This window comes from Nocardia tengchongensis, from assembly GCF_054781395.1.
On the sequence record NZ_BAAGUM010000015.1, the window covers coordinates 789,230 to 829,902 of the forward strand.

The following is a 40,673-nucleotide window of genomic DNA, read 5'->3' on the forward strand; positions in this document are numbered from 1 at the left end:
GCACGCACGGCGCGCCGGAATCGGTTCCGCGCAGCCACAATTCGTCCGCCGACCGTGCGGCGGTGGCGAATCCGAAGGCGTGCGCGAAGGTTTCGGCCTTGCGCAGGTCCGGCTTCTCGAATTCCAGCCACGCCAGGTCCGCGACCTTGATCACCGGATTGCGGGCCCGTCCGGGATGTTCACCGGGCAATGCCCCTTGCTCACTGTGGAGACCGACGTGGACGTCGTGATGGTCGTTCATCGATCACTCCCTTCAACTTGCTGACGATATCGTCACTTACGCCGCTACCCTCAGTCAAGGGCTTCTGAAGAATTCGTCAGTATTGACATTCTGGGTTACCATGGCCGGAAATTGGCGCGAGAGGGGACGGCAATGGCCACCTGGACCGGTTCGGAACCCACCCGCCTCGAGCGCCGCAAGGCGCGTACCCGCGCCGCACTGGTGACCGCGGCGCAGGCGTTCATGGCCGAGGGGAAGTTGAGCCCGCCGATCCTGGAGATCACCCAGGCCGCCGACGTCGGAATGGGGTCGTTCTACAACCACTTCGCCAGCCGCGACGAGCTGTTCCGGGCGGCAGTCGAGGACGCGTTGGATCGGCTCGGGGCGGCCTTGGACGTGCTGACCGGCGGGCTCGGCGATCCCGCGCAGGCCTTCGCGCAGAGCTTCCGGCTCGTCGGCCGCCTGCATCGTCGCGCGCCGACGCTCAGCAAGAGCCTGCTCACGAACGGGCTCGGTCTCACCGAGGCGAGCACAGGCATCACCCCCCGCGCCCGCCGCGATATCGGGGCAGCCGTCGAGGCCGGACGATTTCAGATCCAGGACCTCGACCTGACCATGACCATCGTCACCGGCGCGGCCCTGTGCCTCGGGCAACTGCTGCACGATCACCCCGACCGCGACGATGCCGAGGCCGCCGACCAGGTGACCGAGGACCTACTGCGCATGCTGGGCCTGCCCGCCGACGAGGCGACGCGGATCGCCCGGTCCCCGCTGCCCGGACTCGACTCGCTGCCGCGGGAAGCGGCACTCGGCTGAATCACGCGCCGATACCGGCGCCGAACCCGTCGACGGCGAGAATCCGCTCGAGGGCCGAGGACAGCTCCGCCAGCGGATCTTCGACGGCGCCGACGGCCCGAAATCCCACGAAACGATCGGGTCGCACCAAAACCGCACCCGCACGCGAGATTTCGCGCTTGCACAGCCAGGCGAAGCGCACGTCGGCCAGCTCGGCGTCGTCCGCGCCGACGGTCACCGCGACCAGGCGGATGCCGGTGCTGTCGGCCAGTTTGCGTGCCGCGTCCACCCAGGCCGTCCCGTCCTCGCCGGCGATCAGGACGAACGCGCCGCCGTAGGTGAGCTCCTGCAGCGGGAACCTCACGCCCGCACGGGAAACGAATGCGTGCGGCAGCGGGTGACCGGGCCTGGTGCTCGGCTCGTACAACCGGACGGCATCGATCGGCAAGGGCGCCGGGCTGCCATCGTCGACGACCGCCATCGACGAGTAGGTGAACCCGAATTCCAGTCCATGATGGCGGAATTCGCCCGACTGGGCGGCCAGCGCGTTGTTGAGCTGATCACGCCGTTCGGCGTAGTCCGGATGCGACGGATCCCAGATGACCTCGATGGCCCGCCAGTTGTCCTCGGCAGATTTGTCCATCGAGATGCCCAGCGCCGCGTCGAGCCGGAACCGGTCCATCGCGCACTTGACCGAGTTGGCGATATTGCGCTGCACCACCGGGCGGCGCTCGGCCTCGTAGGTGTCGAGCAGGCCGTCGCCGGCCTGCCCGGCCAACACCTGGGCCAGCTTCCAGCACAGGTTGTGCACGTCGTGGACCGCCGAATTCAATCCGAGCCCGCTGGTGGGCGGATGCCGGTGGGCGGCATCACCGGCCACGAAGACTCGGCCGACTCGGAACCTGTCGGCCAGGATGCCCTCCATCGTCCACTTCGACACGGCGTGGACCTCGGCGTCCAGATCGGGCAGACCCAGCACCGCCTTCATCCGTGCGACGACCTTGTCGCGGTCACCGGCATCGGAGTCGCCGTACGGGTAGCCGATATGGAAGACCCATTCCTCCGACTTCGTGCCCCAATGATCCGGGCCCATCGGACACAGCGTTCCCCCGGTCATCGTGCCGCCGAAGTCGGGATTGGCCAGCCACCGCAACAACACCCCGTCATCGGAGAGCACCTCGGACAGATCGGCAGTCATATGCACCGATGCGACATCCATGATGTTGCGGTCGCCCTGCAGCTCGATGCCCACCAATTTGCCGACGGTGCGGCCGCCGTCGGCGGCGATCACGTACCGGGAGCGGACCCGGTACTGCTCACCGCTGGCCTTGTCGCGGATGGTGCTGGTGACGCCGTCGGCGTCTTGTTCGAGAGCGATCAGCTCGTGATTGAATCGAATCCCGCCGGGATCGAGTTGCTCCGCACGGGCTTTCAACACGGGTTCGAGCCGGATCTGCGGAAGGTTGGTCGTCGGGCACGGACTGGCGTCGATGTACTCCGGATCTCGATTCCCGGCGCCCCAGATCTCGAGCTTGCCGATCTCGCGGCCGGTGTTCGGGTTCGCACCGCGCACACCGGCGTAGAAGCCGGTCTCGACGAGATTCTCCTGCGGGGTCCCGCGCTCGTAGATCGCCTGGGCCACACCGACTTCGGTGAATATCTCCATGGTGCGCTGCCCCAGCACGTGCGCCTTGGGCAGGACCGATGTCCCGGGCAGGGCGCTGACGAGCAGGGATTCGACCCCGAGCGTGGACAGGATCATCGACGCGGACAACCCCGCGCCGCCTCCGCCGACGATCAGAACGGGAACCGTGGTGGTCATGTGGTGATCAACCTCCTGAGCGCGATACCGGTCGCGCATGTCAGTGACGAGCACCACAAGTTCTACGCGTAGGATTTCGACATTGCAAGAGAATTTCGAAATTCTCTCGAATGACGTCATTCCTTCGGGATCGCGATACCATGCGAGGGTGCCGACCCGTACCGTCAAGCAGACCCGGGCCGAGGTCGTCTACGACGCGATCCGATCCGAAGTCCTCTCCGCCCGCGTCCCCCCGGGCACGAAGATGAAGCTCGCCGACTACAGCGAACGCTTCGACGTCAGCCTGTCCGTCGTACGCGAGGCCATGAGCCGGCTCGCCGAACAAGGCCTGCTGCAAGCCAATCCACAGCGCGGCTTCGCAACTCTGCCGCTGTCCGCAACCGACCTGCGCGAACTGACCCGAGCCCGCGTCTTGATCGAGACCGCCACCCTGCGCGAGTCCATCACCAACGGAGACTTGATGTGGGAGGCGCAGGTCGTCGCCGCCCACCACCGACTGGCCGCCACGCCGATGTTCCTCGAAGATGCCGTCCCCAACCTGGATTTCGTGGACGTCCACCGCGCCTTCCATGTGGCCCTGCTTGCCGGCAGCGGCAATGGCCACCTCGAATCGATCGCCACCTCGCTACGGGTACGCGCCGAGCTCTACCTCGCATGGTCTCGCTTCCTCGGCGACGACCCGAACCGCGACACCGCCAGTGAACACCGCGAACTGGCCGAACTGACCGTCGCCCGCCGGGCCGACGAGGCCACCGACGCCCTGGCACGGCACATTCAACGCACTGCCGATTCCCTCGCCGACTACGCCCGAACCGTGGGCAATGGCGAGTAGAACAGTGTCAAAGCGATGTTCGAAGACAGGTCTGGAATCAATGACCCCTAACCCTGTGAATACGACTATCGGTGGCCGCCCGGCATAGGTATGTCGCGCAGCCGGACAGTGACATCCACTCGCCGAAGACACTTCGAACATCAACGAAGAGGCGTTCAAAACTTGACCATGACCCCAATCTGCCGCGCCCGGGTGTTCCGTTAGGCAATCGGTGAACGGAACACCCCGCCGCGCGGGCCGGAGCCCAGGTCACGAGTGTTCCGTAGAGGTGTTCCGAAAACCTTCCCGATCAACCCCCACTATCCGGAACAATTCGACCATGGGTGAGCCATTCCGGGTGGGGTACTGCCGCTGCTCCACCGACGAACAGGATGTCGAGATCCAGACCGATCAGGTTCTCGCACTCGCAGTACCGCGCGAACGGATCTTCATCGACAAAGGCTTCTCCGGCACGACGCGCAAGAACCGCATCGGGCTCGATAACGCGCTCGCCGCAGTCACCTCGGCCGCCGCGGCGATCACCGGGCGTCAGGTGGTGCTGACGACAACGAAATTCGACCGGTTCGCGCGGAACATGGCCGAAGCCGGGGAGATTCTGACCAGTCTGCGTGAGCGCGACGTGCTGTTCGGGCTCGGCGCCTCGATCTACGATTGGCACGACCCGTTCGGCAGGCTCTTCCTGCAAACCCTCGCCATGGTCGCCGAGTTCGAGGCGAACCTGAATCACCTGCGCACCCGCGAGGGCACGGCCAAGGCCCGCGCGAAAGGCCGACTCAAAGGCAACAGCCGAAACTGCCTCTCGCAGCACGCAAAACGATCCACCGCCGCTACCACGACCCCGCCGACGACGCGAGTCTGGCCGACCTCGCCGAGGAATACAGCGTCGGCCGGTCCACCATCCACCGCATCATCAGCGGCACCGTGCCACGGGCATAGCGCCTGCGGCGTTCACGTACCGGGCGCTCCACACCCCAAACCACCCGATATCCCGCTGGTCAAACCATTGTCGTTGTATTCCGCACGATTACTACCGGAACCCCTCGCTGGCGGGCGGTGCGTGATTGCGTGCGCAGGTTGCTGGCCACGCCGGACGACACCAGCCGCTGGAACTCCGATCGGGCGGGACGCCCGGTTCCTGACCGGCGCATACGCCACAAGCGGGGCTAGCGAGGCCGCCCTTCAACGCAACGAACGTTTGGCGGAGCTGAGGCATGCGAAGCCTGTCGGCGGGCATTCGATCACGAGACCGAACCGTGGCTGACGAACCAGGTCTGTCTGCGGGTACTGGAGCGTTTTTCGGATCGGTCGACGGGATGCTGGTCACGGCAACGCTGGCGGCGCGGCCATCATCGGTGACGCCGCCTCGGGTCTCGAACCCCGCGATGTCGCCGCCGTGGCCCCAGTAGACGCCGCCGCACGACAGCGTCCTGCTGGCGAGCCCGAGTCCAGCCCGCGAGCATCGCGGTTGCCGCAGATCGGCGAATCCAGCCGGGGCCGCGACATCATGGTCACGCGAGCCACCGCTGCGGAGTCCATGCGACTCCGGCGACGCTTCCGACTCCGGGAACTCATGTCAAAGGCAACAGCAACCAGTTCTTCCCCCGACCTAACCTCCCCACCAGGTTCGGTCGTTGTCTACGATGCCAGTAATGGCCGCGGATCCATCGACGCCATCGGATGACGCATGAGTTCGTTGATCGGTCTGGTCCAGCTGATGGATCCGTAGGGCCGGACCGGTATTCGCGGTCGGGTCACGCTCGCCTGCGACAACACGTACCAGCGTTGAGATGCTACGTGCCAGGTTGCCGCGCACGGCACAGGAAGATTCCCGAAGCGGGTAGCCGATCCTAAGCTGCGGGCTACCGTTGTCGAAAGGTTGTCATGGCTGCTCCAGAGCGTGGGGGTGATTGTCGCATGACGGCGATGGGCCGTAACCCGGACTCCGAATTCTTCGGATTCATCCAAACCTCCGACGGCGAATGGCTCGCCATCGACCACAACGGCACACCCGTGCCGATCGAGGACGCCGACGCGTGGGCATATGAAGTCGCCTCCGAGCGCGCCGCGCTCGAAGCTGCGCGCAACACGCAACTGGAGGCGCCAGTGCTGGATGTGGAGCCGCTCTCGGTGCGCGATAGCGAACAGTCCTGACAGTCATCGTGGTCGACACACCACAGCAAGCCGTCGACGCATTCCTGGGCGCCACGAAACTCGCTGGCAGTTCGCCTCGCCGGTGACTGCCGATGCGCTGGTGGGCATGCGGGTAACGTCGATTCGGGCTCCACCAGTACCGGAAGGATCTGCATTCCATGACGTTTGACGAGTTCCGCACCCTGATCGCTGGCAGCGCCCCCCGCCGATTGGCGGGTGTCCTCTGAGGGGCCGACCTACCGGCGGTCGTTCGAGGCGTCCACCGGCCCCGCCAGCGGTGTCGACCTCGACGTAAACCAAGCATCACACCACCGCGGTCTAAACCCCCCGATATCGACATCACCGTGGCGTTCGGTCTGCCCTACGACTTCGAATCCGTCACCGGCCGCGGCCGCGGCCGCGAACGCACCTTCGCCTGGTCGGAGGCGTTCACCGACTCAGCGACTGACTTGCGGCTGGCGGACTTCTTCTACCGGGGTTCGCCGGTCGATCGCGTCGTCTATGTGTCGGTCGACGGCGGCCGCGCGTCCCTGCCGTGGGCACTGGAATACGACGGGCTGAAGGCAGACCTCTACGACACGGCGGTGGCGCGTCTGGTCAACACCCTCGGAGGGCGATGGAGAACTTCGACGCCTACTTCGAGCGGGCCGGCTTCGTCCTCAAGTAGTGCGTCCCGTCCCATCGCAACAGCAAGGCCGGGAACCGCTTTCGGCTCCCAGCCTTGCGCGGCCCGGCCCGGTCGAGGGGGCTCGTCGTCTGCGCCACCTGACCATTCCCCGGTCGCACGCCGGAACCTGTTGACCGCCAACAGGTTCCGGCGTCGGCTAGCATTCCCCGGCAATTGATCACCACCGTCGGTGATCGCCGCACCCAGGAGGACACTTGCCATGACCAGACCCGTGCTCTTCACCGCCGCCAGCCTATTCGCCGTGCTCGCTCTCACCGCCTGCTCCGGCACGTCCACCACCGCCTCATCCCCCGTGCCGACGACCAGCGCGGCCACGCCCGGTGCACCGGTCCCAACGACGAGCGCAGCCCAGCCAACCGCGGTGACGTCCGCCGCCCAGTGGCCGGCCGACGCGGTGGCGTTGCGCGCCGAAACCTGCCGGGACTGGGTGGAGTCGTTCAAGGCCGCCCGCGAACTGAACCCGGCATGGTCGGCCGATAGGGATGTGCAAGCGACGCTCGCAGCAATTCAGACGATGCCCGAGTGGGCGTCGTGGACCGCAGCGCAGAAAACCGCAGTCGCACAAGGGGTCAAGGACGCCGCAGGCGGCTCCTGCTGACCGGAGGCTCACTGCGGGGTGGGGAGCCAGCCGGGGTGCGCGTCGGTGACATGGTCGACGACCGCCTCCTCCAGCGAGTCGACCCGCCCCACGATGATCTGCTGCCGGTGGCTCCACGTGAAGCGCAGACAGTAGAAAAGGTAGTCGGCCCCCGCGCACAGCCGCCCTGGTGCCCGTCGCGGATCCCGATAGTGAAGGTGTGCCAGGAATGACCCCCGAGGCGTCCTTCGCTCGATCTTTCGGCGGTGTCGTCTCCCACCCACCTACTCGACCACACGATGCCCGATTTGTAGCAATCTACGTACCATGCAGCCGCTAGCTTTTCGCCGAATCGATGGCTGGATACGCACGTCGCATAGCGAGCGCCCGTGAAACGGGTCCGGGCCGGCGGGCGGTGTGGTTCGGCCCGGATCCGTTCGTCGCTCAGTCGGTTTCGAATGCTCTGGCCGCGTCCCGCTGCAGGTCGCTGCAGGACTCCTTGCCGACACTCACGATGACGCGGTAAACGGTGCCGCCGGTGAACGTCCCCGGGTGCCGGTACTGCTGGGAGACGTTGTCCCCGCTGTCGTACCCGACGCAGAGCCCGTCGCCGGTCAGGGTGAAGGTGCCGATCTGGGCGCGCATCGGTCCGGTCGCGACCGGCTTGTCGTCGACGTAGAGCGTTGTGGTGCCCAAGGATTCGCCGTACTGGCCGGCCTTGTCACGCACGAATTCCATGCCCACGGTGTGTTTGCCCGTCGGCAGTGGTGGTGAGACGAAATCCTGCTCGGGCGGGATGCCGAGGAAGTTGTAGACGTAGTGCAGCACACCGTCCTTGACGAACAGCACATGCCCACCGAACCGGGAACCGTGCGCGAAGATCACCCCTTCGGACTGCGGGGTGAGATCGACATCGGCGACGATCTTGTATGACTTGCCGCGGATATTCACCGCGATGGCCTCGGGCACGGGCGCGGCATCGGGGTAGTAGACGTAGGTGTCGTGGGGCAGCTCCGGATTCGGCCGCTCGACAGCTAGGAGTTCGTTCGCGGTGCGATCGTCGAGGGGCAGCACGAAGTTGTCCTTGGCCTCCTCGTCCCAGGCCGCGATCAGCTCCTTCAGCTTGTCCGGATGCTGATCGGCGAGGTTCTTCGATTCCGAGCGGTCCTCGTCGACGTGGTACAGCTCCCACTTGTCCTGGTCAAAGTGCCCCTTGTCGCTGATCGGCGCGTGCAGTGCCGAGGCCCGCCAGCCGTTCTCCCAGATACCGCGGGTGCCCAGCATCTCGTAGTACTGGCGCTTTCGGGTGGCGGGTGCGTCGGCCTTGTCGAAGGTGTATCGCATCGAGACACCGTTGAGCGGGTACTGCTTGACACCGCGGTATTCCTTCGGCATCTCCAGCCCAATGACATCCAGGATCGTGGGCGTGATGTCGATCGCGTGATGATATTGGTGCCGGATCTGCCCCTTGGCCTTGATTCCTTTGGGCCAGTGGATGATCAGTGGGTCGCAGGTGCCGCCGGAGTACTCCGAATAGCGCTTGAACATCTTGAACGGGGCGGAGAACGCCACCGCCCAGCCGGTCGGGTAGTGGTTGTAGGTGGCCGGGGTGCCCAGCTGGTCGAGCAGCGCCATGTTCTCGGCGAGATCATCGGGATAGCCGTTGAAGAACTTGTTCTCGTTTACCGAGCCGTTTGGCGAGCCCTCGCCGGAAGCGCCGTTGTCAGCGCAGTAGAAGATGAGGGTGTTGTCCATCTGGCCGGTCTGCTCCAGATAGTCGATGATGCGCCCGATCTGCATGTCGGTGTATTCGGAGAATCCGGCGAAAACTTCGGCCATGCAGGAGAACAGACGCTTCTCGTCGGCATTGAGGGTATTCCACGGCCGCATCGCGTCCGCAGGCACCGCCACGTCCTCGGGTAACGGGTTGATCGGGGTCATCGCCGTGCCCTTGGGCATGATGCCCTTGTCGATCATCCGGGCCAGCACCCAGTCGCGGTAGGCGTCGTAGCCATCGTCGAACTTGCCCTTGTACTTGTCGGCCCATTCGGTACGAACTTGGTGCGGCGCATGATTCGCGCCCGGGCAGAACCACATGTACCAGGGCTTCGACGGATTGGTCGACCGCTGGTCGCGCAGCATCCGGAGCGCGTTGTCGGCGAGGTCCTTCGACAGGTGATAGCCCTGCTCGGGGCTGTAGGGCTGGTCGATGAACCGGTTGTCCTCGACCAGGTCCGGGTACCACTGGTTAGTCTCGCCGCCGAGGAAGCCGTAGAACCGGTCGTACCCTTTCTGCAGCGGCCATTCCGATTTACTGCCACCGCTGGAGACGTCTTCCACGGGCACGTTGTGTTCCTTGCCGGGCCAGAAGGTGCTGTGGCCGTTGTCCTGCAGGACCTGCCCGATCGTGGCGCATGGGCTTGCCAGCGATGCCAGGAGGCCTCGGAGATCTCGAGGTGTTTGCACACCTCCTCGATCGAGAACTTCTCACCGAGCAGCTTCTCGCCCTCGCGGAGCTTGCGGATGATCTGCTCGGGGGTGTGTCGTCGTCGCGCCATGTCGTGAACCGTCCTCCTGCACCCATTCTGGTGCATCAGAATTCTCACAACCGCTGGACCTGCTCAAAGGGCTCCAGTCACCCGCTACATCACCCGCACCATCCGCCGCTTCGGCGACTGGGTCCTCAACCTCACCCCACCCGAAACGATCCCGATCACCCACCTCGACCTGGAACCGCGTGCCCTGTTCCGCCCCGACTGATCCTGCGCGCGGGCCCCTTGTTCACGGCTCCTCGACGCGTGAGCATGTAAAAAAACAGCGCCACCGACGGGAGGGCTGGTCTCGGTCGGCGTGGGCGTCGATTGCAGACCTGATTGGTATCGGACTGCTCGAGATCGCGAATTGCATCGAGCGCTATTGACTGCTGCGCCCCGCCGCGCCGACGGCCGTTATGCGCGATTCCGGGCTGGGTGACGACCGGGATCTGGGAGCGGATGCCGTGGGACGACAAGGAACAGCGCTGGCAAGCCATGGCCGAGAAGCTGCCCGCCCGGCGGCTGGGGACGCCGGAAGACATTGCGGTGGCGGTGGTTTCACTGCTGAAGAGCGCCTTCGTCACCGGCACGGTCATGCACGTGGACGGCGGCCACCGGCTCGTCTGATCTTCTCCCCACTTCAACGTGTACCGCGCACGGAGCCTTGCCGCAAGCCCCCGTCGGCGATCCACAATCGCTGGTCCGAGCACACCGCGCATGCCGACCACGCCCACGTTCACGGCGAAGGCTGCGGGCACATCGCGGTCCCCCACGGCGATCACGTTGACTACATCCACGCCGGACATCGCCACGCGAGTCACGACAGACACTACGACGACCACTGACCGGTTCACGGTCCCGCAGTACCGATTCGGCGGCGACCAGCTCGCGCAGGTCCACCACGTCGTCCTGGTCGCCGAGCGGGTCGCGGCCGGGCCGCGTCTGTATCAAGTCAGTAGTCCGACGGCCGGGCGGCGTAGACCTCGTGCAGTTCGGTCCCGGCCAAGGACGGGTCTTGCCTGTTGTGCGGGGACAGTCCGTGCCGGCTCAACAACTCGCAAAACTGGGCCAAACGGCCGTCGGTGTCGTGTACCTCGGCCACGACGGCACGAATACGGGGCCAATCCGTTTCGGAAATGCCGCGCAAGACGTCCATTTCTGCCCGCTCCACATCCACTTTGAGCAGCCCGATCTGAGCGTCGGGGGCGTGTTCGGCCAGCACCGCCGACACCGTGGTCACGTCCACGTCGATCTGCTCGCCATCGTGCAGGCCGGCAGTGATGTATCCGATTGATTCATCGTCCAGGCCGCTGTTGCGCAGAAAGATCCTGGTGTTTCGATCGTCTCGTTCGCGGTCGGCATACAGACTGGAATTGGCCGACGCCTGCGGGTACCAGGTGAACGGCGAAGTCCCGGGCACGGCGCCGACCGCAACCCGCAACGACACCCCGTGCGGCACATGAGCGGCCATGTTGCGCTCGAGACAGTGAAAGATCATCGGTACCGGCTCGGCGGCGATGACCCCGATTCCGGGGCACTTCTCCGCGAACATCATCGTGGCAAGTCCGATGTTCGCGCCGATGTCCAAGACGATCTCGTCGGGTCGCAGGCGGGCCGCGGCGTGCTGGTAGAGGCCGTCCGCCGCCATCGTCTCGCGCCACAACATGCGCGCCTGGGCCGGACTCGTGCAGGTCACGGTTCTGTCATCGTCGAGTCGAAACTGCTGAGGAGTAGTCAACACAGGTTCACAAACCTTTCCAGGACCGAGCCGACAACGGCCATTGCGTGCGGATGACTGAACTCGAGGTGACGTGCGTCGACAACCGTGTTGTGTATCTTGCCGGTCACGTACGGGCGCCACGCCTGCGCGAGAGCGTCCTCTTCCGCGCGGTCTTTGCCGGCAGTGAAGAAGAGGAGATCTCCGTCGAAAACTGCGGGCCGGTAGCCGGCGGCCAGGTCGCTCGCGGTCTCGAAACTCTCCATCACCCGATCCGTCTGTTCGGCGGTGAACAGCCCGGTTCCGACCACTTGGCTGCGGATGACCGCCCATGCTTGCTCATGGGTGTGCGCCCGTACCACATCGCCGAGGTCGAACAATTCCCGCCAGCCGCCGAGGAGGTCCGCCATCAAGTGTCCTGGCGCGGACTCGTCCGCAGTGGCGATCATCGAATCAGCAGACAAATCGGGTGCGGAATCCAACAGGGTCAGGGTTCCGACGAGTTCACCGTCGCGCTGCAACTCGACCGCGATCGCGTGCGCGATTTGCCCACCCAAAGACCATCCGAGCAGGTGATACGGACCGTGCGGCTGCACTCTACGAATCTCCGCCACATACCGCTCGGCCAATTCGTTCACCGATTTCGCGCCTGGTTCGCCCGCGACCACATGCGGATCCTGCAGGCCGTATACGGGTCGTTCCTTGTCCACATGCTCGACCACTCCGCCGTAGAACCATGCCAATCCTCCGGCGGGGTGTACGGCGAATATCGCAGGCTTCGATCCGCTCGCACGAAGCGGAAGCAACACCTCGAGACCGGAGCCGCCCGTGGCTTCGTCGGCCCTGCGCGCCAACGCTTCCGGTGACGCATCGTCGAACATCCAGGGCAGGGCGATCGTCACGCCTCGAGCGCACAACTCGGCCACCGCCATTGTGGCCAGCAGCGAATTGCCGCCCAGATCGAAGAACCCCTCCGACACCCCGACCCGCTCCAGGCCCAGGACCTGTGCGTAGACGTCAGCGATCGTTTTCTCGGAATGAGTTCGCGGCGTGACGAACTCGGTCACCGACGCATCGAAATCGGGAAGGGGCAAAGCCTTTCGATCGAGTTTGCCATTGACCGTCAATGGCAGATCTGTCAGCACCATCACCGCCGAGGGGACCATGTACGTGGTCAGTACACGGGCGGCGGCCTCCCGGACCTCGCCCGGATCGATCTGCTGGCCGTCGGCCCCCACCACGTAGCCGATCAGCTGATCGACGCCGAGCATATGGCGATGCACCGCAGCGGCGGCGCGCACCACATGCGGATGCCGGAGCAATGCGGATTCCACCTCACCCAGTTCGATGCGGTAACCACGCAGCTGTACCTGCGCATCCGCTCGACCGGCGTAGGTCAATTCGAGCCGGCCCGCGGACTTGTTCCACCGGCCGAGATCTCCGGATCGATACAACCGCGAACCATGCGAGTCGAAGCGATTCGCGACGAATCGTCCTGCGGTCAAAGCCTGGGCGCGCAGGTAGCCTCGCGACAGTTGCCCGCCGGCCACATAGATCTCGCCGGTGACGCCGATCGGCACCGGCCGCAAACGGTCGTCGAGCACATACACCCGCAACCCTGGCAACGGTGATCCGATCCCGGCCACCTCCATGCCCTCGATCGCGCGGAACGTGACATGCACCGTCGTCTCGGTGATCCCGTACATGTTGACCAAGCACGGTGATTTTCGATCGTGATCCGCGAACCAATTGGTCAAGCGGGACACATCCAGCGGCTCGCCACCGAATACAACGTAACGTAGAGCGAGTTGACCTGCGGTGCAACCAGATTCGCGATACACACGCTCTGCTTCGGCGAAGCCGTAGAACGCCGACGGAGTCTGGCTCAATACCGTCACACGCTCGCGCGCCACGAGATCGACGAACTCCTTCGGCGACCTGGATGTGTCGTAGTCGACCACAACCAGCCTGCCGCCGGACAGCAGCGCACCCCACATTTCCCATACCGCGAAATCGAAGGCGTACGAATGGAACAGCGTCCACACGTCGTCTGGGCTGACATCGAGACGTTCGGCCGTGCTGGTGAACAACGTGACCGCTTCGCGGTGACTGATCGGCACTCCCTTGGGACGGCCCGTCGATCCGGAGGTGTAGATCACGTACGCGACATTGTCCAGCCGCAAGTTCGGCATCGCCGCGTCGGCGGTGTCCGCTGTGTCCGCACAATCCTCGACCAGCACCATCGGTGCCGCGTACTCGGGCAGGGCCGTAGCCGTTTCGGCGGAGGCCAGCACCGCCGCTGGACGCGCATCGTCGAGCATGAACCGCAATCTTTCGTGCGGATACGCCACGTCGAGTGGCAGATACCCGGCGCCTGCCCGAATCACTGCGACCAGGCCCACGACCAGTTCGATCGAACGCGGCAACGCTACGGCCACAAGCGATTCCGGCTCCACGCCTTGTTCGATCAGCCGCGCCGCGACCTGGGCGGACCGTTGATCCAGTTCCGCGTAGGTCAGCTGCGAGACGCCATCGGTGACCGCGACAGTATCCGGCTGGTCCAGCGCTCGGGCAGCGAACAAGTCTGCGAGTGTCGCATCGGGGACCGCGGCGCCGTCTTCCCCTGCCGCGTCCAGCAATTCGCGTCGCTGTATCGGATCGACGATGTCGATATCGCCGACCGGCACCGCGGGATTCGCGGTGACGTACTCCAGAATCCGGACGTAAGCGTGCGCGAATCGAGTCATCGTCTCGTTCACGAAGAGATCGGTAGCGAAGGTGAGTCGTCCCACCATGCCGTCTGGGTGGCCTCCCTGACCGAATCGCTCGGCCAACTTCACATTCAGGTCGGCCTGCGCCTGCTCGAAACCGTTTTCCATCAGCTCGATACCGAGTTCCGGCAGCTGCAATGCGGCCTTGCTCAGGTTCTGGACATCGAGCGTTACCTGATAAAGCGGAAGATGCGCGGTCGACCGGGGCGGATTCAGCGCTTCCACGACTTGTTCGAAAGGCACATCCGCGTGCGCGAACGCGGCCAGATCCGTCTCACGGGTCGAGGCGAGCAGTTCGGCGAACGGCTGCCGCATCGACACCCATGACCGCAGCACAAGGGTATTGACGAACATGCCGATCAGATCGTCGAGGTCACGCTCTCCACGTCCGGCTATCGGGGCGCCGATCGCGATATCGTCGACGCCGGCCAGCCTCGACAGCAGCACGGCCAGTGCGGCATGCAGGACCATGAAGACCGTCGCGTTCGCCTCGCGCGCGACGCCCGCGATTCGCTCGTGCAGATCGGCGGAAAGTTCGAACTCGACCGCGCACCCGTCCATCGATGCGACCGGCGGCCGTGGAAAGTCGGTCGGCAGCTCGAGCAGGTCGGGCAGCCCGTCAAGGGTGTCCTTCCAGAATCGCAACTGCTGGGAGATGACCGAGTCCGGGTCGGCCGCCGAGCCGAGCATCTCGTGCTGCCACAGCGCATAGTCGACGTACTGGACCGGAAGTGCCGGCCACGTGGGCTCTTTCCCATGTCTGCTCGCCTCATACGCCATCGCCACATCCCGCGCAAGCGGGATCATCGACTGGCCGTCCGTGCAGATATGGTGCACACAGATGACCAGAACGTGGTCCTGGTCGTCGACAGCGAGCAATTCCATCCGCAACGGGGGCGCTTGCGTCACATCGAAACCCGCCGACACCACGGCGATCACGCGATCCATCACCTGATGTTCGCCGACCTGAACCGGAACCAGCGCGGGTACGACCTCGTCGACAGCGACGGCAACCTGACAGGGCCGGCCATGGATCATCGGGAACTTCGTACGCAGCGATTCGTGCCGTTCGACGACCAGTTCACACGCGTGCCGGAGCGCATCGGTGTCGAGTTCTCCGCGCAGCCGGACCACCAGCGGGATGTTGTACGTGCCGACGGCGGTATCGAACTGGTTGAGGAACCACATTCGCTGCTGCGCCGGTGAGAGCAGTACCTGCGCGGGCCGGGGGCGCGCCGTCAACGGCACCCGGGAGTCGCGGTCGAGAGTCGCCAGCCGAGCGGCGAGGTCGGCCACCACGGGCGCCTGGAAAAGGTCGCGGACCCCCAGATGTACTCCTGCCGCCGTACTCAACTGTGCAGCCACCCGAGTGGCCGACAGCGAATCGCCGCCCAGGTCGAAGAAGCTGTCCGTCGCCCCGGCACCGTTGATGCCCAGTACGTTCTCGAACACGGCGGCGACACGTCGTTCGGCGTCCGTGCGGGGAGCGAGCCGTTCTCGGCCGACCGCGAATTCCGGAGTGGGAAGCGCCGAGCGGTCGAGTTTGCCAGTCGTGGTGAGAGGAAGTTCGGCCAGCACCGTGAACGCCTCGGGCACCATGTGCGCGGGCAGCCGCAACCGGGTAGCGGCACGAACATCTTCCGGATCCAGTTCCTCGTCAGTGACGAGATAGCCGACGAGCCGGTCGATGCCGAGGTGATCCTTCCGCCGCAGAACCACCGCTTGGGAGATCCCGGGATGCCCAGCCAGAACAGTCTCGATTTCACCGAGTTCGATGCGCTGGCCACGGATCTTGACCTGGAAATCGCGGCGTCCGAGATGTTCCAGAGTGTGCTCGGGTGTCCAGCGAACTAGGTCGCCGGTGCGGTACATGCGCGAACCTGCCGCACCGATCGGATTCGCCACGAACGCGCCTGCGGTGGCCGAGGCTCGGCCCGCATAGCCGCGCGCCAATTGCACCCCCGCGAGGTACAACTCACCTACCACCCCGACGGGCACCGGCCGCAACCACGCATCGAGCACGACAGCCTCGACACCACGGATCGGCCCGCCGATGGTCACCGCGTCACCCGGGTGCAGCGCAGCGCTGATGGCGGCGAGAATCGTCGTTTCGGTCGGGCCGTAACCGTTCAGCAGAGTTCGGCCCGGCGCCCATATCTCGACCGTTTCCGGCGTCACCGCCTCGCCCCCCGCCACCAGCACCCGCAGCGAATCCATCCCGGCCGGCGACATCGTCGCCAACACGCTGGGAGTGAGGAAGGCATGCGAGACCTGCTGTGCGCGCACCAGTTCCATCAACTCGTGCCCAGCGAACACTACTGGGGGCGCAGCCACCAGGACAGCACCGCTGGTGTGAGCCAGCAGCACCTCGAGGACCATCGCGTCGAAGCCGGGAGCAGCGACCTGCAGCACTCGCGATCCCGTGTCGACACCGAACCGATCCCGCTGCGCGGCAGCGAAATTCGCAAGCCCCTCATGGGTGACCGCGACACCCTTCGGCATTCCGGTCGAGCCTGAGGTGTAGAGAACGTATGCCACATCCTGTATGTGCGGCATCCGCACGAGTTCTCCAGCTGTGACGCGCGCGGGCGATTGCGCGATGACCGACCGCTCGATGTCCGGATCGTCCAGTACCAACGGGAATACCATGCCGGGCAACAGATCTCGCGTCTCCTCGACCGTGACCGCCAGCTGAATGCCGGCATCCGCCACCATGAGCGCGATGCGCTCGGCCGGATTCCGAGTATCAACGGGCACGAACGCCGCGCCCGCTTTGGTCACCGCCCACAGGCCGATCACGAATTCGACCGATCGCGGCATCGCCAGCGCGACGTGATCACCCGGTCCTGTGCCCCATGCGATCAACTGCCGAGCCAGCTGGTTGGACCGGGCATCCAGCTCCGCGTAGGACAACGTGTCCTGACCGGACAGGACCGCTGCCGCATGGGGATTCACCGTCACGCCCGCTACCAGCAACTCCGGCATCAGGCTGGGTGCCACGGCCTCTCCGCCCGATGCGGGCACCAGCGTGCGCCGCTCGTCCTCGGTCAGCAGATCGATCGCACCGAGCACCGTATCCGGATCGCCGGCCAGCGTCCGTAGCACGGTTTCCAGACGGCCGGCGAGACGGGCCGCCATCACCTCGTCGACGCGGGCTCGTTGGTAGCGGACTCGGACGTGCAACTCGTCGGTTTGGTGCGCTTGCACGGTGATGGGGTAATGCGCCGCGTCGCGGCCGTCCGCCGCGACCACACGCATACCGTCGATGTCCGCGTCGCCCAGGCCACTGCTGTCGACCGGATACGACTCGAAGACGACCAGGGTATCGAACAACTGGCTGTTGCCGGTGGCCGCCATGATTTGTGACAGTTCGAGGTAGTGGTGGTCGAGCAGACGGGTGTTGTCCGCTTGCAGTCGGCGCAGAGCGTCCTCGATGGTCAGATCCCGCCGCACCTCGGCGACGACCGGAATCGTATTGATGAACAGACCGATCATCGACTCGACATCGGGCAATTCGGCGGGGCGGCCGGATACCGTGCTGCCGAATGCCACGCGTTCGACACCGAGCAGGTTGCCCAGCACCACGGCCCAGGCGAACTGCACGATCGTCGCCATCGTTACGCCCCGCGCCCGCGCGAATGTCACCAATTCCGCTGTAGCGGAACGATCTACAACGATTGGCACATCGATCGGAATGTCCGCCGTCGCCGCCGTGCGTGGATCGGCGACCAGCGTCGGCTCACCGATATCCCGGAGCGCGTCCCGCCACACATCGATACTTGCGTCGCGATCGCGTCGGTCCAGCCATTCCAGGTACTGCCGATACGAGGCCGCCGGCGGAAGCAGCTCCGGCTGGGCGGCAACGGCATACAAACCGATGAGCTCGCGCCACAGCAGCGGCAGCGACCAGCCGTCCAGGAGCAGATGGTGCGCCGTCAACACCAGCCGCAACTCGTTCTGTCCGAGGGCAACAAGTAGGAATCGCAGCAGTGGCGGGTCGGCGGGATCGAATACGACCGCCCGCTCGGTTTCGATCAGCGCCGCTACGCGGCTCGTGTCGCCGGAGCAATCGACCTTGTGCCAGGGCACGGTGGTGCCGACCGGAACGACCTGTGCGGGAACGCCATCGACCGTTCGTGTGAAGGCAGCCCGCAGGTTCGGATACCGCTCGAGCAGAGCTTGCGCGGCACCCTCGAGCCGGTTCTCGTCGACCGCGCCCGCGAGGGTGAGGACCGACTGCGCGGTGTAGACGTCGAGTTCGCCTGCCGCGAGTTCGGTGTGGAACAGCAGGCCCTCCTGTAGCGGTGCCAATGACCACACGTCGCTCAGTGGACCGTACCGGTCTGCGAACGCATTCAGATCGTGCTGCGTGACGTCGACCAGCGGAACATCTGCCCGGGACAATCCCCACTTGTCGTCGGCGCGAGCGAGAGTGGCGATCTCGGTCACGGCGTCGACCCATCCGGCGACAAGTTCGGCCACATCGTCGTGCTCGAGCAGCCGTGACGCGTAGCCGACATGCGCGGACAGTTCAGGTCCGGTCTCGGTGTCCACGATATCGACGTCGATCGTGATCACCGCTGCGGCGGGCATATCCGGATCGAAGGCGGATCGGCGGTCGAACTGCTCATCGGTCGGGACCCACGCGAGATCCGACAGGGCGGTGAGGTTCACACCGGCCCGGCCGAGATTGTTGAAACTGATCTGCGGCTGGGGCGCCTTCGCGAGCACGTCGGCGGTGTCGGTGTTCAGATAGCGCAGCAAGCCGTATCCGATGCCCTTGTCGGGTATCTCGCGCAGCTGGTCCTTGACGGACTTCACTGCCGAACGCAGGTCCGCGTCGTCGATTCCGCTCAGGTCGAGGGCCACGGGGTACGCGCTGGTGAACCAGCCGACGGTGCGTGACACATCCGCTCCCGGGGCGATTTGCTCCTCGCGGCCGTGTCCTTCCAGCAGGACTTTCATGCCCGGGTGCGGAAGGCCGCGCCGTGCGCGCCAACGGGTCAGGGCCACGGTCAGCCCGGCCAGCAGCGCGTCGTCGACGTTGCCGCGCACGGCCGTCGGTATCGAGTCCAGCAATGCCGAGGTCACCGCGGCCGGAATGGACGCTGTCAGGTACCGCACCGTCGCGTGAGTATCGACGGCGGGATCGAATTCCGCCGTCCCGAGCAGCGGATCGGCGGCGGTACTCATCCGCTGCCACAGCTCGAACTCGCTGCCCCGGCCGGCTACGGCAGCGGTCAGCGCGTGTGCCCATCGCCGCATCGACGTACCCGGTGCCGGCAACTCGACCGTGCGTCCCTGCCCGATCTGCTGCCACGCGGTGACGAAGTCGGGCAACAGGATTCGCCACGACACCCCGTCGACAGCCAGGTGGTGAATCACGATGAGGGCCCGAGCATCGGCCTCGACGCCTGATTCCGGAAGCAGGCACGCGACCTGCATCATCCGGCCCGCCGCGGGATCGAGACGATCCGACGCCTCGGTCAGCGCCGCTTCCACCACAGCCGTGAAACCGTCGCTGCCCGGCGCCTCGTGCGCCCGGAAGGTTCGCACGAATACCGCGCCGGTCGCATCGGCGGCGTGAGCGGGCAGCGCATCCATGCACTGTTCGCGCATCCGCGACCGCAACATGTCGTGCTGTTCGAGCACTGCCCGCACGGTCGCGATCACCTCGTCGACGCGCGCGTCCCGCGGCAGACGAACCAGCATCGACTGTGCGAACCGATCGGCTGTCCCGACCCGGTCGACGAACCAGGACACGATCGGCGTGAAGGGAATGTCTCCCACGCCACCGCCCGGCAGCTCCGCGAGGAACACCCGGTCCGCAGCCACGGCCACCTGCGCCAGCCCGCGAACGGTCTTGTGCTCGAAGACATCCCGCGCGGTCACGACCACACCCGCCGTCTTCAGCCGCGAGACCAGCTGGATCGACATGATGGAGTCACCGCCGAGCGTGAAGAACGAGGTCGTCACACCGACCGACGCGACGCCGAGCACATCCACGAAAGCGGCGGCGATCGTGCGCTCCAACTCGTTTGCCGCGACCACGTCCTTGTCGCCGCCGGTGTCGAAAACTGGTTCGGGCAACAGTTTTCGATCCACCTTGCCCGTCGAGGCGAGCGGCATGTGGTCGAGCACGGTGATCGTCGACGGCACCATGTGGGCGGGCAGCACCGCAGCGAGGTGGTCGAGCACGGCATCGGGTTCAACGGCCGCCGCGGGCTCGGCCACGACGTACGCGGCGAGCACGGGCTGCCCGCCGGGTCCCGAGCGGCTCACGGTGACGGCGGTGGCAACCTGCGGGTGTGCCTGCAGCACAGCATCGATCTCCCCGAGTTCGATGCGCTGGCCACGAATCTTGACCTGGAAGTCGACGCGGCCGATGTACTCCAGCACACCACTCGCGGTCCAGCGGACGATGTCGCCGGTGCGATACATCCTCGATCCCGGCGCACCGTAGGGGTTCGCCACGAACGCACCGGCGGTCGTAGCGCGGCGGTTCAGGTAGCCACGCGCCAATGCACCGCCGGAAAAGTACAACTCCCCGGGCACACCGACGGGCACCGGACGCAGCCGGGCGTCCAGCACCACCGCCGCGACGCCGCGGATCGGACCACCGATATTGATCGGGTCGGACGGCTGGACCGGATCGCTGATCGTGACCACGATCGTCGTCTCGGTCGGACCGTAGATGTTGTGCAATTGCCGCCCCGGCGCCCAGGTGGCGATCAGGTCCGCGGACACCATCTCGCCGCCGACCGCCAGTTCCCGCACCGATGCGAAGTCCTCGGGCGACATCGTCGCCAGCACACTGGGTGTCAGGAACGTGTGGGTCACCTGATGGGTGCGGATCAGTGCGGCCAGATCAGGGCCGCCGAAAACCTCCGGTGGCGACACGACCAGGCAAGCGCCGGCCGCGCACGCCATGAACGCCTCGAGCAGCACCGCGTCGAAGGCAGGCGCCGCCACTTGCAGGACACGCGACGTGGCGTCCACCCGATAGCGGACCCGCTGCTCGGCCGCGAAGCCGGCCAATCCCTCGTGGCTGACCACCACACCCTTCGGTGTTCCGGTCGACCCCGACGTGTAGATCACATACGCGGCCTCCCGAATCCGCACGGCCCGGCCACGAGCCGCATCCGTGATGGCCCGGCCGGTCTGCGCGGCGATCTCGGCGGCTGCATCCGGTTCGTCGAGCACCAGCCATCGGACATCGTCGGGAAGCGACGCGCGCGCGGAAGCGACCGTGATCCCCGCGGTGACACCGGAATCATTCACCATGTGCGCGATCCGCTCCGCGGGATAGCGCAGATCCACCGGTACGAACGTGGCGCCGGTCTTCGCGATCGCCCACATGGCGACGTGGTAGTCGACCGAACGCGGCACGGCCAGTGCGGTGAGCGTGCCCGGCCCGGCTCCTCGGGCGAGCAGGTATGCGCTGAGCTGATTGGACCGGCGGTCGAGTTCGGCGTAGGTGAGGGTTTCGGTTTCGCCGATCACGGCGGTCGCGGTCGGATCCGCTGCCACCGCCGCGGCGAGTAGATCGGGCAGCAGACACGGCGCCGGGCTCTCGCCACCTCGCGCCGGGACCAGTCGCTCGGCCTCCGATGTGTCGAGCAGATCGATGCCGCCCACCGTCCGGGCCGGGTCGGACACGACCGACTCCAGGACCCGGAGGAATCGCTCCGCGAGCGATTCGGCCGTGGACGCCACGAAAAGGTCTGTGGCGTAGATGATCTCGCCGTCGATTCCGGCCGGTCGGCCGCGGTCGCCGCGTTCGGTCATCAGCACGGTGAGATCGGTTTTCGCCTGCGCGATACCGGGGTCGAGCAGTTCGACATCCACGCCGGGGAGCTCGAACCGGGCCGCACGCATGTTCTGCAGACCGAACATCACTTGATAGAGCGGTGTGTACGCGGTGGATCGGGCACGGTCGAGGATGTCGACGAGCCGCTCGTAGGGCACATCGGCGTGGGCGAGCGCTTCCAGGTCGACATCGCGTACTTCGGCCAGGAGTTCGCGGAACGACAGATCGTCCCGGACTCGCGTGCGCAGCACGACGGTGTTGACGAACATGCCGACCATATCGTCCAGTTCCCGGCCGCCTCGGCCGGCAACCGGAGAACCGATCGAGATGTCCGCGCTGTGCGCGGTGCGCGCCAACAGGATCGCCAGTGCGGCATGCAGCACGACGAACACCGTGACACCCTCGCGTTGGGACAGCCGCGCTATCTCGTCGTGCAGCCGCGCCGAGAGCGCGAAGCGAACACTGCCGCCGGCCATCGACATGGTGGCGGGCCGGGGTCGGTCCGTCGGCAGGTCCAGCAGCTCCGGAGCATCGTCGAGGACCTCGCTCCAATGTGCGATCTGCCGCGCGATCGGCGACTCCGGATCGCCCTCGGCACCGAGCGTTTCGGCCTGCCACAGCGCGTAGTCCGCGTACTGGACCTCGAGCGGTTCCCACTGCGGTGCTTCGCCGTTCACACGCGCGGCGTAGGCGGCGAAGATATCGCGGCCCAGCGGTGCCATCGAGGAACCGTCGGCCGCGATGTGATGGACCACGAGCACGATCACATGCTCGTCGTTCCCTGTGCGGTATACCCGTGCTCGCACCGGCACCGAATCCACGACATCGAAACCTGTTTCGACGACCTGCCGGATCCGGTCGGTCAGCTCCGCCTCGTCGGCGACAGACTCCGGATCCAGCGTCAGCTCCGCGGACGCGGCCGCGACCTGACGCACTACCTGGCACGGTTCGCCGTCGACGGCGGGATACACCGTGCGCAGTGGCTCGTGCCGCTCCACGACGTCGAGTAGCGCCGCCTGTAGCGCCTCGAGATCCAGCCGGCCTGTCAGCCGGGCCGCAAAGCAGATGTTGTATGCCGCCGAGGCGGTGTCGAATTGATTGAGGAACCACATCCGCCGTTGTGCCGCCGCCAACGGGACCGCTTCCGGGCGCGGCCTGGCGGTGAGCGGAACCACCGCGTGTCCGGCTCTCGTGCGCAGGCGCTCGGCCAATCCGGCAATCGTCGGTTCGATGAAGATGTCGCGAATGCCGACCTCGATGCCGAGCTCCGCGGTGGCCCGGGCTGCGATGCGGGCGGCCGAGAGTGAGTTGACCCCGATCTCGAAGAGGTTGGCCGTCACGGTCACCCGATCGCGATCGGTGATCTCCGCGACGATTGCCGCAAGGGCCGCTTCGCGTTCGGTGCGGGGTGGCACGAATTCCTCGGTGTCGTCGAACACCGGCTGCGCCAAGGCAGCTCGGTCGAGCTTGCCGTTCGGTGTCGACGGGATCGCCTCGAGGACTTGAACGGCGGCCGGAATCAGGTAGGACGGCAATGCGTGGGTGAGCCGGTCGCGAATCGAGCGCCCATCGGTGCGCGCACCGGGAGCGAGTGTCACGTATGCGACGATTCGATCCGTCGTGGCTACGGCCACAGCGCGTGCGACGTCCGGGAGCGCGGACAGCGCCGCTTCGACGTCACCCGGCTCGACCCGCTGGCCGCGGACCTTGACCTGGAGATCGCTGCGGCCCAGGTATTCCAGCTCGCCGGTTTTCACCCATCGGACTAGGTCGCCGGTGCGGTACAGTCGCTCACCGGGCATGCCGAACGGGTGCGCGACAAAGGCGCCGCAGGTGAGGTCGGGACGGGCGTGGTAACCGCGCGCCAGCTGGACACCCGAGACGTAGAGGTCGCCGACGACACCGATCGGCACCGGTCGCAGCCCTGGGTCCAGGACGTAGACCCGCATGCCGGCCACCGGCGTACCGAGGGGGGCCATCGAACGGTTCGCTATCCCCGGCAGGCAACGCGCAGCCGTCACGACTTCCGCCTCGGCCGGGCCGTACCAGTTCACCACCTCGGCATGCGCGAATACCCGCGAGGCGGCGTCGACGGTGCGCTGCGCCAGCGCCTCACCGGCGACGAAGACCCGTCGTATCGACGGCAGTGGTGTACCCGCGGTGGTTTCGACGAGAACCTCGAGCATCGATGGCACGAAGTGCACGGTGCTGACCTGATGGTTCGCAATGATGGTTGCGATGTATCCGGGATCGCGATGCCCATCGGGTTCGGCGACCACGATCTGCGCACCGGTCTGCAACGGCCAGAACAGCTCCCATACGGCGATGTCGAAGGTGATCGGGGTCTTGTACAGCACGGTGTCGGACGCGTCGTGCGGCCATTGCCGCTGTGCCCACGCCAATTGGCTCACGGTCGCGGCGTGGGTCAGCGCGACGCCCTTGGGGACTCCCGTGGAGCCGGAGGTGAACAGGATGTAGGCGACATTGTCCGGCCGCAGCGGCGTACGACGCTCGGCGTCGGTGATCGGGACATCCGGAAGACCGGCCACGTCGACTCGATCGATGCACGAGATCTCGAACCCACGCGGCAGTACGTCGCCATCCGCTGAGGTGGTGAGTACCAGCAGCGGCTGCGCCGCGTTCAGCACATCAGCGATCCGGGCGGCCGGATGATCCAGATCGATCGGCAGGAACGCGGCGCCCGCCTTGACTACCGCGTACAGCGCGGTGATGAGGTCGATCGATCGCCGGATGCCCACCGCGACAACAATTTCCGGCCCGGCACCACGGGCGATGAGCCATCGGGCCAGGCGATTGACGCGGGTGTCGAACTCCCGGTAGGTCATCCCGATGCCGCTCGGAAGACAGATCGCCGGAGCATCCGGGGTTCGGGCGACCTGTTCGTCGACAGCGTCGACCAGCGTCCGGCCGGTCGCCGCGGGGCCGGCGGTGTCGTTCCATCGTTGCAGCACCAGGTGGCGCTCCGCGGCATCGAGCAACTCGATACCGCCGACCGCCGTATCGGCATCGGTCGCGGCGGCGTCGAGCACACGCACGAATTGTTCCGCGAAGCGCAGCGCTGAGTCATCGTCGAAAAGGTCAGTGGCATACGTCAGCCGCAACGTCATGCCGGTCGGCTCACGGTGAGCGCCGTGTCCCTCCGTGATCATCAGCAGCAGGTCGTAGATCGCGGCGCTGTCCTCCGGATCGAGGCTCTCCACGGTGAGACCCGGAAATTCGACCCGCGCCTGTGCCATGTTCTGATAGGCGAGCATGACCTGGAACAACGGCGTATGCGACGTCGATCGCGCCGGGTTCAGTGCCTCCACCAACTGCTCGAACGGAACGGTGGCATGGTCGAAAGCCTCGGTGGCCGTGCGCCGCACCTGGTTCAGCAGACTGGTGAACGATTGATCCCGCCTGCACCGGCTGCGCATCACCAGGGTGTTGACGAACATCCCGATCAGGTTGTCCAGCGATCGATGGCCGCGGCCGGCATGTGGCACACCGATGGTGATGTCGTCACTGCCGGAAAGTCTCGACAGCAACACCGCCAAAGCGGTGTGCACGACCATGAATGTCGTCGCCCCGGCGCGCCGCGCCAGCGCCTCCAACCGGGCGTGCAGCTCGCTCGGGATCATGGCATGGACGACCGCGCCGCGTTGTGTCTGCACGAGCGGCCGTGGCCGGTCGGTCGGCACTTCGATCACATCGGGGATACCCGCGAGTTGTGCTCTCCAGTAGGCGAGGTCGTGGGCCAGGTACGAGTTCGGGTCCTCCGCCGAGCCGAGCACCTCGCGCTGCCAGAGGGCGTAATCAGCGAACTGTACGGACAGCGGCGCCCAGTCCGGCGGATTGCCGCCGGACCGTGCACGGTAGGCCGTGACGATGTCGGCGGCCAGCGGTGCAACCGACGAACCGTCGCAACTGATGTGGTGGACTGCCAGCGCGATCACCCAGGTCTCGTCGGACAGTCGATACAGGGCAACGCGCAGTGGCACGCCCTTCGACACATCGAATCCGGTGCCGAAGAACTCGGTCAATCGGGCCGGCAACTCGTGCTCACCGACCGGTTGCGGCCCGAGATCCCAGTTTCCGACGACGTCGGCCGCGTCGAGCGCGACCTGCGTTGGCGTGCCATCGACCGCTGGATACATGGTGCGCAGACTCTCGTGCCGCTCGATGACGTCACCGACCGCCGCTGCGAGCGCATCGAGATCGACGCTACCGTCGAGCCGCATCGCCAGCGGCACAACATATCCGGGCGAACTCGGATCGAACTGATTGAGGAACCACATCCGGGCCTGTGCCAGTGACAGCGGGATACGATCCGGGCGCGGGGTGCGAGTTGGCGCGGGCAGGTTCGGCACCGCGCGCAGCTGCCCGATTCGTTCGGACAGCTCTGCGACAGTGGGTGCTTCGAAGATCACCCGCACCGGCACGGTGACGCCTGCGATGTCGCCTATCCGGCTCAGCGCACGCGTTGCGAGAAGCGAGTTTCCGCCGAGGTCGAAGAAGTTGTCGTCCGCGCCGACCTCTGGAAGGTCGAGCAGTTCGCCGACTACCCCGGCGACGGTCTGCTCGATGAGGCCTTGCGGCGCACGGTATCCCGCTTCGTAGTCTCGCACATCCGGTGCCGGCAATGCCCGGTAGTCGACCTTGCCATTGACGGTGAGCGGGACAGCATCGATTCGGACCATCGAGGACGGCACCATGTACGCCGGCAGCCGCTGCATCAGGAACGCCCGGACCTGCCGGAGGTCCAGTGCCTCCGCGGCAACCAGGTACGCGACCAGGCGCTGTTCGCCGCGCTCGGTACGCATCTGCACGACGGCCGCGGCAACCTGCTCGTGCGCGACCAACGCGGCTTCGATGTCACCGAGTTCGATGCGGAGACCGCGCACCTTCACCTGGGTGTCGGCACGGCCGACATAACGCAGGTTGGCATCCGAGCCCCAGCAAGCCAGGTCACCCGTGCGGTACAGCCGGGCACCGCTTGTGCTGCCGAAGGGGTCGGCGATGAAGCTCGCTGCCGTCAAGCCAGGGCGTTCGTGATAGCCGCGAGCGGGCTGGATTCCACCCAGGTACAGCTCTCCGGTCACCCCGACAGGAACCTGACGAAGTCGCGAATCGAGCACGCGCACAACCACATTCGCCTCGGGTATGCCGATAGGCACGGTGACGTCGTCGAGCGCGTCGATGCGGTGAGCGGTGACGCTCACCGCGGCCTCCGTCGGCCCGTACAGATTGTCGATGCGCGCTGGGCTGAGTTGCCGGAAGCGACGGACGGTCTCGGCCGGCAGTGCCTCACCGATGCACAGCACCCGCCGCAGATCAGGGAACTTCCGCGCGTCGGCCGCATCGAGGAATGCCGACAGCGAGGACGGCACGAAGTCCACGGTCGTAATCCGGTGTTCGGCGAGCAGCCCGGCTGCGGTTCCGGGGTCGAGGTGCGCGTCGCGGCCGGCGACAACCACCGACGCGCCGCAGGTGAGTGCGGAAAACAGCTCCCAGACCGAGAGATCGAATGTGGTCGGCGTCCGCAACAGCATGATGTCCTCGGCCCCGAGCCCGTAGTGATCCCGCAGCCAGCGAAGTTGGTTGACCACCGCGGCATGCGGTACGGCCACCCCCTTGGGCACGCCGGTCGAGCCGGAGGTGTAGATGACATACGCCAGATCATCCGGGTGCAGCGACCGGGGCCGATCGGCGTCTGTCAGCGTCGACGTATCCGCGCGCTCGCCATCGAGCTGCTCGAATGCCCACACCGGTACGTTTTCGGGCACATTCGCCCGGTCGACCGGCCGGGTGATGACGGCACTCGGCCTCGCGTCGGTGACGACGGCACGCACCCGGTCGACTGGATGATCCGGATCCAGCGGCAGGTAGGCCGCGCCGGCCGCATGAATTGCGTACAGCGTGGTCAGCAGATCGACACAGCGGCGCATCGCGACAGCGACGACGGTTCCCGGGCCAACTCCGCGTCCGATCAGCACCCGGGCCAGCGAATTCACCCGCGCCGCGAATTCCCCGTAGCCGAGCCGGCCGCCACCCTCGGCGTCGACAATCGCGATCCTGTTCGGGTTCGCGGCAGCCTGCGCGGCAAACAGGGACGCGATCGTCTCGGACGGGGGACTCGTCAACTCACCGCTCGACCACGCCGCCAGCTCGCGCGCCTCGTTCGCGGTCAGCAGCTCGATATCGCCCACGACACAGGTGGGCTCGGCCACGATCGCCTGCAGCAACAGCAGGTAGCGGTCGAACATCGCAGCGACCGTCTTCTCATCGAAAATATCTGTCGCATAACTGAATTCGACCGCCATGTCGCCCATGTCGCCATCCGACGCCGGTGAGTCGACAAGGTTCAGATGCAGGTCGTACTTGGCCACGCTCGGATCGACCATCCGGGCCGAAACTGTCAGGTCCGCGAACTCCACGGTCGGGATCTCGATGTTCTGGAACGAGAATCCAACCTGAGTCAAGGGCGAATGTGCGGTCGAGCGAGGCGGATTCAGCACCTCGACAAGCCGTTCGAACGGAATGTCGGCGGTCTCGAATGCGCCCAGATCGGCGGACCGGACCAGATCGAGAATTTTCAGAAACGACGAGCCAGGGTCGATGCGGGTCCGCAATACCAGTGTATTGACGAACATTCCGATCAGATTGTCCAGTCCGGGCTCGCCGCGGCCGGCGATCGGTGTGCCCACCGCGATGTCGCCGGTTCCCGAAAGCCTTGCCAGCAGAGCGGCGTACGCCGCGTGCATCACCATGAAGACCGTCGCGTCGAGTCGCCGGGCCAACGCGATCACATCACGATGGAGGTCTGCGGGAACCACCGTCGATATGGCCGCACCCCGGAACGACTGTTTGGCCGGTCGTGGACGATCGGTCGGCAGGTCGAGCACCTCGGGCAGGTCGGCGAGGGTCGCGCGCCAATACTCAAGCTGGGCGGCGGTCAGGCTGTTCGGGTCATTTTCGGTACCGAGTAGGTGTTGTTGCCACACAGCGTAATCCGCGTATTGCACGGGCAGCGGCGTCCACTGCGGGGACTGGTGTCCGACGCGGGCCTGGTAGGCGGTCGCGAGGTCTGCGGCCAGCGGTGCCAGCGACGACCCGTCGAAGCTGATGTGGTGGACGACGAGAATCAGAGTGTGCTCGTCGGGTGCACTGCGCAGCAGGGTGATCCGAAACGGAACCTCGGAGGTGACATCGAACCCGGCGGTCACCTCCGCGCCGATGCGCGCCTCGACCTCGCTTTCCAGAACCGGCACCGGCTCCAAGGAAGGCCGTGCCGTCGCGACCGGCACAATCACCTGATGCGGTCCACTGTCGCTGTCCGGGTAGATGGTTCGCAGAGATTCGTGCCGGTCGATCACATCGGCGATCGCCGCGTGCATGGCGGCCACGTCGAGGTTGCCCGACATGTGGACGACCATCGGAACGTTGTATATCGGCGAGGCGGTATCGAACTGATTGAGGAACCACATGCGGGTCTGCGCGGGCGAGAGCGGGATCCGGTCCGGGCGCTCTTGCGGGCCCAGCGGTTCCCGTCCGGCCGCGTCGCTGGTCCGAATGCTCTCCGCCAGCGCGGCGACGGTCGGCGCTTCGAAGAGCGTGCGCAACGAGACATCGGTGTCGAACGCGGCGCTCAGCTGCGCTGCTGCCCTGGTCGCGGACAGCGAGTTGCCGCCCAGATCGAAGAAGCTGTCGAACACACCGACCCGCTCGATTCCCAGCACGGCGGCACACACATCGGCGACCAGCTGCTCGGCCGCGTCGCGCGGTGCGACGTATTCGATTGTGCCGGTGGCGAAAACCGGCTCGGGCAACGCCAGACGGTCGATCTTGCCCACTGCCGACAGCGGCAGCGTGTCGAGCACCATCACCGTGTCCGGGACCATGTGGGACGGCAGGCGCCGTTCGGCGTAACCGAGCAGATCCGCGGTGTCGACGGCGCCGTTGGCCGACACGACGTAGGCCACCAGTCGCGACCCGCCGGCGGTCGCCGCGCCCACCGTCACCGCTGCTGCCACGGCGGGGTGCGCGGCGAGAACGGCCTCGATTTCGCCGAGTTCGATGCGCTGTCCCCGGATCTTGACCTGGAAGTCGGCGCGACCGAGATATTCGAGGGTTTTCTCGGATGTCCACCGGACCAGATCACCGGTGCGGTACATGCGGGTGCCCGGGGGGCCGTACGGATCGGCCACGAAGGTGGTGGCTGTCGCGGCCGGTCGCTTCAGGTATCCGCGGGCCAGCTGCACTCCGGAGACATACAGCTGTCCCGATACTCCGACAGGCACCGGCTGCAGGCCTGCGTCCAGCACTACCGCCTCGACGCCACGAATCGGGCCGCCGATGGTGACGCGGTCCCCGGCGCACAGCGGGTCGCTGATCGCCACCATGATCGTGGTCTCGGTGGGTCCGTAACCGTTGAACAGCTGTCGGCCCGGTGCCCATACCGCGACCATTTCCGCCGACACCGCCTCCCCACCGGCGACCAGTACCCGCAGCGAATCCAGACCGGCCGGCGACATTGTCGCAAGGACGCTCGGAGTCACGAATGCGTGCGATACCCGCTGCTTCCCAATCAATTCCGCCAACTCGCGGCCCGCGAACACGTCGGGAGGCGATACCACCAACGCCGCGCCGCTCGCATGAGCCATCAGCAACTCCAGCATAACCGCGTCGAAACCCGGTGCTGCCAACTGCAACACCCGCGACGAACTGTCGACCCGATAGCGATGCCGCTGCTCGGCAGCGAAATTCGCCAGTCCCGAGTGTGTGACCGCGACACCTTTCGGCGCCCCCGTCGACCCCGAGGTGTAGAGCACATAGGCCACGTCCGAGACATGGCAGGACCGCAGCCGGTCTGCATCCGTCACCGCGGTCGAGGACCGAGCCGCGATGTGCGCCTGTGCGTCAGGTGCATCGAGCACCAGCCGTTGAACCCGGTCCGGCAGCAGGTCCTGTGACGCCTCGACGGTGAGACCCACCCGCACGTCGGCATCGGCCACCATGAGGGCGACGCGGTCGACCGGATTGCGCGGATCCACCGGCACGAACGCCGCGCCCGCCTTGGTCACCGCCCACATCCCGACCACGAGCTCCACCGACCGGGCCATCGCCAACGCGACCTGGTCACCCGGGCCGACACCCCATGCGATCAATTGCCGGGCAACACGATTCGACTGTTCATCGAGCTGTCCGTAGGACATCGTGTGTTCACCCGAAACCACAGCCACCGCATCGGGATCCGCGACCGACAACAACTCCGCCAAGACCCGCGGCGCCACGGCAGGGCCCCCCGACGCGGGCACCAACCCGGCCTGCTCGCTCCCCGACAGCACATTCACGCGACCCACCGGCAGGTCGGGACTCGACACCACCGCATCGAGGACCCAATTCAGCCGCACGGCCCATTCCTCGACAGTCTCCCGATCGAACAGATCTGTGGCGTAGTTGATCCGGAGGGAGACATCGCCTCCCGCAGAAGCGTTTTCGGCGACGGTGACGATAACGTCCACCTTCGCCGGTTGCGGCCCCGGATCCAGGATCTCGACCGTGAGTTCGGGCAGCTCCAGCCGTGGACGGTCCATGTTCTCGAAAACGAGGTACACCTGGCACAGCGGTGCGTGCGCGACCGATCGCCTGGGATCTATTTCATCGACAATCCGTTCGTACGGAAGGTCGCTGTTGGCAAACGCATCGACGTCGATGTCCTTGACCCGCCACAGAAACTCGAGGAGCGATTCATCGGAACGCACTTCGGTACGTAGCGGCACCGTATTGACGAACATGCCGACGAGCGGTTCCAGCGCACGCTCCCCTCGGCCCGCGACCGGTGTCCCGATGGTGATATCCCCCGAGCCCGACAGCCGGGCCAGCAGCACCGCCAGCGCGGCATGGATGACCATGAAGGTGGTGACGCCGGACGTGCGGGCCAGATACTGGATCGCAGCAAAGGTTTCGGCTGGGATCACGCTCTCGGCGATGTCGCCGCGCATGGATTGGCGAGCAGGACGCGGACGGTCCGCAGGCAGCTCTAGCAACGGCGGCATTCCCGCCAGTTGTGTCACCCAGTAACGCAACTGGCGTGCCGCCAACGACTCGGGGTCGTCCTCGTCGCCGAGCATCTCGTGGCGCCAGATGCTGTAATCGGCGTATTGCACGGTCAGGGGCTGCCAGTCCGGGGTTCTTCCCTGCGACCTTGCTTCATAGGCCGTCGCGATATCGACCGCGAGCGGTGGAAGCGACGAACCGTCACAGCAAATATGGTGCAAAACCACGACCAGGACGTGCCGACGCCGTTCGCTGGACTCGAGCAGCGCGACTCGGATCGGTGGACTTGTTCGGACGTCGAAACCGGTCGAAGTCAGCTCACCGATGCGATGCGCGATGTCGGCGCAATCGATCTTCTCCGGTATCAGGCCGACACCGTGCCCGGGTGCCAGAACAACTTGCCTCCCTTCCCCTTTTGTGTCCGGATAGACGGTCCGCAGGGATTCGTGCCGATCGATCACATCCATCAGAGCCAGGCGCAACGCAGTGACATCGAGTCGGCCGGTCAGCTGCACCACCAGCGGAATGTTGTATGCCGTGGAGGCCGGGTCGGCCTGATTGATCAGCCACATCCGATTCTGCGCCGGCGACAACGGAATCGGCTCGACGCGCGGTTCCGCGCGCAGCACGAGCGCTCTGTGGTGGTGTTCGATGTCGATATGCGCGGCGAGTTCGGCGACGGTCGGCTTGCTGAACAGATCGCGGACCGACACAGCGGATCCGGTCAGCTCGGCGATTCTCGCGGCGGCATTGGTCGCGGTGAGCGAATTGCCGCCCAGTTCGAAGAAGTGGTCCAGCACGCCTATTCGCTCGAGGTCCAGCACCTCGGCGAAGATGGCCGCGATCGCCTCCTCGACCGCCGAACTCGGCGCCACATAGGCCGCGGACGAATCGAAGATCGGCTCCGGCAGCGCCCGATAGTCCACCTTGCCGTTCACCGTCAGCGGCAGCTCGGGCACCACCACGACAACGGCGGGCACCATGTACTCCGGCAGCAATGTCGCGACATACGTGCGCAGAGTGTCGGCCGTACAGGCATCTCCACCGGTCGGCACAACATAGGCCACGAGCCTGGCCGCCGCCGTGCCCGGGCGATGGACGATGACAACCGCCGCCGAGACCGCGCTATGGGTCGACAACGCGGTGCGAATTTCATCCAACTCGATGCGAAACCCACGCAGTTGCACCTGCTGATCGGCACGGCCACGGTATTCCAGCTCACCCTGGTGATTCCAGCGTGCGACATCGCCGCTGCGATAGAGCCGCTCGCCTGGTCGGCCGAACGGGCTGGCAACAAATCGGGCGGAAGTCAGCGATGAGCGGTTGAGATAACCGCGGGCGAGTTGCGTTCCGGCAACGTAGATCTCGCCCCAGGCGCCCAACGGCGCCGGCCGCAGTTGTTCATCGAGAACATAGGTGCGCAGACCAGGCAGTGCCGGACCGATCGTACTCGGGGCGTCCGCGGTCGCGATGCTCCGTGTCATGCCGAAATAGGTCACGAACACCGTGGTTTCGGTAATGCCATAGCTGTTCGCCAGCACCGGGAGCTCCGGATTGTGCTCATACCAGTCCGCCAGCACAGCCGGGTCGAGTCGTTCGCCGGAGAGTACGACCAGTCGCAGCGAAAGCTCACCGTCAGGCTCACCCGCATCTTCGTACCGAAGGTACGCGGCACCGAACTGTTGGAACGCAAACGGTGTCTGGTTGAAGACGGTCACCTTCTCGCGTGCCGCCACGCGCACGACATCGTCTGGCGACCGGGTGGTGGGGGTGTCCACGACTACCAGGCAGCCACCACTGGCCAACGCGCCGAAGATCTCCCACACCGAGTAGTCGAACGCGAAGGAGTGGAACAACATCCACACGTCGCCGGGCTGCACGCCGATCTCGGCGCACGCGTTCACCAGGTACGTCGCCACGGCGCGATGGGCAATGGCCACGCCCTTGGGCCGACCGGTCGACCCCGAGGTGTAGATGACGTAGGCGATGTTGTCGGGGCGCAGCGGGCTGGTCCGGTCGGCGTCGGTGACAGGTGTCGCAGCCTCGTCGCCGGCGACCTCGTCGAACAGCACCACGTGGCCCGGGTCTCCGGGCACAAGCTCGCGCATGTCGCCGGTCGTGACTACGGCGATCGGATCGGCGTCGTTCAGCACGTATTCCAGCCGATCGGCCGGATGCGCGATATCCAGCGGCAGGTATCCGGCGCCTGACTTCAGCACGGCCAGCGTGACGATGATGAGATCGGCATCCCGTGGCATCGCGATCGCCACCAGCGAGTCCGGGCCCGCTCCGAGCGCGATGAGGGTGCGTGCGAACCGATTGGAACGCTCGTCCAGCTCCCGATAGGTGAGAGGGGCCCCCTCCGATGTGACGGCAACTGCCGATGGAGTCGCATCGGCCTGTCGCGTCAGCAAATCCACGAGCGTTGCCGAACTCGTTGCCCCGTCGCGGCCGGCCAGCTCCCCGGCGATCTGTGCCTCTTCAGCAGGGTCAACGAGCGGAACAGCGATCAGGGCTGTTTCGACGGGCGCTTCGATCAGTCGTTGCAGGAAGGCGATGAATCGGTGGGCGTGCGCATCGAGTTCATCCTGGCCATAGAGATTCGCGTTGCCGTGCAGTTCGATCAACAGTGGCGCGTCTACCCCGGAACGGTAGAGATTCAGCTGGAGATCGTCCAATGTGCCCGAGGTCAGCGCGCGATAGCGGCCGACAGCAGACCCGAGACGAATTTCGGAGTCGAAGAAGAGGATATTGACGATCGGACCGAACGAGTTCGCAGACGCATCCAATGCATTCGAATCGCGGCGCAGGTCCTCGAACCGGTAGAGCTGATGCCGCATCGCGGAGACGAGTTCGGACACTGACGCATGGACCAGTTCCTCCACGGTGGTCGTTCTATCCATCGTGAATCGGATCGGCACCATGTTCGCCAACATCGCGGCAGCATTGCGCAAGCCCTTCGTCACGCGCCCGCTCACCGGCATCGACAACACCACATCGTTGCCACCGGTCATCCGTGCGAGGAATGCGGCGAAGGCCGCCACGACGACCTGCGCAGGCGATGCTTGCAGGTTGCCGGAGAAACGGTCGAGCAGGTCGAACAACTGCGGCGGAAGCTCGATGCCGGAAACACGATCGACCTTGCTCGGGCGGGCGGTGCGACCGGACAGACTCGTCGGCGTCGGAAGGTCGGCAATCCTGCCGAGCCAGTATTGCCTGTCGTTCTCGAACCGAGAGCTCGCCCGATACGCTTGCTCCGCCTCGATGATGTCGCGCAACGCGTCCGCTTCCCGAGGCGCCGGCGGCCGGCCCTCGAGCAATGCGTTGTAGTGCTCGGCCAGCCGGGTCAACACGTTGAATGCACCGTAGCCATCGATGACGAGATGATGGGCACGCGCGTACCACAGATACCGATCTTCGGCGATTCGGATCAACCGTGTCTCGGCGAGCCGGTCACGGCTCATATCCTCGGCTCTGGCTTCGAAATCGCGCCGCATCCATTGCATTGCCGCCGCGAACGGATCACTCTCCCCGCTGACGTCCAGCACAGACTCGTCGTAAGTCATATTGCGGTCGACGAATTGATAGGGAACGCCGTCGAACTCGACCACCCGGACGACCAGAGATTCGGATTCGTGGCCGGCAACGTTCACCGCCTCGATGAAGGCTTCGACGTCGATCGGGCCCTCGATCTCGACGTACTGTGCGATGTTCATCGCCTGCCCGCCGGGCAGGTTGTCCGCCAGCCACATCCCGTATTGCGCCCTCGACAGCGGAATCAATTCCGCCTGGCGGTCAGCAGGTTCGGTTGACCTCAGATTCATCTGGACCCCTTCACTGGTCGGCCTTTGGAATCCAACTCGAACTCCGCGCCGCAGTGCGACAACTCCCCCCGCACCCGTCCGTCAACGTTTCTTGGTATCTCAAAGCCTGAAGAGTCGGACATTTCCAACATCTGGCAAAGAACGCGGGCTCACAACATGCCCGGCGTACAGCTTTCGAGCCGCGTTCCCGAACGGCATGCTGCTATGCGGTCACCGACCACAGGAGGGAATGCCGATCAAGTCGCGAAATCCACTACCACCCAGGGAAATCGGTCAGAACAAGGTTCAACGATCTGGCGAGCACGAGCTTAACATGCCTCGATCCGGATCGAGCAACATTGGCACATGGTTCTCGGCCTGGAGCCCGCAACGCGCGGGACTTTCTCCGGGCGGCACACTTGCGCCGAGTCATCCGAACGCCGGTCGGGAGGATCTCAATAGCGGGCGTTGTCTCAGCGTTCACGGCACGGGCGGACGTCATCGGCAACACGAGGCGTCGCATCCGGTTTCCTGGCTCCAGCGCGATTACCCTCATACTCTCACTCACCGATCCGGATCTAGCTGCCAGGAAAGCCAATCCGCGGGAAGGATCGAATATGTGAGGAGCGAAAGCTCGTCTGCGCCTCTGCTTTGACCGGAGTGCTCGTAGCGTGCAGCGCGGCGGTTTCTGTGCAACCCGCCGCGGCGGAGCCGGCCACCGACGCGGCAGCGGCGGATTTCTATATTCCCATCCATGCCCCTGACCGGCGGCGCGGGCGACATCGTCCACAGCGAGTCGGCGTCACTGGCGCTGTCGGCCCCGGCCGGCCCAGGATCATTCCGGCCACCTCGACGCGCATCATGTATGTCAGCAGCGACGCCGATGGCGCGCCGACCGCTGTGGTGGGCACCTATCTGCAACCGACACAGCCGTGGATCGGCCCGGGTGAACGGCCGCTGGTCGCGGATGCGGGCGGCACGAAGGGACAGGGCAAGCAGTGCGCTCCCTCGAAACTGCTGTCACAGGTCGTGCAGTATCAGCCGCCGGTCGACGCGATTTTCGAATAGGACCTCTTGGCGCTGTACACGCTGCTCTCGCGCGGCATGGCCGTGGTGATAACCGATTATCACGGCCTGGGCACGCCGGACACCCACGACTACCTCAACCGGAAGGCCCAAGGCTACGCGGTGCTCGACTCCGCCCGTGCCGCGACCAGGTTGCCCGGCAACGGGCTCGGCGCTCACCCGCCGGTTGTCCTCTACAGGTATTCGCAGGGCGGAATGGCCTCGGCCGCCGCAGCCGAGCTGCAGCCGGATTACGCTCCCGACCTCAGCGTACGCACTGAATCGCCCCGGGGTGTCGGGAGACTTCAACCTCTGTGAAGGATGGAGTCGTGTCGAGTTCGAAGAAGTACCCGCAAGAGATGCGTGAGCGGGCCGTGCGGATGTTCGCCGAGATCAAGGGCGAGCACGAGTCGGAGTGGGCGGCGATGAAAGCGGTCGCCGATCTGCTCGGGATCGGGACGCCGGAGACGGTCCGTAAGTGGGTGCGCCAAGGCCAGGTCGACACCGGGGCCCGTGCCGGGGTCGCGTCGGATGAGTTGGCGAAGTTGAAGGGGTTGCGGCGGGAGAACGCAGAACTCAAGCGCGCCAACGCAATTCTCAAGGCCGCGTCGGCTTTCTTCGCCGCCGAGATCGACCGGCCCCAGCGCTGATCGTTCGGTTCATCACCGAACACCAAGGCCGCTGCGAGATCGGCGGCCTTGCCTGGGGTGTCGAGTCGATCTGCGCCGCGCTCACCGAGCTCGGCGTCAAAGTCGCCCCATCAACCTATTATGAGCAGCGCAAACGCGTCCCGTCGAAACGGGAGCGGCGCGATGAGGACCTGAAGGCGGAAATCGCGAGAGTTCACCGCGAGAACTTCGCCGTCCATGGCGCGAGAAAGATGTGGCTGCAACTGAATCGGGAAGGCCACCCGGTTGCCCGATGCACCGTCGAGCGCCTGATGCGTGAGCTCGGGCTGCGCGGGGCCGTTCGCGGCCGGGTCAAGCGCACCACCTTCCCGGATCCGGCCGCGCCGCGGCCGGCGGATCCGGTGCAACGGAAGTTCGCGCCGCCGGCGCCAAACCGGTTGTGGGTGGCCGACATGACCTATGTCTCGACGTGGTCGGGCTGGGTCTATGTGGCCTTCGTGATCGATGCCTACGCCCGCCGGATCATCGGCTGGCGCACCGGCACGTCGATGGTGACCTCGCTGGTCCTCGATGCCATCGAGCATGCGATCTGGACCCGTGAACGCTCCAGGTGGGATGTGAAAGATGGTGTGCAACATACCGATAGGGGATCTCAATACACCTCCATCGCCTATACCGAGCGGCTCGCCGAGTCCGGAATCCAGCCGTCGGTCGGCGCGGTCGGCTCGTCATATGACAACGCGCTCGCCGAGACGATCAACGGCCTGTTCAAGACCGAACTGATCAAGCCTCGTGGCCCGTGGCGCAGCGTCGACCACGTCGAATTCGCCACCGCCGAATGGGTCGACTGGTTCAACCACCGCCGCCTCTACCAATACTGCGGGGACATCCCACCCGCCGAGATGGAGGCGGCCTACTACGCTCAACAATCAGCCCAGCAACCCGCCGGGCTGTCACACCAATAGGTCTCCGGACTCACCGGAGCGATTCAGTCGTCTAAGAACCAGGCGTGAGGGAGTACCTGCTCGGAGCCGCACCTCCAACACGCCGACCAACCTCATCGGCAGCCAAGCCAAGCACCAATCACGATGCACCGCAGGACAAACGAGGAGTGCGCCATCTCAGCTGGTCAAGCCATTGTCGTTGTTTTTCGTCCGGTTACTACCGGGACCCCGCCAAGCTCGGCGCGGTGGTTCTGGACCCACCACCGCCGTCGCCCGTGGAAACACGGCGGGCATCGACTCCGTTTGACGCCCTAATGCAGCTGCGGGGCAATCCGGCAGCTACTTCTTCTGAACGGGCACCCTCGACATGATGGACGGGCGCGGCAAGTTGCGGCGACCGTTGCGCTTAGCGGTTTTCGCGCTCATCCACCAGACCAATTCAGACCACTTGAATACGAGCCCTTACCAGTCACTACCCCCGAGCACCTTCGCCCCCCCAAATCACGGCCGGTGGGGGGACAGTCGCGTGTTCGTATCCGCTGCAATTGGCGGCAGTTGGACCGGTGACACGAAAGTCACGCTGGCCGCGCATGGACATCGATTTCCCAAGCGCTGCAACAGTGCTGCGGCGGCCGAGTCGGAATCTCCTCCATTCGACCGGGAAGGCCGTGGAACAACGGCTATATCGAATCGTTCGACCGGCGACCGCGCGATGCCTCAACCGTAGTCACCGGACGAGCCTGCTCGAAGCCCGAGCGGTCATCGGCGACTTCAAGACCGAAAATGATCTGCGGCACCGCCACTCGGCCCGGGGCCGCCTGACCTCGGCCGAGTACGCAGCCCGCTGCGGCCACACCCATCACCTCGTGGCCTGCCCAATCACATGAAACTGAATCGGAAACAACCCGGACTCAAAAACCGGATGGTCCCGTTATCGGGACCGGACAACGGGATAGCCGCAACTGGATCCTCGCCACGCTCCACGATCAGATCACCAGCCCCGCATATTACTGAGTTTCTGTGCTGGAGTGTTCCGAATACCGTGCCGGTGGCACGAATTGAGAGTGTCCAGGCACGGAAGGTCTCAGATATCTCCGAATTGGCTGCGTGATCGAGTCACTGTCATGCGGAATGCCGGACAGAACCATCGTGGTGACGGCGCTCGGGCGCAGGAACGGGTGGTGGTTGAATACCGACCGGAATCCTTGAAATACCGACCGGCTGTGCGAATCTGATAACGAATTAAAGCGAACTCTTCAGGTCGGTCGGCGGTGTGTTGATACTGGAAGTAGCGGGCCGCCATGGGAACTCGGGCAAACCACGCTCGGGTTCAACTGAGGAATTTCCACAAGCATTAAGGAGGCGACCATCATGCCTACCATCACGTCTCTCTCTCCGACGTCCGGGCCCGTGACAGGGGGAACCAGCGTCACGATCACCGGTACCGGGTTCACCGGGCCGATCACTGTGCGGTTCGGCACTACCGCAACGATTTTCACCCTGGATTCTCCGACGCAGATCACCGCGATCGCCCCCGCCGGCTCGGTCGGTACCGTGCAGGTCACCGTCACCACTTCGGCGGGCACCAGCAACGGGGTGTCCTACACCTATCTCGCGGTGCCCGCGTTGATCAGCATCAGTCCCAGCCAAGGAACGACCGCGGGCGGGACGACAGTGACACTCACCGGGTCGGGTCTCACCGGCGTCACTGCGGTGAGTTTCGGTGGGGCACCGGCGACCTCGTTCACAGTCGACTCCAATACCCAGATCACCGCCGTCACCCCCGCGGGCACCGGGATCGTGTCTGTCACCGTCACCGGACCGGGCGGCACCAGCAATCCGGTTGTCTACGTCTACGTCGTCGTTCCGACCATAACCTCCATCTCCCCGACCGCCGGACCGACTGCGGGCGGGAACAACGTGACGATCACGGGTACCGGGTTCATCGGCCCGTTGACCGTCCGATTCGGTTCGACCGCAACGATATTCACCGTGAACTCCGCCACCCAGATCACCGCCATCGCCCCCGCCCATACGGCCGGGACGGTGCAGGTGACCGTCACCGGGTCGGGCGGAGCCAGTAACGGTGTCTCCTACACCTATGCCGCGGTGCCGACCCTGACCAGTATCGCCCCGTTTCAGGATCGGTGACGGGCGGAACCACCGTCGTGCTCACCGGGACGAACCTGACCGGCGCGACGGCGGTGAGTTTCGGTGGCACACCAGCGACCTCGTTCACCGTCAACTCCGCCACCC

Annotated in this window: 16 protein-coding genes and 2 pseudogenes (1 of these 18 cut by a window edge); 12 read left to right on the forward strand and 6 right to left on the reverse strand. The window is 65.5% G+C overall.

All coding sequences use genetic code 11. The annotated features are described in order from the left end of the window. Positions 1 to 241 carry the beginning of a VOC family protein gene (locus ACYVKL_RS30320; protein WP_379166580.1) on the reverse strand. It extends 893 nt beyond the left edge of the window, so the window shows 241 of its 1,134 coding nt (coding positions 1-241); it begins with the start codon at positions 239 to 241; its stop codon lies beyond the left edge, outside the window. A gap of 132 nt (positions 242 to 373) precedes the next feature. Here ACYVKL_RS30320 and ACYVKL_RS30325 point away from each other — a divergent pair, with 132 nt between their 5' ends. Further along, positions 374 to 1,036 carry a TetR/AcrR family transcriptional regulator gene (locus ACYVKL_RS30325; protein WP_379166583.1) on the forward strand — a complete coding sequence of 221 codons (663 nt, stop codon included), beginning with the start codon at positions 374 to 376 and terminating at the stop codon, positions 1,034 to 1,036. Position 1,037: 1 nt separating this feature from the next. Here ACYVKL_RS30325 and ACYVKL_RS30330 read toward each other — a convergent pair whose 3' ends face one another. Then, positions 1,038 to 2,837, reverse strand: a complete 1,800-nt coding sequence (locus ACYVKL_RS30330) for an FAD-dependent monooxygenase (protein WP_379166585.1) — start codon at positions 2,835 to 2,837, stop codon at positions 1,038 to 1,040. A 148-nt stretch (positions 2,838 to 2,985) separates the two neighbouring features. Between ACYVKL_RS30330 and ACYVKL_RS30335 the strand changes: the two genes are divergently transcribed. The 4 genes from ACYVKL_RS30335 to ACYVKL_RS30350 all read left to right on the forward strand — a co-directional run bounded on the left by ACYVKL_RS30335 (position 2,986) and on the right by ACYVKL_RS30350 (position 7,106). After that, a complete protein-coding gene (locus ACYVKL_RS30335; RefSeq protein ID WP_379166587.1) occupies positions 2,986 to 3,669 on the forward strand; it encodes a GntR family transcriptional regulator in 684 nt (227 codons plus the stop codon). Positions 3,670 to 3,988: 319 nt separating this feature from the next. Continuing rightward, entirely contained in the window at positions 3,989 to 4,930 is a 942-nt protein-coding gene (locus ACYVKL_RS30340) for a recombinase family protein (protein ID WP_379166589.1), read from the forward strand. Positions 4,931 to 5,583: 653 nt separating this feature from the next. Next, positions 5,584 to 5,820 carry a hypothetical protein gene (locus tag ACYVKL_RS30345; RefSeq protein WP_379166591.1) on the forward strand — a complete coding sequence of 79 codons (237 nt, stop codon included), beginning with the start codon at positions 5,584 to 5,586 and terminating at the stop codon, positions 5,818 to 5,820. Positions 5,821 to 6,707: 887 nt separating this feature from the next. Further along, positions 6,708 to 7,106 (forward strand): hypothetical protein, encoded by a 399-nt coding sequence (locus ACYVKL_RS30350; protein WP_379166593.1) that lies wholly within the window; start codon positions 6,708 to 6,710, stop codon positions 7,104 to 7,106. 423 nt (positions 7,107 to 7,529) lie between these two features. Here the strand turns inward: ACYVKL_RS30350 and ACYVKL_RS30355 are convergent. Together ACYVKL_RS30355 and ACYVKL_RS30360 are read right to left on the reverse strand one after the other, a co-directional pair. Next, positions 7,530 to 9,506 (reverse strand): annotated as a pseudogene (locus ACYVKL_RS30355) (sulfatase-like hydrolase/transferase); the annotation flags it as partial. 50 nt (positions 9,507 to 9,556) lie between these two features. Next, a pseudogene (locus ACYVKL_RS30360) lies at positions 9,557 to 9,679 on the reverse strand (hypothetical protein); the annotation flags it as partial. A gap of 375 nt (positions 9,680 to 10,054) precedes the next feature. Here ACYVKL_RS30360 and ACYVKL_RS30365 point away from each other — a divergent pair. Beyond that, positions 10,055 to 10,246 (forward strand): SDR family oxidoreductase, encoded by a 192-nt coding sequence (locus ACYVKL_RS30365; protein WP_379166595.1) that lies wholly within the window; start codon positions 10,055 to 10,057, stop codon positions 10,244 to 10,246. 325 nt (positions 10,247 to 10,571) lie between these two features. Here ACYVKL_RS30365 and ACYVKL_RS30370 read toward each other — a convergent pair whose 3' ends face one another. Together ACYVKL_RS30370 and ACYVKL_RS30375 are read right to left on the reverse strand one after the other, a co-directional pair. Further along, entirely contained in the window at positions 10,572 to 11,207 is a 636-nt protein-coding gene (locus tag ACYVKL_RS30370) for an FkbM family methyltransferase (protein ID WP_379166597.1), read from the reverse strand. 146 nt (positions 11,208 to 11,353) lie between these two features. After that, positions 11,354 to 35,800 carry a non-ribosomal peptide synthetase gene (locus ACYVKL_RS30375; RefSeq protein WP_379166599.1) on the reverse strand — a complete coding sequence of 8,149 codons (24,447 nt, stop codon included), beginning with the start codon at positions 35,798 to 35,800 and terminating at the stop codon, positions 11,354 to 11,356. 669 nt (positions 35,801 to 36,469) lie between these two features. On the opposite strand from ACYVKL_RS30375, the gene ACYVKL_RS30380 reads away from it, so the two are divergent. The 6 genes from ACYVKL_RS30380 to ACYVKL_RS30405 all read left to right on the forward strand — a co-directional run. Beyond that, complete coding sequence (locus ACYVKL_RS30380) at positions 36,470 to 36,847, forward strand: hypothetical protein (protein ID WP_379166601.1); 378 nt, start codon at positions 36,470 to 36,472, stop codon at positions 36,845 to 36,847. 6 nt (positions 36,848 to 36,853) lie between these two features. Further along, positions 36,854 to 37,162 carry a lipase family protein gene (locus tag ACYVKL_RS30385; protein WP_379166603.1) on the forward strand — a complete coding sequence of 103 codons (309 nt, stop codon included), beginning with the start codon at positions 36,854 to 36,856 and terminating at the stop codon, positions 37,160 to 37,162. 41 nt (positions 37,163 to 37,203) lie between these two features. Continuing rightward, positions 37,204 to 38,438, forward strand: a protein-coding gene (locus ACYVKL_RS30390) for an IS3 family transposase (RefSeq protein ID WP_379166731.1) whose coding sequence is annotated in 2 segments (ribosomal slippage) — positions 37,204 to 37,483 and positions 37,483 to 38,438 — 1,236 coding nt in all. Because the reading frame shifts where the segments join, the coding sequence is not laid out codon by codon here. Positions 38,439 to 39,059: 621 nt separating this feature from the next. After that, the gene (locus tag ACYVKL_RS30395; RefSeq protein WP_379166733.1) at positions 39,060 to 39,239 is read left to right on the forward strand and encodes an integrase core domain-containing protein; all 180 of its coding nucleotides are present in this window, start codon (positions 39,060 to 39,062) and stop codon (positions 39,237 to 39,239) included. Between the two features lie 549 nt (positions 39,240 to 39,788). After that, positions 39,789 to 40,568, forward strand: a complete 780-nt coding sequence (locus ACYVKL_RS30400) for an IPT/TIG domain-containing protein (protein ID WP_379166605.1) — start codon at positions 39,789 to 39,791, stop codon at positions 40,566 to 40,568. A 17-nt stretch (positions 40,569 to 40,585) separates the two neighbouring features. Further along, positions 40,586 to 40,673: hypothetical protein (locus ACYVKL_RS30405; RefSeq protein ID WP_460773502.1), on the forward strand; the 88-nt coding region annotated here is incomplete at its 3' end.

Bases quoted from the DNA above. Each gene is read 5' to 3' on its own strand.
- ACYVKL_RS30325 (WP_379166583.1), top strand. From the start codon at position 374: ATGGCCACCTGGACCGGTTCGGAACCCACCCGCCTCGAGCGCCGCAAG.
- ACYVKL_RS30330 (WP_379166585.1), bottom strand. From the start codon at position 2,837: ATGACCACCACGGTTCCCGTTCTGATCGTCGGCGGAGGCGGCGCGGGG.
- ACYVKL_RS30340 (WP_379166589.1), top strand. From the start codon at position 3,989: ATGGGTGAGCCATTCCGGGTGGGGTACTGCCGCTGCTCCACCGACGAA.
- ACYVKL_RS30345 (WP_379166591.1), top strand. From the start codon at position 5,584: ATGACGGCGATGGGCCGTAACCCGGACTCCGAATTCTTCGGATTCATC.
- ACYVKL_RS30350 (WP_379166593.1), top strand. From the start codon at position 6,708: ATGACCAGACCCGTGCTCTTCACCGCCGCCAGCCTATTCGCCGTGCTC.
- ACYVKL_RS30375 (WP_379166599.1), bottom strand. From the start codon at position 35,800: ATGAATCTGAGGTCAACCGAACCTGCTGACCGCCAGGCGGAATTGATT.
- ACYVKL_RS30400 (WP_379166605.1), top strand. From the start codon at position 39,789: ATGCCTACCATCACGTCTCTCTCTCCGACGTCCGGGCCCGTGACAGGG.